The 54813-nt window shown below is 67.8% G+C and carries 56 protein-coding genes and 1 tRNA gene (1 of these 57 only partly in view); 28 read left to right on the forward strand and 29 right to left on the reverse strand.

The window, feature by feature from the left end:
* Window positions 1-92: 92 nt before the first annotated feature.
* Window positions 93-1553, reverse strand: a complete 1461-nt coding sequence (locus tag P7B02_RS19190; protein WP_277787975.1) for a DNA-3-methyladenine glycosylase 2 family protein — start codon at window positions 1551-1553, stop codon at window positions 93-95.
* A gap of 120 nt (window positions 1554-1673) precedes the next feature.
* Here P7B02_RS19190 and ogt point away from each other — a divergent pair, with 120 nt between their 5' ends.
* The 8 genes from ogt to spt all read left to right on the forward strand — a co-directional run bounded on the left by ogt (window position 1674) and on the right by spt (window position 9784).
* A complete protein-coding gene (gene ogt, locus P7B02_RS19195) occupies window positions 1674-2195 on the forward strand; it encodes a methylated-DNA--[protein]-cysteine S-methyltransferase (protein WP_277787976.1) in 522 nt (173 codons plus the stop codon).
* A gap of 72 nt (window positions 2196-2267) precedes the next feature.
* Window positions 2268-3455, forward strand: a complete 1188-nt coding sequence (locus P7B02_RS19200; protein WP_277787977.1) for a glycerophosphotransferase — start codon at window positions 2268-2270, stop codon at window positions 3453-3455.
* A complete protein-coding gene (locus P7B02_RS19205; protein WP_277787978.1) occupies window positions 3452-4210 on the forward strand; it encodes a sterol desaturase family protein in 759 nt (252 codons plus the stop codon). Before P7B02_RS19200 ends, P7B02_RS19205 begins: the two co-directional genes overlap by 4 nt.
* A 6-nt stretch (window positions 4211-4216) precedes the next feature.
* Window positions 4217-5545, forward strand: coding sequence for a lipopolysaccharide biosynthesis protein (locus P7B02_RS19210; protein ID WP_277787979.1), 1329 nt, complete (start codon window positions 4217-4219; stop codon window positions 5543-5545).
* A 20-nt stretch (window positions 5546-5565) separates the two neighbouring features.
* Window positions 5566-7272 carry a fatty acyl-AMP ligase gene (locus P7B02_RS19215; protein WP_277787980.1) on the forward strand — a complete coding sequence of 569 codons (1707 nt, stop codon included), beginning with the start codon at window positions 5566-5568 and terminating at the stop codon, window positions 7270-7272.
* Between the two features lies 1 nt (window position 7273).
* A complete protein-coding gene (locus P7B02_RS19220) occupies window positions 7274-8215 on the forward strand; it encodes an NAD-dependent epimerase/dehydratase family protein (RefSeq protein WP_277787981.1) in 942 nt (313 codons plus the stop codon).
* 93 nt (window positions 8216-8308) lie between these two features.
* The gene (locus P7B02_RS19225) at window positions 8309-8560 is read left to right on the forward strand and encodes an acyl carrier protein (protein ID WP_277788037.1); all 252 of its coding nucleotides are present in this window, start codon (window positions 8309-8311) and stop codon (window positions 8558-8560) included.
* A gap of 3 nt (window positions 8561-8563) precedes the next feature.
* Window positions 8564-9784 carry a serine palmitoyltransferase gene (spt, locus tag P7B02_RS19230; RefSeq protein ID WP_277787982.1) on the forward strand — a complete coding sequence of 407 codons (1221 nt, stop codon included), beginning with the start codon at window positions 8564-8566 and terminating at the stop codon, window positions 9782-9784.
* Window positions 9785-9824: 40 nt separating this feature from the next.
* Here spt and P7B02_RS19235 read toward each other — a convergent pair whose 3' ends face one another.
* From P7B02_RS19235 to P7B02_RS19245, 3 genes are read right to left on the reverse strand one after another with little or no spacing between them, the layout of a single operon-like run.
* Window positions 9825-10742, reverse strand: a complete 918-nt coding sequence (locus P7B02_RS19235) for a hypothetical protein (protein ID WP_277787983.1) — start codon at window positions 10740-10742, stop codon at window positions 9825-9827.
* Window positions 10739-11656: a diacylglycerol/lipid kinase family protein gene (locus P7B02_RS19240; RefSeq protein WP_277787984.1), complete on the reverse strand. Its 918-nt coding sequence runs from the start codon at window positions 11654-11656 to the stop codon at window positions 10739-10741. Before P7B02_RS19240 ends, P7B02_RS19235 begins: the two co-directional genes overlap by 4 nt.
* A 1-nt stretch (window position 11657) precedes the next feature.
* Entirely contained in the window at window positions 11658-12779 is a 1122-nt protein-coding gene (locus P7B02_RS19245; RefSeq protein WP_431355838.1) for a CDP-alcohol phosphatidyltransferase family protein, read from the reverse strand.
* 77 nt (window positions 12780-12856) lie between these two features.
* Between P7B02_RS19245 and P7B02_RS19250 the strand changes: the two genes are divergently transcribed.
* Window positions 12857-13732, forward strand: a complete 876-nt coding sequence (locus P7B02_RS19250) for a metallophosphoesterase family protein (protein ID WP_277787985.1) — start codon at window positions 12857-12859, stop codon at window positions 13730-13732.
* Here P7B02_RS19250 and P7B02_RS19255 read toward each other — a convergent pair whose 3' ends face one another.
* Complete coding sequence (locus P7B02_RS19255; RefSeq protein WP_277787986.1) at window positions 13733-14197, reverse strand: DUF2141 domain-containing protein; 465 nt, start codon at window positions 14195-14197, stop codon at window positions 13733-13735.
* 136 nt (window positions 14198-14333) lie between these two features.
* Between P7B02_RS19255 and P7B02_RS19260 the strand changes: the two genes are divergently transcribed.
* The 5 genes from P7B02_RS19260 to P7B02_RS19280 are packed head-to-tail and all read left to right on the forward strand — an operon-like array spanning window position 14334 to window position 18891.
* Window positions 14334-14693: an HIT family protein gene (locus P7B02_RS19260; protein ID WP_347276671.1), complete on the forward strand. Its 360-nt coding sequence runs from the start codon at window positions 14334-14336 to the stop codon at window positions 14691-14693.
* A gap of 1 nt (window position 14694) precedes the next feature.
* A complete protein-coding gene (locus P7B02_RS19265; RefSeq protein WP_277787988.1) occupies window positions 14695-15909 on the forward strand; it encodes an LptF/LptG family permease in 1215 nt (404 codons plus the stop codon).
* Entirely contained in the window at window positions 15906-16967 is a 1062-nt protein-coding gene (locus P7B02_RS19270) for an LptF/LptG family permease (protein ID WP_277787989.1), read from the forward strand. The genes P7B02_RS19265 and P7B02_RS19270 overlap by 4 nt, the downstream gene beginning before the upstream one ends.
* Window positions 16967-18124, forward strand: a complete 1158-nt coding sequence (locus P7B02_RS19275; protein ID WP_277787990.1) for a dATP pyrophosphohydrolase — start codon at window positions 16967-16969, stop codon at window positions 18122-18124. The genes P7B02_RS19270 and P7B02_RS19275 overlap by 1 nt, the downstream gene beginning before the upstream one ends.
* Window positions 18121-18891 carry an NTP transferase domain-containing protein gene (locus P7B02_RS19280; protein ID WP_277787991.1) on the forward strand — a complete coding sequence of 257 codons (771 nt, stop codon included), beginning with the start codon at window positions 18121-18123 and terminating at the stop codon, window positions 18889-18891. Before P7B02_RS19275 ends, P7B02_RS19280 begins: the two co-directional genes overlap by 4 nt.
* Here the strand turns inward: P7B02_RS19280 and P7B02_RS19285 are convergent.
* The 4 genes from P7B02_RS19285 to P7B02_RS19300 all read right to left on the reverse strand — a co-directional run bounded on the left by P7B02_RS19285 (window position 18888) and on the right by P7B02_RS19300 (window position 22178).
* Entirely contained in the window at window positions 18888-19649 is a 762-nt protein-coding gene (locus P7B02_RS19285; protein WP_277787992.1) for an NTP transferase domain-containing protein, read from the reverse strand. The two genes, P7B02_RS19280 and P7B02_RS19285, sit on opposite strands and share 4 nt — an antisense overlap.
* Before the next feature lie 183 nt (window positions 19650-19832).
* A complete protein-coding gene (gene hutG, locus P7B02_RS19290) occupies window positions 19833-20645 on the reverse strand; it encodes an N-formylglutamate deformylase (protein ID WP_277787993.1) in 813 nt (270 codons plus the stop codon).
* Window positions 20646-20714: 69 nt separating this feature from the next.
* Window positions 20715-20791 (reverse strand) — tRNA-Arg (locus P7B02_RS19295).
* Window positions 20792-20894: 103 nt separating this feature from the next.
* Window positions 20895-22178 (reverse strand): hypothetical protein, encoded by a 1284-nt coding sequence (locus tag P7B02_RS19300; RefSeq protein WP_277787994.1) that lies wholly within the window; start codon window positions 22176-22178, stop codon window positions 20895-20897.
* Window positions 22179-22357: 179 nt separating this feature from the next.
* Between P7B02_RS19300 and ggt the strand changes: the two genes are divergently transcribed.
* Window positions 22358-24052 (forward strand): gamma-glutamyltransferase, encoded by a 1695-nt coding sequence (gene ggt, locus P7B02_RS19305; protein ID WP_277787995.1) that lies wholly within the window; start codon window positions 22358-22360, stop codon window positions 24050-24052.
* Between the two features lie 88 nt (window positions 24053-24140).
* Here ggt and P7B02_RS19310 read toward each other — a convergent pair whose 3' ends face one another.
* Genes P7B02_RS19310 through P7B02_RS19330 form a run of 5 tightly spaced genes read right to left on the reverse strand, consistent with a single transcriptional unit; the run spans window position 24141 to window position 28251 of the window.
* Entirely contained in the window at window positions 24141-25598 is a 1458-nt protein-coding gene (locus P7B02_RS19310; RefSeq protein ID WP_277787996.1) for a sensor histidine kinase, read from the reverse strand.
* A 37-nt stretch (window positions 25599-25635) separates the two neighbouring features.
* The gene (locus tag P7B02_RS19315; RefSeq protein ID WP_277787997.1) at window positions 25636-26364 is read right to left on the reverse strand and encodes a TVP38/TMEM64 family protein; all 729 of its coding nucleotides are present in this window, start codon (window positions 26362-26364) and stop codon (window positions 25636-25638) included.
* A complete protein-coding gene (locus tag P7B02_RS19320; RefSeq protein ID WP_277787998.1) occupies window positions 26361-27407 on the reverse strand; it encodes a quinone-dependent dihydroorotate dehydrogenase in 1047 nt (348 codons plus the stop codon). Before P7B02_RS19320 ends, P7B02_RS19315 begins: the two co-directional genes overlap by 4 nt.
* Window positions 27404-27748 carry a DUF952 domain-containing protein gene (locus P7B02_RS19325; RefSeq protein WP_277787999.1) on the reverse strand — a complete coding sequence of 115 codons (345 nt, stop codon included), beginning with the start codon at window positions 27746-27748 and terminating at the stop codon, window positions 27404-27406. The genes P7B02_RS19320 and P7B02_RS19325 overlap by 4 nt, the downstream gene beginning before the upstream one ends.
* On the reverse strand, window positions 27745-28251 hold the full coding sequence (locus P7B02_RS19330) for a SixA phosphatase family protein (RefSeq protein WP_277788000.1): 507 nt from the start codon (window positions 28249-28251) through the stop codon (window positions 27745-27747). The genes P7B02_RS19325 and P7B02_RS19330 overlap by 4 nt, the downstream gene beginning before the upstream one ends.
* Window positions 28252-28349: 98 nt before the next feature.
* On the opposite strand from P7B02_RS19330, the gene metX reads away from it, so the two are divergent.
* The 3 genes from metX to P7B02_RS19345 are packed head-to-tail and all read left to right on the forward strand — an operon-like array spanning window position 28350 to window position 30891.
* A complete protein-coding gene (gene metX / locus P7B02_RS19335; RefSeq protein ID WP_277788039.1) occupies window positions 28350-29489 on the forward strand; it encodes a homoserine O-acetyltransferase MetX in 1140 nt (379 codons plus the stop codon).
* Window positions 29486-30154, forward strand: coding sequence for a methionine biosynthesis protein MetW (gene metW / locus P7B02_RS19340; RefSeq protein ID WP_277788001.1), 669 nt, complete (start codon window positions 29486-29488; stop codon window positions 30152-30154). Before metX ends, metW begins: the two co-directional genes overlap by 4 nt.
* On the forward strand, window positions 30151-30891 hold the full coding sequence (locus P7B02_RS19345) for an endonuclease/exonuclease/phosphatase family protein (RefSeq protein ID WP_277788002.1): 741 nt from the start codon (window positions 30151-30153) through the stop codon (window positions 30889-30891). Before metW ends, P7B02_RS19345 begins: the two co-directional genes overlap by 4 nt.
* On the opposite strand, the gene P7B02_RS19350 is transcribed toward P7B02_RS19345, so the two are convergent.
* The 3 genes from P7B02_RS19350 to P7B02_RS19360 are packed head-to-tail and all read right to left on the reverse strand — an operon-like array spanning window position 30888 to window position 36371.
* Window positions 30888-34124 carry an error-prone DNA polymerase gene (locus P7B02_RS19350; protein WP_277788003.1) on the reverse strand — a complete coding sequence of 1079 codons (3237 nt, stop codon included), beginning with the start codon at window positions 34122-34124 and terminating at the stop codon, window positions 30888-30890. The two genes, P7B02_RS19345 and P7B02_RS19350, sit on opposite strands and share 4 nt — an antisense overlap.
* On the reverse strand, window positions 34121-35680 hold the full coding sequence (locus P7B02_RS19355) for a DNA polymerase Y family protein (protein WP_277788004.1): 1560 nt from the start codon (window positions 35678-35680) through the stop codon (window positions 34121-34123). The genes P7B02_RS19350 and P7B02_RS19355 overlap by 4 nt, the downstream gene beginning before the upstream one ends.
* Entirely contained in the window at window positions 35604-36371 is a 768-nt protein-coding gene (locus P7B02_RS19360; protein ID WP_277788005.1) for an ImuA family protein, read from the reverse strand. Before P7B02_RS19360 ends, P7B02_RS19355 begins: the two co-directional genes overlap by 77 nt.
* Before the next feature lie 124 nt (window positions 36372-36495).
* Here P7B02_RS19360 and P7B02_RS19365 point away from each other — a divergent pair, with 124 nt between their 5' ends.
* Window positions 36496-37233 carry a hypothetical protein gene (locus tag P7B02_RS19365; protein ID WP_277788006.1) on the forward strand — a complete coding sequence of 246 codons (738 nt, stop codon included), beginning with the start codon at window positions 36496-36498 and terminating at the stop codon, window positions 37231-37233.
* Window positions 37234-37245: 12 nt separating this feature from the next.
* Here P7B02_RS19365 and P7B02_RS19370 read toward each other — a convergent pair whose 3' ends face one another.
* The 5 genes from P7B02_RS19370 to P7B02_RS19390 all read right to left on the reverse strand — a co-directional run bounded on the left by P7B02_RS19370 (window position 37246) and on the right by P7B02_RS19390 (window position 41539).
* Window positions 37246-37605: a hypothetical protein gene (locus tag P7B02_RS19370; RefSeq protein WP_277788007.1), complete on the reverse strand. Its 360-nt coding sequence runs from the start codon at window positions 37603-37605 to the stop codon at window positions 37246-37248.
* Window positions 37606-37610: 5 nt separating this feature from the next.
* On the reverse strand, window positions 37611-39191 hold the full coding sequence (gene serA, locus P7B02_RS19375) for a phosphoglycerate dehydrogenase (protein WP_277788008.1): 1581 nt from the start codon (window positions 39189-39191) through the stop codon (window positions 37611-37613).
* A 146-nt stretch (window positions 39192-39337) separates the two neighbouring features.
* The gene (locus P7B02_RS19380; protein WP_277788009.1) at window positions 39338-40522 is read right to left on the reverse strand and encodes a phosphoserine transaminase; all 1185 of its coding nucleotides are present in this window, start codon (window positions 40520-40522) and stop codon (window positions 39338-39340) included.
* A 112-nt stretch (window positions 40523-40634) separates the two neighbouring features.
* Entirely contained in the window at window positions 40635-40973 is a 339-nt protein-coding gene (locus tag P7B02_RS19385) for a hypothetical protein (RefSeq protein ID WP_277788010.1), read from the reverse strand.
* A gap of 137 nt (window positions 40974-41110) precedes the next feature.
* Entirely contained in the window at window positions 41111-41539 is a 429-nt protein-coding gene (locus P7B02_RS19390) for a hypothetical protein (RefSeq protein ID WP_347276669.1), read from the reverse strand.
* A gap of 96 nt (window positions 41540-41635) precedes the next feature.
* Between P7B02_RS19390 and P7B02_RS19395 the strand changes: the two genes are divergently transcribed.
* The 3 genes from P7B02_RS19395 (at window position 41636) to P7B02_RS19405 (ending at window position 44520) form a co-directional block, all read left to right on the forward strand.
* Window positions 41636-43492 carry an ATP-binding protein gene (locus P7B02_RS19395; RefSeq protein ID WP_277788011.1) on the forward strand — a complete coding sequence of 619 codons (1857 nt, stop codon included), beginning with the start codon at window positions 41636-41638 and terminating at the stop codon, window positions 43490-43492.
* Window positions 43493-43622: 130 nt separating this feature from the next.
* Entirely contained in the window at window positions 43623-43967 is a 345-nt protein-coding gene (locus tag P7B02_RS19400; protein ID WP_277788012.1) for a hypothetical protein, read from the forward strand.
* Between the two features lie 103 nt (window positions 43968-44070).
* The gene (locus P7B02_RS19405; RefSeq protein WP_277788013.1) at window positions 44071-44520 is read left to right on the forward strand and encodes a GNAT family N-acetyltransferase; all 450 of its coding nucleotides are present in this window, start codon (window positions 44071-44073) and stop codon (window positions 44518-44520) included.
* Between the two features lie 58 nt (window positions 44521-44578).
* On the opposite strand, the gene P7B02_RS19410 is transcribed toward P7B02_RS19405, so the two are convergent.
* On the reverse strand, window positions 44579-45166 hold the full coding sequence (locus tag P7B02_RS19410) for a nucleotidyltransferase family protein (protein ID WP_277788014.1): 588 nt from the start codon (window positions 45164-45166) through the stop codon (window positions 44579-44581).
* Window positions 45163-45984, reverse strand: coding sequence for a bifunctional hydroxymethylpyrimidine kinase/phosphomethylpyrimidine kinase (gene thiD / locus P7B02_RS19415; protein WP_277788015.1), 822 nt, complete (start codon window positions 45982-45984; stop codon window positions 45163-45165). Before thiD ends, P7B02_RS19410 begins: the two co-directional genes overlap by 4 nt.
* Window positions 45985-46092: 108 nt before the next feature.
* Here thiD and P7B02_RS19420 point away from each other — a divergent pair, with 108 nt between their 5' ends.
* Window positions 46093-46941: an alpha/beta hydrolase family protein gene (locus tag P7B02_RS19420; protein ID WP_277788016.1), complete on the forward strand. Its 849-nt coding sequence runs from the start codon at window positions 46093-46095 to the stop codon at window positions 46939-46941.
* Between the two features lie 41 nt (window positions 46942-46982).
* On the opposite strand, the gene P7B02_RS19425 is transcribed toward P7B02_RS19420, so the two are convergent.
* The 3 genes from P7B02_RS19425 to P7B02_RS19435 all read right to left on the reverse strand — a co-directional run bounded on the left by P7B02_RS19425 (window position 46983) and on the right by P7B02_RS19435 (window position 48139).
* Complete coding sequence (locus tag P7B02_RS19425; protein ID WP_277788017.1) at window positions 46983-47306, reverse strand: hypothetical protein; 324 nt, start codon at window positions 47304-47306, stop codon at window positions 46983-46985.
* 144 nt (window positions 47307-47450) lie between these two features.
* Window positions 47451-47837: an ammonium transporter gene (locus P7B02_RS19430; RefSeq protein ID WP_277788018.1), complete on the reverse strand. Its 387-nt coding sequence runs from the start codon at window positions 47835-47837 to the stop codon at window positions 47451-47453.
* Window positions 47834-48139, reverse strand: coding sequence for an autorepressor SdpR family transcription factor (locus tag P7B02_RS19435; protein ID WP_277788019.1), 306 nt, complete (start codon window positions 48137-48139; stop codon window positions 47834-47836). Before P7B02_RS19435 ends, P7B02_RS19430 begins: the two co-directional genes overlap by 4 nt.
* Before the next feature lie 108 nt (window positions 48140-48247).
* Between P7B02_RS19435 and P7B02_RS19440 the strand changes: the two genes are divergently transcribed.
* The gene (locus P7B02_RS19440; RefSeq protein ID WP_277788020.1) at window positions 48248-48994 is read left to right on the forward strand and encodes a site-2 protease family protein; all 747 of its coding nucleotides are present in this window, start codon (window positions 48248-48250) and stop codon (window positions 48992-48994) included.
* 73 nt (window positions 48995-49067) lie between these two features.
* Here the strand turns inward: P7B02_RS19440 and P7B02_RS19445 are convergent, their stop codons facing one another.
* Window positions 49068-49277, reverse strand: a complete 210-nt coding sequence (locus P7B02_RS19445; protein WP_277788021.1) for a cold-shock protein — start codon at window positions 49275-49277, stop codon at window positions 49068-49070.
* 225 nt (window positions 49278-49502) lie between these two features.
* Here P7B02_RS19445 and P7B02_RS19450 point away from each other — a divergent pair, with 225 nt between their 5' ends.
* The 4 genes from P7B02_RS19450 (at window position 49503) to P7B02_RS19465 (ending at window position 52841) form a co-directional block, all read left to right on the forward strand.
* Window positions 49503-49712: a DUF2188 domain-containing protein gene (locus P7B02_RS19450; RefSeq protein WP_277788022.1), complete on the forward strand. Its 210-nt coding sequence runs from the start codon at window positions 49503-49505 to the stop codon at window positions 49710-49712.
* 132 nt (window positions 49713-49844) lie between these two features.
* The gene (locus tag P7B02_RS19455) at window positions 49845-50042 is read left to right on the forward strand and encodes a hypothetical protein (RefSeq protein ID WP_277788023.1); all 198 of its coding nucleotides are present in this window, start codon (window positions 49845-49847) and stop codon (window positions 50040-50042) included.
* Between the two features lie 60 nt (window positions 50043-50102).
* Complete coding sequence (locus tag P7B02_RS19460; RefSeq protein ID WP_277788024.1) at window positions 50103-50552, forward strand: hypothetical protein; 450 nt, start codon at window positions 50103-50105, stop codon at window positions 50550-50552.
* A gap of 141 nt (window positions 50553-50693) precedes the next feature.
* The gene (locus P7B02_RS19465) at window positions 50694-52841 is read left to right on the forward strand and encodes a TonB-dependent receptor domain-containing protein (protein ID WP_277788025.1); all 2148 of its coding nucleotides are present in this window, start codon (window positions 50694-50696) and stop codon (window positions 52839-52841) included.
* Between the two features lie 72 nt (window positions 52842-52913).
* On the opposite strand, the gene clpB is transcribed toward P7B02_RS19465, so the two are convergent.
* A protein-coding gene (gene clpB, locus P7B02_RS19470; RefSeq protein ID WP_277788026.1) for an ATP-dependent chaperone ClpB crosses the window boundary here: on the reverse strand, window positions 52914-54813 show its 3' portion. The gene runs 683 nt beyond the window's last position; only the last 1900 of its 2583 coding nucleotides appear in the window; its start codon lies off the right edge, out of view; its stop codon occupies window positions 52914-52916.

Below are 54813 nucleotides of genomic sequence, written 5' to 3' on the forward strand. Positions count from 1 at the left end.
CCGGAGCTAGGAGTTGGTGCTTCGCAACCCCAGCCTCTCAGCACCGCCCCGGGTGAACAACCTTCATAGCTTCGACACCTAGACCTTCGGGTCTAGGCTGCGTCCGCCGCCCACAGATGCTGGGCGGCGTAGGCGCGCCAGGGGCGCCAGGCCTCGGCGCGCGCCAGCAGCTCCTTCGGAGTCGGCCGCACGCCGGCCTCATCCGCCAGCGCGCGCATCAAGCCGATGTCGGCGGCCGGGAAAGCGTCCGGCTCCCGCATCTGGCGCATGGCGATGTACTGCGCCGTCCACTCGCCGATCCCGGACAGACATTTCAGTTGCCCCACCGCCTCCTCCAGGCTGCGGCGGGTGCTGAAGATGTGCGGATCGGTCGCCACCGCCGCGGCCAAGGACGACAGGGCAGCGCCCCGCGTCCTGGGCATGCCCAGCGCTGCAATGTCCGCCGCCGCCAGACACTCGGCCGTCGGGAAGACGTGGGTCAGGCCGGGGAAGTCCGGATCGAGGCGCGTCAGCGGCTCGCCATAGGCCGCAACCATCTTTCCGGCCAGATTGATCGCCGCAACCACCGTGATCTGCTGACCCAGCACGGCCCGCACCGCCAGCTCCAGCCCATCCCACGCGCCTGGCGTTCGCAGGCCCGGCCGCGCGGCGATCAGGGGCGCGAGCACGGGATCGGCGGAAAGATGACGCCCTACAGCGTCCGGATCGACCGCCAGATCGAACACCCGCCGCAGCCGCGCGATGATCGCCGGCAGGGAAGACAGCTTCGGGAAGCGGATCGTCGCCTTCAGGGCGTTCGTCTCGCCCGGCTCCACGGCGACCAGCCCCTGGGCGCCGTCCAGATCGATGGTTCGGATGTAGCGGCTGGCCTCCACCACCTCCACGCCCGGTATGGCGCGGACGCGCAGGAAATCCAGCATCGCGCTCCAGTCATAAGGCGGCCGGTAGCGCAGCAGGATGGTCACTTCGCCCAGCGGACCGGACGAGACGTCGCCCTGGGCCCTGCGCAGGCTGCTGGGCGGACGGCCGAACAGTTGCTGGAAGGTCTCGTTGAAACGCCGCACGCTGCCGAAGCCCGAGGCCAGGGCGATCTCGCTCATAGGCAGGCGGGTCTCGTGGATCAGTTGCTTGGCCAGCAGCACACGCCGGGTCTGGGCCACGGCGATGGGCGACGCGCCGAGGTGGCTCTTGAACAGCCGGCGCAACTGCCGCTCGCCCATGCCGAGACGGCCGGCCAGGGTCTCCACATCCGCATTGTCCAGGGCCCCCGCCTCGATCAGGCCCAGGGCCCGCGACACGGTGCTGGACGATCCGCGCCAGGCGCCCAGGTCCGGCGCCGTCTCCGGACGGCAACGCAGACAGGGGCGGAACCCGGCCTCCTGCGCAGCGGCGGCGGACGGATAGAAGATCATGTTCTCGCGCTTCGGCGTGCGCGCCGGGCAGATCGGGCGGCAGTAGATGCCGGTGGTCTTCACACCCCCGAAGATGCGCCCATCGAAGCGGACGTCGCGGGTGGAGACAGCGCGGTAGCAGGCGTCTTGATCGAGATCCATGGTTCAAGCCTGCGCCTTGTCAGCCCGCCTGTCTGGCGGCTTTCGGACATGTCTGTACGTCTATCCTTCGCGTCCGAAAACCGCGAGCATCGTTGCGAGGCCTGCGCCATGATGCCGAGCATGAGCACCCTGATCTTCCTCTCCGAGACGCTTGAGACGCCCGTCGGGACCCTGATCCTGCTGACGGATGGTCAAGATCGTCTGCGCGCCCTGGATTGGGTCGACTACGAAGAGCGGATGCTTCGGCTGCTGAGATCCCAGTACCGCCAGCCGGCGGCGATCAAACCCCGGGCCGGCGCGCCCTCAGCCGCCAGCCACGCCATGCGCGCCTATTTCGCCGGCGACCTGTCGGCCATCGACGGTCTGGTCACCGAGACCGGCGGCACGGACTTCCAACGCGCGGTATGGAAGGCTCTGCGGGACATCCCGGCTGGGCAGACCGTCAGCTACGGCGCCCTCGCGGCCGCCATCGGCAAGCCCAAGGCCGTGCGGGCTGTCGGCGCCGCGAACGGAGCCAATCCGGTTGGCGTCGTTGTCCCCTGCCACCGGGTGATCGGCTCCAACGCCTCGCTCACCGGCTATGGCGGCGGGCTGGAGCGCAAGCGCTGGCTGCTGGCCCATGAGAGCGCGCCGCACCGCTGACGCGCACGACCGATTGTCGTCCGCCTCCGCGTGTGGGATGAACCGCTCGAGGGTGGGGCTCGGTGCAGTTCAGTGAAGCAGATCAAGGGCGGCGCGTCAGGGCGCTCTAATCCCGTCAAACGCAAGCGCCGCGTGGCGTTTCTCTACATCGCCCAATGGCACCAGATCCTGCACAGCATCACCATTGCGGTGGAGCTGGCGCGCGGCTGGCCCGAGATCGAAGTTCACGCCCTGGCGGTCACGCCTCGGCACCTGACCTACCTGCGCGAGGTCATCGCCAAGCTGGGCGGCGCACCGATCAAGCTGAAGCTCCTCGGGCCCGCGCCGTTGCGCAAGCTGCGCCGTCCCGGCGCCTCCACCCCGCCCAAGGCCTTGATGCTTGCGGCGAACCTGCGCGTGCTCGCCCGCTACGACGCCATCGTCACGCCCGAGCGGACGACGGCCATGGTCCGCCGCCTGGGCCTGACGCGGCCGCAGTTGATCTACACCCAGCATGGCGCCGGCGACCGGGGCGGCCCGTTCGAGCCGCGCCTTGGCGTCTTCGACCTCGTCATGGCCTCTGGACCGAAGTACCGCGCCCGCATGGTCGACACCGGCCTCGTGGCGCCGGAACGATGCGCCGTGGTGGGTTATCCGAAGTTCGACCTGATCGACGCCGTGCCGCCCAGCGAGACCCGGCTGTTCGCGAACGACCGGCCGACCGTGGTTTACAATCCTCACTTCGATCCAGAAATCAGCTCCTGGCCGGCCTGGGGCATGCAGGTTCTGGAGCAGTTCGCCGCCCAGGACCGCTACAATCTGGTCTTCGCCCCGCACATCCGTCTTTTCGACGGGGCCAACATTCAAGACCGCGCAAGGCTGGCGAAGTTCAAGGGTCATCCCAATATCCGCATCGACTTGGGCGGGCCGGCGACCATCGACATGACCTACACCACCCTGGCGGACGCCTATCTGGGCGACGTCAGCAGCCAGATTTACGAGTTCCTCCGCAAGCCCCGGCCGGCGGCGTTCCTCAACGCCCATGGCGTGGCCTGGCGCGACAACCAGGACTACCGCCACTGGGCGTTCGGTCCGGTGGCGGAAAGCGTCGACGACGTGCTGTCCACGGTCGATCGCGCCTTCGCCGAACGGGCGGCCTATGAACCTGAGCAGCAGGCTGGTCTCAGCGAAACCTTCGACCTGCGACCAGAACCCTCATCCCTGCGCGCGGCCCAGGCCGTTGCGAAATGCCTCGAGAAGGCGCAAACGCGGCCATCATGACCAAGGACACCTCCCCCGCCGCTCTCGAGCGGATCCGTGACGCCGCCCTGCGCTACGACCTCGGGCGCATGGATATGAAGCGCCTGACCATCGTCTATTTCACCTATCCGGCCGTGCTGGTTTACCTGGTGCTGTCGGCGGCGGCGATCTGGGGCGCGGTGGCGACCAGCGCCGGCGTGCAGCCGTGGCGCCTGCTGGCGGCCTTCGCCGCGGCGCAATTCCTGTATCCGGTCGTTTGGTACGGCCTGCACCGCTGGATCCTGCACGGCCGCTGGCTGTACCGCATGAAGTGGTCGGCCACCCTGTGGAAGCGCATCCACTACGATCACCACCAGCAGCCCAACCGCATGGACGTGCTGTTCGGTTCGCTGACCAATACCCTGCCGACCATCTCACTGGCCACGGTGCCGGTGGGCTATCTGATCGGCGGCTGGAGCGCGGCGTTCACGGCACTGGCCACCGGCCTGCTGATGACCTGCGTGTACGAGTTCTGCCACTGCATCCAACACCTGAACTACATCCCGAAGAACAAGTGGCTGGCCCGCATCAAGATGCTGCACATGGCCCACCACTTCCACAACGAGAACGGCAACTACGGGATCATCACCTACTGGCCCGACGCCCTGCTCGGCACGCTGTATGGCGCCAAGGAGCGCCCGCGCAGCCCGACGGTGTTCAACCTGGGCTATGACGGCGAAGAGGCCGAGCGCTACCCCTGGGTCGCCGAGCTTTCCGGCGACACGCCCCGGCGCTAGGACAAGGTGCAGATCCCGACGACAGGCCTGCTGCGCCGCGTCCTGACCAATACGGGGGTCCTCCTCGGCGGTCGGGTCGTAAACGCAGTCATCAGCCTCGCCTACATGGCGGTGGCCGCCCGCGCGCTCGGCGCGTCGGGCCTGGGCGTGCTCGTCCTGATCAACGCCTTCGCCCAACTCATGGGCGACGCGGTGAAGTTCCAGTCCTGGCAGACCGTGCTGAACTATGGCGCGGCCCCCTTCGCGGAGGGGCGCAAAGCCGACTTCCAGCGCGTGGTGCGCTTCACAGTGTTCCTCGACATCGTCAGCGGTCTGGTCGGCGTTGTGCTGGGCATCGCCGGCGCCATCGTGTTCGACGAGGAGCTGGGCTGGACCGTCGCCCAAGCGCCGGCCGCCGCGCTCTACGCCCTGTCGATCATCGCCATGGCGCCGGCGACGCCGCTTGGCCTGCTGCGCCTGTTCAACCGCTTCGACCTGATGTCGGCGCAGTTCGCCATCCAGTCCGCGGTCCGTCTGGCTGGCGGGCTGATCGCCTGGTGGATGAACGCCCCGCTGGAGGCCTTCCTGCTGGTCTGGGCCGCCGGCACGGTGGCCCAGTTCGTCTATCTCGCCATCGTCTCGGTGCGTGAGATGGCTCAACGCAACCTGCTGTCCGACTGGAGCTGGAAAGGCCCGCTGACCGCCGGCATGCCCGGCGCCTGGCGCTTCGCCTGGGCCACAAATTTCAGCGCCACCGTGGACGTCATGTTCACCCATGTGGTCACCCTGGTGATCGGCGCGGTCATGGGGCCGGCGCCCGCCGCCCTGTGGCGCGTGGGCCGGCAGGTGGCCGACGCCCTGGCCAAGCCCGCCAAGCTGCTGATCCCCGCCCTCTATCCGGAACTGGCCCGCCTGCGCGCCGCCAAGGGCGAGGCTGCCATGACCAAGCTGGCGGTCCAGGTCGGCCTGTTGGGCGGCGGCATCGCCACGTTGCTGCTGGTGGTCACCATCTTCGCGGGCGGACCGATCCTCACCATCGTCATGGGGCCGGCTTTCGCTGACGCCGAGGAGGTCATGGTCTGGCAGGTGGCCGCCGCCGTGGTCGCCATCTGGGCCCTGCCGTTGGAGCCGATGCTTGTCTCCCTGGGTCAAGCAGGCGCCGCCTTGCGCGTCCGTTTGGGCGTCTGCGTCCTTTATCTTGGCCTGCTGGTTCCGGTCGTCCGCGCCTGGGGGCCGAACGGCGCCGGCGCCGCACTTGTCGGCGCGGGGATACTTATGGGCCTGGGCATGCTATGGGCGCTGCGTCGCGGCCAACGCCTCAATCCCGAAATCAAACCACTTGATAGCGCTGTCTAAAGCGCGCGAAACCCCGACTGATGATCACGCCCACAGCTCCTGACCGCGCCCTGCGCCACGCCGACTTCGCCACCCTGACGGAGGCGCTCGACTACGCGGCCACCTGCACGACAGGCATGAACCTGTATTCGCTGCGTGGCGAGCTGGTCGAAGCCCTGCCCTATTCGACCCTGCGCACCGACGCCCTGGCCATGGCCCAGCGCCTGCTGGCCAGCGGCCTGAAGCCGGGCGACCGCGTGGGCCTGATCGCGGAGACGGACGGCGACTTCGTGCGCGGCTTCTTCGCCTGCCAATATGCCGGCGTGATCCCGGCGCCCCTGCCGCTGCCCGCCGCGCTCGGCGGCCGCGCCCCCTACATCGCGCAGATCGCCCGGCTGCTGCAGTCGGCGGACGCGGCGGCCGTGTTCGGCCCCGAGGCGATGCAGGAGTTCGTCAAGGAAGCGGCCGAGCAAGCCGGGGTGAAGACCTATGGCCTGATGCGGGATCTGCCCCAAGGCACGGCCGAGCTGCCCGCCATTACGCCGGACAGCCCCTGCTATCTGCAGTTCTCGTCGGGCAGCACGCGCTTCCCCACCGGGGTTCTGGTCATGCACCGCGCCATGATGGCCAACGCCGTGGCCATCACCCGCGACGGGCTGAAGGTGAAGGCTGAGGACCGCGCGGTTTCGTGGCTGCCGCTCTATCACGACATGGGCATGGTCGGCTTCCTGCTCAGCCCGATGTCGAGCCAGATGTCGGTGGACCTGCTGCCCACCGGCGCCTTCGTCCGCCGCCCGCTGTTGTGGCTGGACCTGATCACCAAGAACGGCGGCACGATCACCTACAGCCCGAGCTTCGGGTTCGAGCTGTGCGCCCGCCGCGGCGAAAGCGCCGCCATCGACCATCTGAACCTGTCGGGCCTGCGCATCGCCGGCATCGGCGGCGACATGATCCGCATGAAGCCGCTGCAGGCCTTCGCCGAGACCTTCGCCAAGGTGGGCTTCGACAAGCGCGCCTATTTCGCCAGCTACGGCATGGCCGAGGCGACCCTGGCCCTCAGCATGGCCCCGCTGAACGGCGGCCTGGTCGCCGAAGCGCTTGACCTTCACAAGCTGGAGCATGACGGCGTCGCCGTGGCGGCCGCCTCCGACGTTCCGGCCCGCGCCTTCGCCCGCTGCGGCCCGGCCTTGCCGCATCACGAACTGGAAGTTCGCGACATCGACGGTTCGGTTCTGCCCGAGCGCCGTGTCGGTCGCATCTACGCCCGCGGCCCGAGCCTGATGAAGGGCTACTTCCGCCAGCCCGAGGTCACGGCCGAGGTGCTGTCCGAAGACGGTTGGCTGGACACCGGCGACCTTGGCTACTTCGTCGAGGGCGAGATCGTCATCACCGGACGCGCCAAGGACCTGATCATCCTCAACGGCCGCAACATCTGGCCGCAGGACCTGGAATGGACCGCCGAGGCGGAGATCTCGACCCTGCGCAGCGGCGACGTGGCCGCCTTCTCCGTGGCCGGCGAAGGCGAAGAGGCCATCGTGGTTCTCGCCCAGTGCCGCAGCTCCGATCCGCAGGTGCGCAGCGCCCTGACCGAAGAGATCGCCAACGTCCTGCGCGTGCGGCACAGCATTGAGGCGCGGGTGCAGTTGGTGGGTTCGCACGCCCTGCCGCAGACCTCTTCGGGCAAGCTGAGCCGCTCCAAGGCCAAGGCCAGCTACATCGCCGGAGCCTTCACGCCGGAAGCGGCCTGACATGGCCCTGGCGGCGGTCACCGGCGCCACCGGGTTCCTCGGCCGCCATCTGGTCCGCGCCCTGACCAAGGCCGGGTTCGAGGTCCGCTGCCTGATGCGCCGCGACCCGGTGCATCCCCTGTGGCGGAATATCGAACCTGAGCTGGTGCTAGGGTCGCTGTCCGATCAGGACGCCCTCGACCGCCTCTGTGACGGCGCCGATGTGGTCATCCACTGCGCCGGCCTCATCAAGGCGCGCAGCCGGGCCGAATTCGACGCCGTGAACCTCGACGGCGCCGTGGCCGTGGCCCAGGCCGCGATCCGCAAGGTGCCAAAGGCCCGGTTCCTGCTGATCTCCAGCCTCGTCGCACGCGAGCCGCAGCTTTCCCACTACGCCGCCAGCAAGCGGGCCGGCGAAGAGGCCGTGGCCAAGCTTCTGGGCGAGCGGCTGACCGTGGTGCGCCCGCCGGCCATCTACGGCCCTGGCGACATCGAGACCTTCGCCCTGTTCAAGGCCGCCGCCACGGCGCCGCTCTTACCGGTGTTTGATTCGCACGCCCGCATCGCCCTGGTGCATGTGGAGGACGCGGCGGCGCAGATCACCGCCGTGGCGAGTGATGAGAAACCAGGCGCCTTGGCGACCCTGTGCGACGAAAATCTCGCCGGCTACAGCTGGGTGGAATTGATGGAGGCCGCCTCGGCGGCGGTCGGCCGCAAGCCTATTCTGGTCAAGCTTCCCGGAGGCGTTGTGAAGCTGGTCGGCATGCTCGGAAGCCTTGCGGCCAAAGGAAGCAATGCCGCCATGCTGACCTCGGAGAAGGCCCGCGAAATCCTTCATCCCGACTGGTCAGTGTCGCTTAAAGAGCACAATGGGCGACTTCCCGCACCCCAATGGGGTCTGAAACCAGGTTTCGTGCAAACCGTGTCGTGGTATCGCAAGAACGGCTGGTTGCCCCCCCTTTAAATTTGACGTTCAACCGCCCACGTTTTTGTTACAATGGTGTCACGGCAGCGGGGGCTGTTGAACACCTTCACCATGCACGGGCTGGCGTCACCGTTGGAAACAGTAACCGATCTTACCCTTCGCGAAATTGGCCGCGCGGCTGAAACCGTGCTCGGCCGCAGCGTCGAGGTGTCCGAGGACACCGATATCATGCGCGATCTCGAAGTGGATTCCCTCGCTCTGATGAACATCGTCATGGAGCTTGAGGACGCGTTCGACCTTTCGATTCCGCTGGATCGTCTCGCCGACGTCCAGACCGCCGGCCAGCTCGCCGGCCTCATCAAAGACCTCAAGAAAAGAAACTAGGACATGGGCCTTTTCGACAAGCACCTGGCCTATGCCCAGGCCTACGAGGCTATCCGCAACGCCGGGGCTGATCCGTTCAACGTGAAGTTCGAACAGGTCCTGTCGCCGACCGAGGGGATCATCGACGGCCGCCGCACCATCCTGCTGGGGTCGCACAACTATCTGGGCCTGACCTTCGACCGGTCGGTGATCGAGGCTGCCTCCGCCGCGCTGCATGACAGCGGCGCCGGCACCACCGGCTCGCGCATCGCCAACGGCAACTTCGACGGCCACCGCAAGCTGGAGCGCGAGCTCGCCCGCTTCTACGGCCGCAAGCACGCCATGGTCTTCACCACCGGCTACCAGGCCAATCTGGGCATGCTGTCGACGCTGGTGGGCCGCGGCGACCACCTGATCCTGGACGCCGACAGCCACGCCTCGATCTACGACGCCTCGCGTCTGGGCATGGCCGAGGTCATCCGCTTCCGCCACAACGACCCGGAAGACCTCTACAAGCGCCTGAAGCGCCTGAAGGACGTCCCGGGCGAACGCCTGATCGTGGTCGAAGGCATCTACTCCATGCTGGGCGACGTCGCCCCGCTGAAGGAGATGGTCGCCATCAAGCGCGAGATGGGCGCTTACCTGCTCGTCGATGAAGCCCACTCCATGGGCGTGCTCGGCGAAAAGGGCCGCGGCCTGGCCGAGGTGGTGGGCGTCGAGGAAGACGTCGACTTCGTGGTCGGCACCTTCTCCAAGAGCCTGGCGGGCATCGGCGGCTTCTGCGTGTCCAACCTCGACGGGTTCGAGGTCATGCGCGTGACCTGCCGTCCGTACATGTTCACCGCCTCCCTGCCCCCGGCCACGGTCGCCTCGACCACCGCCGCCCTGCATCGCATGGAGTCGGATCCGGGCCTGCGCCAGCGCGTCATGAACAACGCCCAGCGCCTGTTCGACGGCCTGAACGCCATGGGCTTCGTCACCGGCCCGACCTGCAACCCGATCGTCGCCATCGCCCTGCCGGACCAACCGGTCGCCATCGGCGTCTGGAACGCCCTGATGCAGGCCGGCGTCTACATGAACCTGGCCCTGCCGCCGGCCACGCCGGACGCTCGCCCGCTGCTGCGCGCCAGCGTCAGCGCCGCCCACAGCGACGAGCAGATCGACGCCGTGCTGGCCATGTTCAAGCAGGTGGGCGAAACCTTCGGCCTGATCGACAGCGACGTGAAGCGCGCCGCCACGGCCTAAGCGCTTCAGACAGTTTGAAAAACGCGGAACGCGCCCGTCCTCAGGACCGGGCGCGTTTTGCTTTCCAGAGCCTCAGGATCGCACCCGGCGCCGCCAGCACCGGATGCCGTTCGCGCCAGGGGGTCAGGGGTACGGGCAGGCCCGTGTGCCGCTCGATCTTCCAGGCGGCGTAGCGTGCGGCCCCCTCGAAGGTGAAGGCGGCCTTGATCAGGCGCGCCACGTTCAGCGGCTTGCCCATGGTCCGGCGCAGGGCCCAGGCGCGCAGGATGCGGCGGCGCTCCGCCTCGCTGAGCTGCGGCGACAGCTCTCCGCTTGTCTCGGTGAACGCCAGGGCGTCAGCTCGCCACGCGGCGGTCAGACGCTCCGCATAGCGCGCGGGGTCGACGTCGAGGATCGAGCGCTCACGCCCCGGCGCCTCGACCCGCAGTTCGGCGGCGTAGGTCTGACGGAACAGGGCGGCCCAGAAATCATCGGCGGAGCCCTTCTCCGGCCCCAGCGCGGCGGCGAAGCGGGCGGCGGTGACGGCGGCCGCCGCGACGGCGCCCTCCACCTGCGGCCCGGCCACGCCGACGGCCGTCCAGACCACCCGCGTCGGCTGGACGAAGCGGGCCCAGATCGTGGTGTCCAGATGCCGCCCCTCGGCGGCGGCCCGAAACTGCTCCAGGCTCATGCTGGCGACCTTGGCCCGCAGGACGCATCCTTCAATCTCCAGCTCGTGATAGCTCACGTCCGGCCACAGCCAGCGGCTGGCCAGGCCGAACGGTCCGCGACGGCCCGGGCGGTCGTTGAGCAGGTAGTAGTCGAGCACCCCGTCCAGATCGCCGGTGCGCAGGATCGAGCCGTAGAACAGCACCGCCCGAACGCCGTCGCGCGTCGCCAGATGCTCGGCGAAGGCGCGGATCTGCGGCAGGACAGGCTGGCGAAGCTCTTCGCCGACGAGGGTGGACAGCTCGCTCATGGGGCGAGGAAGGTCACGGGAGCGGCCAGGCGGATTTCAACCGCACCGCCTGGATAAATCTCGCCATCGACCACGAAGGGTTCGGGAATCCACAGGTTAAGGACCTCGGCGTCGCCGCGGCGATAACCGGCGGCGGCCAGCTCTTCCGTACCCGTGCCCTTCAGCAGCTTGGGGATCGCCTTGTGGAGGCGGTTCGGCGGGGCGTCCACGTCCAGGTACTTCAGGCCATAACGCGGCTCACCGAAGGGCTTCAGCCCGAACGGCATGCGTTTCAGCGCAGTGGCCAGGAACACGAAGCGCGAGCGCACGTAGCCGGCCTCGCCGTCAGCGGCCACGCGCATCGGCACGCCGCCGCGCCAGGCATAGCTTTCGTCCCCGGTCAGAGTGCGGAACACCGCGCCCATCAGGGTCACCGCCACGGCCAGGTTATGGAACGCGCCCCAGGCGTGGACCGTCTGGGCCATGTTGGTGGCCCGCACGAAAGCGGCGGCTCCCATGATGAACCCCTGCAGCGGCGGATGCCCGCCTTCCGGCCAGGTGATCAGCATGGGCGAGCGCTGCTTGGTGACCGGCGCCTTGGCCTCGGCCTTCTTTAGGGCGTCCTGCAGCGACCAGTCGCGCGGGGCCTCCAGATCCAGGGCCAGCATGTTGGTCTTGCCCGACGGCAGCACCGCCACCAGCGGCTGACGCTTGCCGAACGCCTCGGGCATGGCGGTCAGCACTTCGCGCACCGTGCCGTCGCCGCCGTCGATGACCAGCAGAGAGACGCCAGCCTTGGCGAAGCGGCGCAGGGTCTCGGCCAGATCCTCCGGCGTGGAGGGCTCCGCGAAAAGGCATGCGCCGTCGCCCGCGCCCAGCGGGCCGACGCCCCGGTTGCCGTGGCTCTTGGGATTACGAATGACGCCGGGGATCATCTCAGGCGGCCAGCCACGAGGTGATGGAGCCCTTGGGCGCGCGCTCAGCCTGGACGATCTGGGCGGCGTGGACCCCGAAGCAGATCACCGTCCAAAGGGCCACCGCGGCGAGGCCCAGGTCCGGACGGCCGACCAGCACCGACAGGGTCAGCAGGATCAGGTTCGGGTTCCGGCGAGCGGTGATCAGACGGAAGAAGCTGTCGAACGGACGCCAGGCGTGCATCTCCAGCTTGAAGCGGCCAAGGAAGATGCCCTCCTCGATGCGCTGGGCCACATAGCCGCCGGCGACGATGGCCAGGAACAGGCCCTCCCACGGCAGCGGATGCGGCCCGGCCTGCACCCCCACCAGCCATGCCCACCACCAGAACGGCGGGTGGATCAGGTCGATGCCATGGTCGAAGACATTGCCGATCTTCGACGAGGTCAGGGTCACCCGGGCCAGCTTGCCGTCCACGGTGTCTAGGAAGGTCATGATCCAGGCGCAGATCAGACCCAGGGCGAAGTGGCCGGTCCAGAACAGGCCGAAGGCGGCGAGCACCAGGATGAAGCCGATCATGGTCACCTGGTTCGGCGTCATGCCGGCCAGGGCGCACCAGCGGGTGACGACCCGCGCCGGCGCCGGCCAGACATACTTGGTCACCAGATCCGTGACCCCCTTGTAGGAGCCCTGGAACAGGCGCTTCTCCACCGCCCGCACGCGCTCGGCGGTCAGGCGCTCCAGAACCGGGGCCTCACGCTTGCGCAGGGCGCTGTTGTAGGCGGAGCCCAGCTCCAGCGCGGTCAGGCGTTTCAACGGCAGGCTGGACGGATCCGCGGCCGCCGTCGGGGCATCGGCGGCGGTGACGCAGACGGCGGTCACGGCGCCGGTGTCGTCGATCAGGGCCACGCCCGGCTGGCCGGCCAGGGCCTTGATCAGGGACTCGTCGAACACCCAGCCGGCGTTGGCCAGCACCACGACACGGTCGCGATCAGCGGGAACGGCGGTCGCGGGCTCGACGCCCACGCGGCGGAAGATGCGGTTCAGACGCTCGGTCGAAGTCATGCCCCAGATCCGAACACCCGCCTCGCCCACGACCAGCCCGACAGGCTGGCGGCCTTCCTCGGCGCCCGATACGGTCGTCACCTGCAAACCACCCCTTGCAATCAGGCCGCCTTGATACGCAGGTTCGGGCCGACTGACCAGAAACCGACCGGCCCGCTTTGTATCGCCTCGCACATTTTTCCGACCCGCATCTGCCGTCGCCCCCTGGGTCGATGACGATCAGCTACGCCATGACCAAGCGGCTGTTCAGCTGGTCCTCCTGGCGGCGCAAGCGAAGCAAGCACCACAAGAAGGCCGTGCTCGACGCGATCACCGCCGACGTGGCCGCTTGGAGCCCTGATCATCTGGTGATCACGGGCGACCTGATCAACTTCGCCGCCGACAAGGAGTTCGCCGCCGCCAGAGCCTGGCTTGAAAGCCTAGGCCCCGCGCACGACGTCACCGTGACGCCCGGCAACCATGACGCCCTGGCCGGCTGCGGCGAGTTCGGCCCTTGGGCCGAATGGCTCGAAGACGAAACGACCGACAGCTTTCCCAAGGTGCGCATCCGCGGCGAGGTCGCCGTGATCTGCGTCAACACCGGCCTGCCCACCGCGCCTTTCCTGGCCACCGGGACGTGCGGCGAGGCGCAGTTGGCCCGCCTGGGTCCGATCCTGGACGATCTGAAGGCGCGCGGCCTGTTCCGCATCATCGCCCTGCATCACCCGCCGACCCCCGGCGGCTCGGCGCGCAAGGCGCTGACCGACCAGAAAGCGCTGCGGGATATCCTCGGCCGGCATGGCGCGGAGTTGATCCTACACGGCCACACGCATGTGCCGCTGCTGGGTTCTGTGAAGGGTCCTGACGGCCAGATCGCGACGGTCTGCGCGCCATCGGCCTCTCAGCGGCCCGTCGGCAAGAACAACGCCGCCCGCTGGCACGGGATCGAGATCGAGCGGGGCGGAAGCGGCTGGAAGGTTCGAGTGGAGGTCAGGGGCTTCGCGCCCGACGGCGATGCTGTCGAGCCGCTGGGCCAGTATCGCCTGGACGCCTGACTATTTCAGATAGCGCAGGGTCGAGCGGATGGTCAGGTCGTCCTTGACCACGAACCGCACGGCCTGGAACGACGGCAGCCCCACCTTGGTGGGCGCGTCGTTGGAGAAGCCGAAGCCCTCGGTCGGCATGCCGATGACGCTGCGGTTGAAGTCCCGGTCGCCGTTCTCATCGTGATAGATCGCCACGGCGTAGGCGCCCGGCGGCACGTTGAAACACACCGTGGTCATGGGCGCCGTGGTCGGGGCCCGCACGCGCAACAGCTTGCCCTTGGGGGCGAGGAAACGCTTCGGATTGTCCGGATAGATGGTGACGGCCATCTCGCCCTTGGCGGCGCGGACACCCAGGACCTGAACCGTCAGCGTGGCCGATCCCGCGCCCTCGCATTTCTGGGCAAGCGCCGGCGAACCCATCGCCATGGCTGCGGCCACCCCGGCCGCGCCCACCAGCAAGGTTCGCGCTTTCATGAAAATCGGCGACTCCCTATGATGCCGAAGCGGCGGCGAAGGCCGCCCAGAAGGCAGGTCCGTGAGCAATCCCACAGCGTTGAATTTCGGCTTTCCTCGCACCAAGGTCGCCGAGACGGACCGTTGGCTTGTGCTTGTGCGGCCAAAGCAAGCCACATTTGGGTCTTTGGTTTTGATATGCAAGGAGCCGGCCCGCTCGCTCGCTGAACTCAGTGTCGAGGCCTACGCTGATCTGCAACAGGCTGTCCAGCGGATCGAGGCGATGCTGCGGACCGTGGTGGATCACCAGAAGATCAACTATCTGGCTCTGATGATGGTCGACCCCGACGTTCATTTCCACGTCATCCCGCGATATGAGGGCGTACGCGAGCACGAGGGCCGCGCATTCCGGGACGCCGGCTGGCCGGCCGTTCCCAATCTGGCCGAAACGGTGGAGCTGGACATGGACGCCGCATCGCGACTGGCCGAACACCTGCGCAGCGAATGGCGGGCCTAGGGTGGCGAAGATCAAGCTTCCCACCTTCGGCCTGAACCTGCTCGACCGCTACCTGCTGCGGCTGGTGGCGTGGCCGCTGATCGCCTGCCTGGGCGTGACCGTCGTCACCCTGCTGCTGGAGCGGACCCTGCGCCTGCTCGACCTGCTGTCGCAGAGCAATGACCGCTTCGGTTTCGTGGTCGCCTTGGGCGGCAATCTCGTGCCGCACTACATCGGCCTCGCCCTGCCCATCGCTTTCTTCGTCGCCCTGTTCGTGGTGGTGACCCGCCTGAACACCGACTCCGAAGTCGACAGCCTGTTGGCCAGCGGCGTCTCCCTGACCCGCCTCGCCGCGCCCTTTGTGGCCCTGGGCGTGGGCCTGACCCTCTTCAGCCTGATCGTGTTCGGCTACGTCCAGCCCTACAGCCGCTACGCCTATCGCGCGGTGATGCACTCGGCCCTGAACGCGGGCTGGAACGGACGGTTGCCCGCCGGCGCCTTCATCGACCAGGACGGCGTGCTGATCACCGCCGACATCGCCGATCCCGCCGGCCAGAAGCTGGAGCGCGTCTTCATCCGCCGCAAGGCCAAGGACGGCGGCGAGGAGCTGGTCACCGCCCGGGTCGGCCGCCTGCAGCCGGAGTTCGGCGGCAAGGAGGTCATCGTCACCCTCACCGACGGCCGCCGGATCGGACAGGACGCGCGAGGGAACTACCAGATCCTCAGCTTCAACGACTGGACCATGCGCGCGCCCCTGGCCGGCGCCGCCCGCCTGCTGCGCGCCCGGGGTGGCGACGAGCGGGAGCTGACCCTTGATGAACTCTGGCGCCAGGCCACATCCGGCAAATCCATCCTGCCGGAGCAGACCCTGCTGGCCGAGCTTTACAGCCGCCTCGCACGGGCTTTCTTCCTTCCCTTCCTGCCGCTGATGGCCTTCCCGCTGGGCCTCGCGGCCAAGCGCGCCCGCCGCGCGCCGGGACTGATCGTGGCGGGGCTTATCCTGTTCGCCTTCCAGCACAGCCTGCAGACCGGCGCCGGTCTGGCCGAAAGCGGCCGGACCACCGCCCTGATCGGCACCGGCACGCCCTTCCTGATCTTCTGCGCCTTCTGCGTCTGGATGTTCGTCGGCAGCCGCAACCGGCCGGGCGAGACCCCGATCAGCAAGATCGCCGAGCACATCGCCGTCTTCCTCACCACCTGCGAGAAGGCCGTCCAGTCCAAGAAGAAGCCGGCATGAAGCTCGCCCTCTATGTCTCGAAACTGGCGGCGATGCGGGTCCTGGCGGCCCTCGTCGTGCTGCTGTCGGTGCTGCAGCTTCTGGACCTGCTGGACGTCACCAACGACATCCTGGATCGCGGTCTCGGCGCGGGCGGGCTGGCCTACTACGCGATCCTGCGTCTGCCCCGAATGATCGATCAGGCCATGCCGCTGGCGGTTCTGGCCGGCTGCCTGTTCGCCTTCGCCCAACTGGGCCGTGAAAGCGCGGCGGTGGCCATGCGCGCCGCCGGGGTCTCGGTCTACCGCATCGCCGGCATGGCGATCCCGGTGGCGATGGGGGCTTTCATTCTGCAACTGGCCGCCACAGAGGTCATCGGACCGCGGACCGACGCCATGCTGCGCGCCTGGTGGCGAGACACCGCGCCGGCCGCCGACCGCAAGGGGCCGGAGGTCCGCTCCTTCCGCATCGGCCCCGACCTCGTCACCGCCACCATGGGCGACGACCAGGGCCGGCGGCTGGACAAGGTGATCATCTATCGTCGTGACGCCTCGGGCGCGGTGACCGAGCGTGTCCAGGCGCCGCAGGCGACCTATGGCGCGGGCGGCTGGACCCTGATCAGCCCGTCCTTCGAACGCTTCACCGACGCCGCGGCCCAGCCCGGCTCCGCCGCCCGCATGGCCTGGAACAACCCGCTGCATCCCGGCGACGTGCAGGTGCTGTTCGCCACGGACAACAACGGCTCCGCCTCCTCCGCCCGCCGTGCCTTGATGGGCGGGGGATCAGAGCGGCCGGAAAGCTACTATGTCGCGCGCTGGAACCGCGCCTTCGCCGCGCCGGCCGGCGCCTTTGTCATGCTGATCCTGGCCGCCCCCCTGATCGCCGCCAATTTCCGCAGCGGCCAGGGCGCGACGATCATGACCGTCAGCCTGATGAGCGGCATGGCGTTCATGGTCATGGACGGCATGATCACGGCCTTGGGCGAGAGCGGGGTCATCTGGCCCTGGTTCGGGGCCTGGAGCGCGCCGCTGATGTTCTCCGCGCTCGGCGCGGCAGTCCTGCTCACCCTGGAGGGATGATGGCCTTCGACAGCCATGCGTCGGCGGGCGTCACCGTCAAGGCGGTGCGCACGCGCGCCGAGCTCGACCGCTTCATCCGCGTGCCCATGCGCCTGAACAAGGGCGATCCGAACTGGATCGCCCCCTTGATCAGCGAACGGCAGGAAGCCCTGTCGGCCAAGTCCAACCCGTTCTTCGAGCACGCCCAGGTCGAGATGTGGCTGGCCGTGCGCGACGGCCAGGACGTGGGCCGCATCAGCGCTCAGATCGACGAACTCGCTCCTGCCGATCCGAGTCGCAAGATCGGCCATTTCGGCATGATCGCGGGCGAAGACGATCCGGCCGTGTTCGCGGCCCTGTTCGCCACCGCCGAGGCCTGGCTGAAGGACCGCGGCCGCGACACCGCCATGGGCCCCTTCAACCTGTCGGTGAACGAAGAAGTCGGCCTGCTGGTCGACGGCTTCGACACGCCGCCCATGCTGCTAATGGGCCACGACGCGCCCTATGCGGGCGGGCGGATCGAGCAGCAGGGCTACGCCAAGGCCAAGGACCTCTACGCCTACCTCGCCAACCTGACCCAGGACCTGCCCGACGCGGTGCTCAAACGCGTGCGGCGCGGCGCGGCCGACGGCGTGGTCCTGCGCAAGCTGGACATGAAGCGGTTCGAGGATGAGGTGCACACCCTCACCGACATCGCCAACGACGCCTGGTCGGGCAACTGGGGCTACACCCCCTCGACGGCGGCCGAGACCAAGCAAATGGCCAAGGGCCTGAAGGCGGTGATTGACCCGGATTTGGTGTGGTTCGCGCAGATCGACGGCGAAGAAGCGGGCTTCATCGTCCTGCTGCCCAACGTCAACGAGGCCATCGCAGACCTGGACGGAAAGCTGCTGCCCTTTGGCTGGGCCAAGCTGCTTTGGCGGCTGAAGGTCGCTCGCGTGAAGACCGTCCGCGTCCCCCTGATGGGCGTGCGCCGCAAGTTCGCGGGCAGCCGGCGCGGCATGATCCTGCCGTTCCACCTCATCGACCTGGCCGCCACCGAGGCGCGCCGCAAGGGCTATGAGCGGGTGGAGCTGTCCTGGATCCTCGACGACAACCTGCCCATGCGGAACATCTGCGAGCGGGTCGGCGCGGTCGCCTACAAGACCTATCGCCTCTACGAGAAGGCGCTGAAGTGACCGCCTTCACCGCCCTCGTCTTGGCCGGTGATCGGGGCGAGCCCGACGCCGTCTCCGCCTATGCCGGCGTCGCCCACAAGGGGCTGATCAAGCTTCAGGGTGAAATCCTGCTGGCGCGGGTTCTGAGAGCCCTGGCCGAGGCTGGTGCAACCCGCATCGGCGTCTGCGCCAACAACGCCGAACTGCTGGCCGCCCTGCCCGCCGCCAGGCCCGTCGGCGTCGCCGTGGAGGTGATCGCGCCGGAGGCGGGGCCCAGCCTCAGTGTCCTGCGCTCGGCCCAGGCCCTGGGCACGCCGCTGCTGGTCACCACGGTGGATCACGCCCTGCTGAAGCCGGAATGGGTGAAGCAGTTCATCGCCGACGCGCCCGCCAGCTGCGACATCGCCGCCTTCCTGGCGCCAGAGGCCGCCGTGCGCCATGATGCGCCCGAGACTAAGCGCACCTGGCTGACCTTCCGCGACGGCCGCTACAGCGGCTGCAACCTGTTCCTGCTGAGGACGCCGTACGCCCTGAAGGCCATCGAGCTGTGGCGGACGGTGGAGGCGCACCGCAAGAAGCCCTGGCGGATCGCCCTGATCCTGGGGCTCGGCACCTTGGCGCGCTTCGCTCTGGGCCGCCTGACCCTGGACCAGGCCATCGCCGACATCGGCAAGCGCGCGGGCGTGAAAGCGGCCGCCGTTCGTTCGAACTACGGCCTGGCGGCGGTTGATGTGGACAAGCCGGCGGACCTTGACCTGGTCCGCCAGATCACCGGCGAGCAGCCTTAGGCCGCGACGCTTTCCTTCGACATCCAGCGGGCCGTCAGCTCACGGTTGGGCTGCAGGTCGTGCGGGAAGTCCATCTCGGCCCATTCCAGGCCTTCGATGCTCTGGACGGCGACGCCGCCCTGCTCCTGGGCGATCTGGTTGATCACCGATAGGTACCAGCGCTTCAGGCCTTCGGCCGGATCACGCAGGATCTGGTCGATGACCGTGATGAAGCGGCGGGCGCCTTCCGAAGAGAAGCGCAGGAAGCCGATCGACTCGGCATCGTACTCGGTGATCGTCTTGCCGATGGCCAGCAGTTCGTCGCCGTCGGTCAGGACCTTCATGTCGTCGGCGTCGTAGCGCGCCTTGCGGTCCACGGTGACGGTGATGTCGGCGGCGGGGGCGTCCAGCAGGCGACGGCCGATCTCCGGCTCCCACAGGGTGTCGCCGTTCAGGATCAGGGCGCCGCCGGCCAGCTCCTCACGGACCAGCCAGCAGGTCGCGAGGTTGTCGGACACCGTATAGAACGGGTTGTACAGGCAACGGACCGTCATGCCCGGCAGCGGCGTGCGGGCGACCTCGGCCTCCACGGCGTGCGAATTGAACCCGGTGACCACCACCACCTCGGTCAGGCCGATGGCGTGCAGGTGCGCCAGCTGCCACGAAAGCACGGTGCGGCCGGACAGATCGATCAGGCACTTGGGCAGGTTGTCGGTCAACGGCGACAAACGCTTACCCTGTCCTGCAGCCAGGACGACGGCCTTGTGCACACGAGGCATGAATCTATCCGCTCCGAAAGCCCACCCCGACAGGAAGGCGAATAAGTTCGTACAGGTGGGACGCCCAGACTGTTTTGTCAAAGCGACATGTTAAACAGCGCCTTAACCCGCCATGGTTTCTTGCAATACCGTGGACGGAAACTGCACTTCCCGAGTGTTTTTGCCCTCACTGAACCCTTCGGCTCAGCTTTGGGCGAAGTCGATGGCCCCTGAAAGGATCTTGGTCAGGACGGCGCGCATGGGCGCAGCGCGATCCGGATCATAGGCGGTCGGCCAGTTCTCCGGCGTGAAGGCGGCGGGTTCATCCATATAACCCCGGATCGCCAGCTCCATCTGGATGGCGTGGACACCTTCGCTTGGCCGGCCGTAGTGGCGGGTCGTCCAGCCGCCCTTGAAGCGGCCGTTGGTGACACAGGTGAAGCCCTCGACGTCGCACGCCGACTCCACCGCCGCGCGCAGGGCCGGATCGCAGGTGCGCCCGTCATTGTCGCCGATGTTGAAGTTGGGCAAGTCGCCCTCGAACAGCCGCGGCACGCGCGAGCGGATCGAGTGGGCCTCATAGACCACGACCTTGCCATGCAGGCCGCGCAGACGCGCCACCTCGGCCGCAAGGGCCTCGTGATAGGGCGTGAACCACCCATCCCGCCGCCGGGCGATCTCCGCCTCGTCCGGCGCGCGGCCGGCCTTGTAGAGCGGCTCGCCGTCAAAGGTGGTGGTGGGGCAAAGCTCCGTCGTCGCCTGGCCCGGATAGAGAGACGCGCCCGAGGGATCGCGGTTCACGTCGATCACGGTGCGCGAGATGGCGGTGCGGATCGTGGTCGCGCCCAACCCCTCGGCCATGTCGTACAAACGATGCACCCACCAGTCGGCGTCCTGCCGCGCCAGCCAGGGCGAGACCAGGGCGTCTTCGACGTCGGCAGGGATGTCCGTTCCCGTATGCGGGAAGCTGACGATCAGCGGCGCGTCGCCGCGCGTCACCTGCAGCCAGTCGGTCATGAGGACAACTCCAGAACGACGACGGGCGCCTTACGGCGCCCACGGATGATCGAAACATGAAGAAGTAGATGGCGCGCCCGGAACGATTCGAACGTCCGACCCTCAGATTCGTAGTCTGATGCTCTATCCAGCTGAGCTACGGGCGCGCATCTCGTTGACCCAGGGGGTCCGTCGAGAGGCGCGGAACCTAGTCTGGGCTTTTGCGAAGCGCAAGCCGCTTTCCAGGTTTTTTTCGCGCCTCTCTTTTCGTCAGTTCCCGAGCAGTCCGCCGAGGCCCTTTTTCATGGCCCGACGCGCCGCTTCCTGCGGGGACATGGGCTGTTGCGGACGGCCGCGCTGCTGCGTCGGACGGGCGGCGGGCGCGGCGTCATCCTCGTCGCCGGCCATGTCCATGCCGCCCATATCGCCCATGTCCATGCCCAGGACCGCGCCCGTGGCGGAGCGGTAGCGGACCTTGGTCGTCCATTCGATGTTCCAGGGAACCTTCGGGTCGGTCGGACGCGGCGGGTGGCTGAAATTGGCCTCGCCGCCATAGGCGACCAAGCTGACCATGGCGTTGGGCGCGGCGTCCACGAAGCCCTTGGGCAGGGCGCAGGTCGTGGTCTGCGGGCCCATCAGTTGTTTGGCCTCCACCAGCCGGGCGAGATCGCCCTGGCTCAGATAGTCCGGCGCGATGAAGGCGGCGGCCTGCGCCTCACTGGAAATCCACAGGGCGACCGTGTCCCGCTCCCCGCCGCCGACGGCCGAGGCCAGGAAGCCCTTGGCGCCCACGACAGCGTTCCAGTTGAGGCTGGCGCCCGCCGGGGTCTCGCGCGCCTGCAGGGTGATCGGCGCCAGGAAGTCCTGGTTCTGGTTCAGGGTGAAGCGGATGTCCGGGATGTAGTTGCCGCTGACCACATGCTCCCCGACCAGAGAGCCACGCGGCGGCACGCTCATGGGCGAGCGGTCGTTCGGCCAGACGCCGTAGGTCGCGTGGCGCTGCGGCGACGGCGGCTTCATGGCCGTGTAGTTCAGGGGCCGGAACGCCGAGGCGAAGGCGGCCGAGTTGGTCGCGCCCAGCTTCGACATGTCCAACACCGCCGGCTGGCCCTGGCGGGTCTGGGCGCCGCAGCCCCAGAACAGCAGGATCTTGCCGCGCGGCTTCTCGAACTGCTGCGGCACGTCAGGCCCCTCGCCCCGCTCGGGGGGAATGACCGTCGGCGTAATCAGCGGCAGCGCGCCGCGCGTGCCAAGCGCCGCCGTCGGCGTGTGCTGCGCCGACGGGCCGGCCGCCTTGCGAGAGGAGCCAAGCTGAAGGGTCAGGTTGTGATTGGCCGAGGCCTTCGGCCCGCCGTTCATCATCATGCTCATCATGGCCTGAGGCGAGGGCTTGCCGCCGCTCATCATGCCCGCCATGCCGCTGATGGTTTCGGCGCTGACCCAATATTCGGCGACCGGGCCGGTCACCACCTGCTTCACCGGCGCCTGCGCCCCGGCCCCGCCCGCGGTGGCGGCCGTAACGACGAGTGCGATTCCCGCCCTGTTCAGTTTCATCTGCTAACCCCGAGAAAAATGGCGGCCGCCGTAGCACGGGTCACCGACCAACGGCATGCGTAATGTGCGATCAATAACACACCGCTCGCCCGAAACCGCCGATCGTCGAGGTGGTTGGGGGTTCCAAGCCTCGCCACAGGGGGCCTATTGTGCTCGCCGTCCGCACGCCAAGGAACGCCATGCGCCGTCTGCTCAGCCTCGCCGCCGCCCTCGCTCTCTCCATCAGCACCTTCAGCGCCGCCTCGGCGGCTCCGGCCTCGACCACGCCGCGCGGCATGGTGGCGGCCGCTAATCCGCTGGCGGTGGAGGCGGGCCTGAGGGTCCTGCGCGATGGCGGCTCGGCGGTGGACGCGGCGGTGGCCGTACAGGCGGTCCTGGGCCTGGTGGAGCCGCAGAGCTCCGGCCTCGGCGGTGGGGCGTTCATGACCTATTACGACGCCAAGACCGGCAAGCTGACCGCTTATAACGGCCGTGAGACCGCACCGGCCGGGGCCAGCGCCGACATGTTCATCGGCGCCGACGGCAAGCCCCTGCCCTATATCGACGCCATCCTGTCCGGCCGCTCCACCGGCGCCCCTGGCGCCGTGGCCATGCTGGCCCTGGCCCAGAAGCAGCATGGCGCGGTGGCCTGGTCGACCCTGTTCAAGGACGCTGAAAAGCTCGCCGCCGACGGCTTCGTCGTCAGCCCTCGCCTGGCCCAGCTCGCCAACCTGAACCGCGGCCAGGCCGCCGCGCCGGACGCCATCGCCTATTTCACCAAGGCCGACGGCACGAAGATCAAGGGCGGCGACGTCCTGAAGAACCCCGCCTACGCCGAGACGGTCCGCCGCTTGGCCAAGGAAGGCCCTCGCGCGATGTACGAGGGCGCGATCCCCGCCGCCATCGCCGCCAAGGTCCGCCAGGAGCCGGTCCCGGGAACCCTGACCGCCGCCGACATCAAGGCGTATCAGCCCAAGGTCAGCGAAGCGCTCTGCCAGCCCTACCGCGTCTATGTGGTCTGCGTGCCGCCGCCGCCGTCCAGCGGCGTGGGCCTGCTGCAGGCCCTGGCCATGCTGGAGAGGACCGACATCGCCACGCGCGGCCCCAACGACGCCATCGCCTGGGTTCAGTTGGCTGAGGCCGAGCGCGTCATGTACGCCGACCGCGACCGCTATGTGGGTGATCCTGACTTCGTTCAGGTGCCGGTGAAGGGCCTGCTCGACCCGGCCTACGTGGCCGAGCGCGCCAAGCTGATCGGCGACCGCGCCGGCCCGGTTCCGACCCACGGCACGCCCCCCGGCTTCGAGCCGCGCGGCGCCGACAAGACACAGGAGCCCGGCGGCACCACCCACTTCGTGGTGGTCGACCCCAAGGGCAACGTCGTCTCAATGACCACCACGGTGGAGAGCCTGTTCGGCTCCGGCCGCATGGTCGCGGGCTTCTTCCTCAACAATCAGCTCACCGACTTCAGCCGGTATCCGGAAGACCTGCGCGGCGGCCCGCTGGCCAACACCCCGGCGCCGTTCAAGCGCCCGCGTTCGTCCATGGCCCCAGCCGTCATCCTCAAGGACGGCAAGTTCTACGCCGCCGTTGGCTCGCCGGGCGGCAACGCCATCCTGTCCTACAACCTGAAAGCCATCGTCGGCCTGATCGACTGGAACCTGTCCATGCAGCAGGCCATCGACCTGCCCAACATGGTGGCGCGCGGCGACGCCTTCTCCAGCGAGGTGGACCGCTACGCCCCCGGCGTGGCCGATCAGGTCATCGCCCGCGGCCTGGCCATCAAGGCCGGTCAGAACGAGACCTCGGGTCTCCATGGCGTGGTTGTGCGTCCGGGCGGCGTCCTGGAAGGCGGCGCCGATCCGCGCCGCGAAGGCGTGGCGAAGGGGCTTTAACAGCTCCGCTCATCCCCGCGAAGGCGGGGACCCAAGCTGAGTCTCAATATGGGCTTCCGCCTTCGCGGGAGTGAGCGGCTAAAATTCTTCACCGCCCCTTGGCGGGCTCCGGCGCGCCGGGCAGGCGAAGTTCGAACACCGTGCCCTCGCCGCTCGAGCGCACCAGGGTCAGCTCGCCGCCGTGGCCCTGGGCCAACTCACGAGCGATCACCAGGCCGAGCCCCGTGCCGCCGCGCCGCGCGGAGCCGGCGAACGGCAGGAACAGATTCTCCTGGGCCTTGTCCGGCAAGCCGGGGCCGTCGTCCGAGATGCGGACAATGGAGACACCGTCCTCGACGATCAGGGCCGCCTGGATTTTTCCCTTCCGTCCCGCCTGCCCTTCAATCGCCTGACGGGCGTTGCGCAACAGGTTGGTCAGGATGCGGTGCAGTTGGTCCGGGTCGGCCAGCACCCGCACCTTGGTGTCGACGCCGGTGGCGAAGCGCACTTGCGGCGTCGGCAGACCCGCCTCCTCCGCCGCCGACTTCAGCGCGGCCTTCAACGGCAGCGGCCGCACGTCGGGCGCGGCTTCATCCGTCTTGCCGTAGGTCAGCACGTTGGTCGCCAGGGTCACGGCGCGGTCCAGGGCCCGCTCCAGACGCGGCAGGGCGGCGGCCACCTTGGGATCGCCGATGGCCGCCAGACGGTCGGAGGCGATCTGCGCGCTGGTCAGCATGTTGCGCAGGTCGTGGTTGATCTTGGCCACCGCCTCGCCCAGGGCGGCCAGGCGTGCACGGGAGTTCAGGGCGGCCACGAGGTCGGCCTGCATCCGATCCAGCTCCGCCTCGGCGCGGCCGATCTCGTCCAGGCGGCCGGACAACTCGATGCGCGCCTTGGGGTCTTCCGGATTGGCGCGGAAGCGCTCCATGGCCCGGGTGATCCGCTGCATCGGCGCCACCAGGAAGCGGTTGAGCGACAGATAGACCAGAGCCCCGGCCAGGATCGCCACGAAGGCTGTCACCACCGCCAGACGAACCAAGTACCCCAGCAGGTCAGCCTTCAGCGGAGCATCTGGGGTCAGGATCTCGACGAACTCCGCCTCACGGAATTGCGGCTCGGCCACCACGCGGACCAGGCTGCCCTCGCGGCTGGTCAGGGTGAAGAACGGCGCCGCCAGCCAGGAGCCCGGGTTCTGGCTACGCAGGTCCACCAGATAGGGCGTGCGGATTTCACGAGGCGCGGCCAGCACCAGGCGGCGGACGCCCTCGCTCTGGATCGCCACGGAGACGACTCCAGCCCCGTCCAGAAGCTGGGCAGAGATGCGGTCGCTGATCCTCAGACTGGGATCAGCCTCAGCCACGGTGGAGGCCAGTTCCGCCGCCCTAACCCGCTCCAGCAGCCACTGCTCCTCGAACGCGGCCAGGGCCGGCGGCAGGACCAGCAGGGCCGAAAGGGCGACGAAAAGCGTGGTGAGCAGCAGCAGACGCGCCGACAGGCCGCCGCGCCACGAAAAGCGGCGCTCGACCGGTGCTTCCGGCACAGAAGACGGCGCGGCGTCCATGGCCATCCGTTACTTCACAAGCCCGCGCCGGGCAACGCGGCTGTTAGACGTCACGGCGCGGCCTCAGATGGCGGTACAGCATGGACAGGCCCGCCAGAGCGCCCAACCCGATCAGCGGCAGGACCACGCGCGGCTCGATCAGCAGGCTCAGGCTCACCGGCCGTCCCTGCAGGAACAAGTGACCGAGGCCCGCCCCCATGCTGGCATAGACCAGCGAGCTCGGGGCCATGCCTAGGAAAGAGGCCGACAGGAATGTGCGCAGACGAATGCCCACCAGCCCCGCCGCCAGATTGATCACCAGCAGCGGAAAGGCCGGGATCAGGCGCAGGGTCAGCAGGTAGTGGAAGGCGTCCTTCTTGATGCCCTCCTCGATGCGCAGCAGGGTCGGCCCGGCGCGCTTCTGCATCATGCCGCCGAAGGCCGTGCGGCAGGCGGCGTAGATCACCGTCGACCCCACCGTCGCCCCTGTCACCGCCAGCAGCCCGCCCAGCCAGGTGCCGAACAGGAACCCGCCTGAAAGGGTCAGCAACAACGCCGCCGGCAGGGATAGGGAGACCACAATGATATAGGCCGACAGATAGATCGCGATGGCCGCCCCCGGACGCTGATCCACGAAGGCCGACAGATAGGCATGCCGCGCCTGAAGCTCCTCGATGGTCAGGTGCTTCCACAGGCCGCTGAAGTACACCGCCGCCGCCAGGACGGCGAGCAGGAGCGCCGGCGCGATCTTGGCCGCGACGAGCCAGGCGTTGTCGCGGCCAGCGGGTGTCATCGCGCGCCGACCGCCTCGGACACGGATGCGAAACCGTCAGCCCTCAGCCGCGCCGCCAGGTCATGGGCGATACGCACCACCAGCCCGGGCCCGGCATAGACCAGCGCCGAATAGAGCTGCACCGCCTGGGCGCCCGCGCGGATCTTGGCGTAGGCGTCGGCCCCTCCGCTGACGCCGCCGGCCCCGAGCAGGGCGATGCGGCCGCCGGCGGCCTGAAAGAACTCGCCCAGAACGGCGGTGGACTTCTGGGTCAGCGGCGCCCCGGACAGGCCGCCAGTCTCCGACGCCAGGGCGGACTTCAGCGTATCGGGCCGTGCGATGGTGGTGTTGGAGACGATGATCCCGTCCAGGCCGCTCGCCACGGCGGTCTCGACGATGGCCTCAACCTCGCCCTCCTCCAGATCGGGGGCGACCTTCAGGAAGACCGGAACATCGCCCTCCGGCGCCAGCGCCGCGCGACGCTCGGCCAGGCGGCCCAGCAATTCCTCCAGCGCCGCCTTGGTCTGCAGGGCGCGCAGGCCCGGCGTGTTGGGCGAGGAGATGTTGACTGTGAAATAGTCCGCCAGACCCCACAGGTGGGACAGGCCGGCCACATAGTCGGCGACCCGGTCCTCGGCGTCCTTGTTGGCCCCGATGTTGGCCCCGACCACGCCCCGGCGGCGGCGGTGCGACAGCCGCGCGGCGAAGGGCTCCAGCCCTTCGTTGTTGAAGCCCATGCGGTTGATCACCGCCTGGTCCTCGGTCAGGCGGAACAGGCGCGGGCGCGGGTTGCCGGCCTGGGCCAGAGGCGTGACCGTCCCCGCCTCCACGAAGCCGAAACCGGCGGCCAGCATGGCGTCCGGCACCTCGGCGTTCTTGTCGAAGCCAGCGGCCAAGCCGATGCAGTTAGGCAGCTCAAGGCCCGCCACGGTCGTCGCCAGGATCGGCAGGTTGATGCGGTTGCGCGGCCCAAGGCCCGCCTTCAGCCCCTTGATGGCGAGCCCATGCGCGTCCTCCGGATCGAAGAGGTGCATGGCGCGGGCGGCGAGGTCGTGAAAGTTCATACGGAAAGATCACCCAGTTGGGGGACGCCGTCGACGCCGAGAGGCGCGTCTCGCGACGCGGCCACCTCGTTCAACGCCAAGGCGCGGTAAAGGTGCGGGAACAGCGCGCCGCCCCGCGACGGCTCCCAGATCAATTGGTCGCCCAAGGCGTCGCCGTCGAGAGCCAGCAGGACCAGATCATCGCGGCCGGCGAAGTGCTTGGCCGCCGTCTCCTGCGCCTGATCTGCGGCGGAGAAGTGGATGTAGCCGTCGGCCAGATCGACCGCCGACCCCTTGAATTCGCCCGACGCCTGGAAAGCCGCCCATTCGTCGCGGCTCATGATCTTGAAGATCGGCGTCATTCAGCGCCCCGGCCGCCATGGTCGGCGGCGTAGAACAGGCCGTCCAGCTGCGGACGCCCCGCATCGTCGAAGCTGAAGGCGACGGCGGTGGCGGGGGGAAAGCGCATCTCCATCCGAGCGATCAGGGCGGGCGAAGCCGATCCGGCCTTCAGCAGGCCCACCGCCAGGTCCTGAAGGGTGGGATTGTGGCCGACCACCATCACCGTGTCGACGGACTGGTCCTCGGCGGCGGCGAGGACCGTCTGGCTGCTGGCGGCGTAGAAGTCCGAGCGGTTCTCGGTCCGCGCCGTGGTCAGGGATTCCCCGGCGGCGCTCCACGTCTCTTGCGCCCGGCGGGCCTCGGAGACCAGCGCCAAGTCCGGCGAAAAGCCCGCCTTGGCCAAGGCGTCGCCAATCAGAGCGGCGTCAACGCGGCCTTGCGGGGTGAGCGCGCGGTCAAAGTCGCCGCCGGTCGGACCGCGCCGTTCGGCCGCGCCGTGACGCATCAGAATAAGCCGTTCCATGCCGCCCCTCTTAGCCTTGCTCGCGACCCGCTCAAAGCGCCGGTTGACAGGCGTAGCGCCAAAAGGTCCAAGACCTCATGACGGCGGCGACGGCGACCATGAAAGAGGCGTTCTGCGGCGACGGCGGGACCTGGCGCTTCCCGGCCAGCCAGCCCTTGCAGCTCGATTCCGGCGGCCAGTTGGCCCCGCTGGAGGTCGCCTATCGCACCTACGGGAAACTGAACACCGATAAGTCGAACGCGGTCCTGGTCTGCCACGCCCTGACCGGCGACCAGCATTGCGCGGGCGAGCACCCGGTGTCGGGCAAGCCCGGCTGGTGGAACCGCCTCATCGGCCCCGGCCTGCCGCTCGATCCGGCGCGGCATTTCATCATCTGCTCGAACGTCATCGGCGGTTGCATGGGCTCAACAGGCCCGGCCTCGATCAATCCCGAGACCGGTCAGGCCTATGGCCTGTCGTTCCCTGTGATCACCATCGCCGACATGGTCCGCGCCCAGGCCATGCTGGTCGAGGCGCTGGGGGTCGAGACCCTGTTCGCCGTAGTCGGCGGCTCCATGGGCGGCATGCAGGTGCTGCAATGGGCGGCCGATTATCCGGAGAAGATCTTCTCCGCCGTGATCATCGCCTCGGCGGCTCGTCACTCGGCTCAGAATATCGCCTTCCACGAAGTCGGCCGCCAGGCGGTCATGGCCGATCCCGACTGGCGCGGCGGCTCCTACGCCCTGCACGGCGTGCGGCCGGAAAAGGGGCTGGCCGTGGCCCGCATGGCCGCGCACATCACCTATCTGTCCGAGCCGGCCCTGCAGCGGAAGTTCGGGCGGGAGCTGCAACGCGACGGCCTGTCCTGGGGCTTCGACGCCGACTTCCAGGTGGAGAGCTATCTGCGCCACCAGGGCGCCAGCTTCGTCGACCGCTTCGACGCCAACTCCTACCTCTACATCACCCGGGCCATGGACTATTTCGACCTGGCCCAGGGCCACGGCGGCATCCTGGCGGAGGCTTTCAAGCGCGCGCGCAACGTGCGCTTCTGCGTGCTGTCCTTCACCACCGACTGGCTCTACCCCACCGCCGAGAACCGCCACATCGTCCGGGCGCTGAACGCCGCCGGGGCGCGAGCCAGCTTCGTCGAAATCGAGAGCGACAAGGGTCATGACGCCTTCCTGCTGGACGAGCCGGTGATGAACGCGGCCCTGTCCGGCTTCATGGCGTCGGCCGACCAGGCGCGGGGGATTTCGTGAGGCCGGTGATCCGCGAGGACTTCAAGGAAATCCTGCGCCTGGTGCGCCCGGGCTCGCGCGTGCTCGACGTGGGCTGCGGCGAGGGCGAGTTGCTGGAGATCCTGGCCCAGGAAAAGCAGGTGGACGGCCGCGGGGTCGAGATCAGCCCCGAAGGCGTGGCCGCCGGCCTGTCGCGCGGCCTGGCCGTGGTGCAGGGCGACGCCGACCGCGACCTCGATCATTTCGCCGCCAAGGCCTTCGACTACGCGGTCCTGTCCCAGACCCTGCAGGCCGTGCGCAACCCGCGCCATGTGCTGAGCGAGCTGCTGCGGATCGCTGACCGGGCCATCGTGTCCTTCCCGAACTTCGGCCACTGGCGCGTGCGCTGGTCGCTGGTCAGCCGCGGGCGGATGCCGGAGACCCGCGCCCTGCCCGAGCCGTGGTGGTCGACGCCGAACATCCACCTTTGCACCCTGGCCGACTTCCTGACCCTGTGCGAGGACCTGGATCTGCGCATCGACGCCTGCGCCGCCCTCACCGAGGGGCGGCCTGCGCGCGCCATCGACCCGACCAGGCCGCTGGAGAACTGGCGGTCCGAAGCGGCGCTCTTTCTGCTCAGCCGGCGCGGAGAAGGCGCCGGCTCCACGGAACCTCAAGCGCCCAGGAACGATCTCTTCGGCGGATGAAACTTCGCCTTGTCACCTACAACGTCCACCGCTGCGTGGGCGTCGACCGCCGTCTCGACGTGGAGCGTGTCGCCGAGGTGATCGCCGCCCTGCGTCCCGACGTGGTGGCGTTGCAGGAGCTCGACGTCGGCCGCGCCCGCACGCGCGGCGTCGACCAGGCCCACAAGCTGGCTGAACTGCTGAAGATGAAGTCGCGCTTCCACCCGGCTATGAAGGTCGAGGAGGAGTTGTACGGCGACGCCATCCTCACCGCCCTGCCCGAACGCCTGATCCGCGCCGACTCCCTGCCCCAGTACAAGCGGGTGCCGGGGCTGGAGCCGCGCGGCGCGGTGTGGGTCGCCATCGACATCGGCGGCGGCCGCGAGCTGCAGGTGATCAACACCCACCTCGGCCTCATCCCCCGCGAGCAGCAGCGTCAGGCCGCCGCCCTCATCGACCACTGGCTGGCGGACGAACAGTTCACCGCCCCGGCCGTGCTGCTGGGCGATTTCAACGCCACGCCCTATTCCAAGACCTACCGCATGCTGCGCGCCGCCATGCGCGACGCCCAGGTGGGCCGCCCGCGCCCGCCGACGGCGACCTTCCCTTCGAACTTCCCGTTCATGCGGATCGACCACGTCTTCCTGGCCGGGGACATCAAGGTCTGCGCGATCGAGAGCCCCTATGACGCCCGCGCCCGCCAAGCCTCGGACCACCTGCCTCTGCTGGTGGAGCTGGAGCTGCCCTCGGCGGCCTAGTGGAAGTCCCGGCTGCGGACCATGCGGCCTGGGACACGGGGGCAGATCGTCTGTTCGCCCGGCTCGACCTTCAGCTCCGCCAGCCAGTCGGACAGATCGACGAAGCGTTCGGCCACCACATGGATGACGTTGCTCTCCTTCTGAATCTTGCCGTGGATGACCAGGAAGCCCGAGGTCATCACCGTGCGCCGGTTCTCCACGAACAGGCGCTGCCAGACCACCGCGTTCATGGGCCCGGTCTCGTCCTCCAGGGTCAGGAACGTGACGTTCTTGGCCGTGCCTGGGCGCTGGCGGATCAGGACCAGTCCGGCCACCATCACCCGCGCCCCGTCCCTCAAGTCATCCAGCCGCCCTGCCGGGGTGCAACCCATCCGCCGCAACCGTTCGCGGAAGAAGGCCAGGGGGTGATCCTTCAGGGACAGGCTGGTGGTGCGGTAGTCCTCCGCCACATGCTGGGTGTCGCTCATGGCCGGCAGGGCGGCCGCCGTCTCGAACAGCGGCAGGCCGGCCAGCAGCGGCGTCTCTCGCGGCGCGCGGATTTCCGGCGCCAGTCCCTTCACCGCCCATAGGGCCTGTCGCCGGTCCAGGCCGATAGAGCGGCAGGCGTCGGCTTCCGCGAGAAGTTCGAGCGACCGCCGCGATAGTCCGGCTTGGGCGAAGTGGGCGAGTTCGCTGGCGCCGCCCTTCACCCGCGCCTGCATCAGCAGCTCGGCCTCCGGCTTCTTGAACCCTCGAATCTGACGCAGGCCCAGCCGCACCGCCTTCAGGCGTGACCCCGGCTGGCTGGCGGTCTCCAGGGTGCAGTCCCAGTCGCTGGACAGGATGTCGGGCGGCCGCACCTCGACCTTGCCGTTGTCCCTGGCGTCCCGGACCAATTGCGCCGGTTGGTAGAAGCCCATGGGTTGGCTGTTGATCATCGCCGCGCAGAACACGTCCGGCCACCAGCATTTCAGCCAGGCCGAGGCGTAGACCAGGATCGCGAAACTGATCGCGTGGCTTTCAGGAAAGCCATACGAGCCGAAACCCTCGATCTGCTTGAAGCAACGCTCGGCGAACTCCCGCTCATACCCCCGATCCGTCATGCCGCCGATGAAGCGGTCACGGTGCTCGGCCAGGTCTCCGAGGTTCTTGAAGGTCGCCATGCAACGGCGAAGCTTGTTGGCTTCCACGTCCGTGAACTTGGCCGCCGTGATCGCCAGACGCATCGCCTGCTCCTGGAAGAGCGGCACGCCGAGCGTCTTCCCGAGTATGCTTTCGAGCTCGTCCTGAGGATGCTCCGGTCCAGGCTTTGGGTAGCTGACAGCTTCGATCTTCTGCCTGCGCTTCAGGTAGGGATGGACCATGTCCCCCTGGATCGGGCCAGGCCTTACGATCGCTACTTGGATGGCCAAGTCATAGAAATTTTCTGGCCGCAGGCGGGGCAGCATCGACATCTGCGCCCGGCTCTCCACCTGGAAGACGCCGATGGAGTCCGCCTTCTGCAGCATGGCGTAGACAGCCGGATCCGCTGAAGGAATCTGGGCGTGGTTCTCGATCAGCTGGCCGTACATCCGCAGGCAGTTCTCACGATGGTCTCGCGCCAACATGTCCAGCCCCCGCTTGATGGCGCTGAGCATGCCCAGAGCCAGGATATCGACCTTCATCAGCTTCAGGCTGTCGATGTCGTCCTTGTCCCATTCGATGAAGGTGCGGTCCTTCATAGCCGCCTTGCCGATCGGAACGATCTCGTCGAGGCGGCGCTGGGTCAGCACATACCCACCCACATGCTGCGACAGGTGGCGAGGGAACTTCAGTAACTGGGTCGCCAGACCGACGGCCCGCTGAATCTCTTCGTTTTCGGGATCAAGACCAGCCTGACGAATATGCGCTTCCGGCAGGCCGTCGCCCCAGCTGCCCCAGACGGTGTTGGCCAAGGCGGCGGTGATGTCCTCGGTCAGGCCGAGCGCCTTGCCCACCTGTCGGATCGCGCTGCGAGGGCGGTAGTGGATGACCGTGGCGCAGATGGCCGCCCGATGCCGCCCATAGCGCTCATAGACGTACTGCATGACCTGTTCGCGCCGCTCATGCTCGAAGTCGACGTCGATATCCGGCGGATCTCCACGCTCTTCCGACAGAAAGCGGGCGAACAATAGGTCCTGGTTCTCGATGGTGGGGTCCACCGCCGTGACACCGAGGCAGAAGCAGACAGACGAATTGGCCGCCGAACCTCGTCCCTGGCAGAGGATCGGATCGGGCCTCGTCCGCGCCCAGTTCACGATGTCATGGACGGTGAGGAAATAGTCCGGAACATCCATCTTCCGGATCAGCTTCAGTTCGTGTCGGAGGTTCTTCGCCACCTTGGTAGGCACGCCATTTGGGTAGCGCTTACGCGCGCCTTCGCAGGACAACTTGGTCAGGTGTCGGATCGCGGTGCTGCCGGGAGGGACAGGTTCGTCCGGATACTGGTAGCTGAGCTGGCTGAGATCGAACTCGACACGCTCGACCACCTCCTGGGTTCGCTCCACCGCCACCGGCCAGCGCTTGAACAAACGCTCCATTTCAGCGGGCGGCTTGAGGTGGCGTTCGGCGTTGGCTTCCAGACGAAACCCCGCCTCCTGGATCGTCGTCTTCTCGCGGATGCAGGTCATGACGTCGTGCAACGGACGCCGTTCCGGGCCGTGATACAGGACATCGCCAGTGGCGAGCAGCGGAGCGCGGAACGTCTGGGCCATCTCTGACAGGCGGGTGAGCCGCTTTACGTCCTGGGCCGCATAACCTCGCGACCCAGCCAGCCAGATGCTTCCACGAAAATCGCCCGCTGCGCGGGCCAGGTCGCGCTCAAAGGCTTCATCCAGATTCGAGGGCGGCACGACGATGACCAACTGTCCTTCGCCGTACTTCGTCAGGTCTGCCCAATCGAGGAAACACTCGCCCTTCTCGCCCCTCAACTGGCCTTCGGTCAGCAGGCGCGTGAGGCGACCATAGGCCTCGCGGTCACTCGGATAGATAAGCACGCTTGGCGAGCCGTCCCTGAAGTCGAGACGGCATCCGGTCAAAGCCCGGATCTTGTAGGCTTTCTCCTTGTCAGTAGCCTCGGTCCAGGCACGCACCACGCCGGCCAGGGTGTTGCGGTCAGTGATGCCCACAGCCGTCATGCCAAGAGCCTCGGCGCCGATCACCAACTCCTGAGGATGTGACGCCCCTCTCAAGAACGAGAAAGCGGTCGTCGTCTGCAGCTCCGCGTACCGGGTCATGCGAACAGCCCGTGCAGCCACCAGCGGGGCTTGGTCTCGCCGCCATAGAGACCGGCGCGGAAGATCCAGAACCGCGCGCCGGCTGTGTCCTCCACCCGGTAGTAATCGCGCACCCAGTCGCTGCCGACCTGATCCAGGGGCCGCCGCCACCACTCGTCCCCGATGCGCTCCGGTCCTTCGGCGCGGGTGACCGTGTGCATCCGTCCCCGCCACTGGAAACGGGAGGGCGGATTGTCGGGAAGCAGGGCCATGGCCTCGATCGGCTCGGGCTGGCGGAACAGGCGCACCGGGCGCGGCTTGTCGGGGTCCCAGCCCTCGGTCAGGTCGGACAGGGCCTCGCCCCGGCGCACGGCGCGTTCGGGCACATGACTCTGCACGGGGATGGCGCGGAACACCCGCCCCTCGCCCAGGCGCGCGGTCAGGCGGTCGACCAGGGCGGCGACGCCTTCCTGGGCCAGGGCCTCGGCGTCATCGTCCAGGCGCGACTGCCGCTCGGACAGGGTCTCCACCTCTTCGGCGCACAGGGTCGCCACCTCGATGCCGAAGCCGGGATCAACCTCGCCCAGCTTGGGCTTCAGCAGGCGGGCGACGGGCGCCGCCGCCCGGCCGAGGCGCGACAGGCCGGCGCTGACGGTGAAGGCCCGGCCATCCAGCCGATGGAAGGTCAGGATGAACCGCCGCGCGCCCTGCCCCCGCGCCGCCAGCCGCTGGGCCATGGCGGCCAGGATGTCGTCCGTGACCCGCTCCAGATCTTCCAGCGCGCTGATCGGCTCGGCGAAGGCCAGCCGCTCGAACCACGGCGTGGGCGGACGACGGAAAGCGAGGGCCTCCTCTAGTCCGCCCAGCGCCTGATCCAAACGCAGCATCAGCCCCATGCCGAACCGGCGGGCCAGGGCGGCGCGCGGCTGGTCCATGATCTTGCCGACCCTGGTCAGACCCAGGCGGGGAAGCTGGGCGGCGGCGGCTTCATCCAGGCGCAGGGCGGCGATGGGCAGGGGGCGCAGGGCGTCAGCCTGCTTTCCGGGCGGGACCGTCACGACCCGCGCGCGCCCGAACCGCGCCAGAGCCCAGGCCGCTCCGGCCGTGTCCGCAACGGCGGCGCGGGCGGGAATGGCGTTGGCCGCCAGGCGCGCGATGAGGTCAGAGGCCATGGCCGCCTCCCCGTCCCAAAGATGAGAGACCCCAGTGATGTCCAGAAACAGCCCGTCCAGTCCATCGACCGCCACCGCCGGCGAGAACCGCACGCACCAGTCGCACAGCGCCTCCAGCGCCGCCGCGTCACCGTCCGGATCGTAGTCGACGCTGTCCAACTCCGGCACGAGCGCCGCGGCGTCGGCGGCCTTCTGTCCGGCGAAAAGACCAAGGGACACGGCCGTTCGATCGACCGCCGCCAGCTTACGCGTGCCCGCCTCCGACTGGATAAGAACCAGGGGACGAGGCTTCTCCTCCCCCCGCCCCCGCTTCGCAGGGGAGGAGAGATCAAGCCCGGCGGCGTTCTTCCGGCGCCAGGTGGTGATCGGCCAGTTCGGACACCACAGCGAAAGGATGCGCGGCATCTTCGTCCTCCCTCTGCTGCAGAAGCCATTCGCCGGGCCGCCCGCCCCGGCTGCGTTCGAGCGCCACCCGCCATCGCGCGGGGCCCAAGCCCCAGGCCGCCGCCTCGGTCGGCGCCGGGCCTATCCGCCAGCGGGTGGCCGAGGCCGAGCCTGACGGCTCCGCCTTGCCCCGCGCCGGACCGCCGAAAGGCTTGCGGCGAATGACGAAGCCCGTCGCCCCGCGCCGCTCGCAGGCCAGCTGCAGCCGCCGCCCGGCCCGCAGATCCGGCGCCTCCACCTCTCCCACCGCCGCGACGACGCCGACGGAGCCAAGGGCGTCTTCCAAGGCGGCGAGAGCCTCAGCCTCGTCACGGACGCAGACCTGGATCAGGCGGTCGACAGGAAAGCCCAGGTTGGACAGGCCCGGCGCGTGCAGGTCGTCGCGCCGCAGGACCCAGACCACCTCCCCCTTCCTGGCCAAAGCCCCGACCATCAGGGCCGTGAAGCCGGCCGCGCAGGCGGCGGTCTCTGTCTCCAGCCCCTCGCCCCCCACCTCATGCCAGCGGCCCAGCGGCAGGCCGCCATGAGGGAAGCAGCCGTCGATGCGCGCATCCCCGAACGGCAGGACGGGACTCAGAGTCCGAGTCCCCGCCTCCAGGGCGGCGATCTGGCCCTTCAAGGCCGAAAGCCGCGCGGCGCGCGAACCGGACATGTGGTCGATCCCGTGCTTATGTTCTTATTTTGTTCTAACTCTATCGAGACCCGGAGTCCAGCCTGATCGCACACGGCTCAGGTGTGTAAGACTGGCCGCAGATTCTGATTCTCCGAGCCCCGTCATGAAGCCCGCGATCATCTTCCAGCCTGGCATGGTGGGCGACATCTTCTTCATCCAGAAGATCGCCAAGGCCTACGCCGCCGAGGGTCGGCGCGTGATCATGCCGGTGCTGCAGAAGCACGCCTGGGTCTATGACGCCCTGGTCATGCCGGACAACATAGAGACCCCTATCCTGGAGGAGGCGTTCGACTTCCGGGACGAGGTCATGTTCCTGTCGGACAAGATCGCCCTGACCCCGATCGAAGGACCGAACTACACCTACCTGTCGCTGTTCTTCAGCTGGCGATACGCCCCCAAGCTGACCATGGAGCTGAAGTACAAGGTCGCCGGGATCGAGTTCGACGACTGGGCCGATCATGTGGAGCTCAAGCGCGACCTGGCGAAGGAAGAGGCGCTATTCCGCCACCTGGGCCTGGACGACGGCGTCCCCTACGCCCTGATCAACGAGAACTGCTCCACCCGCACCATACCCTTCCCGCACCGCGCGCCGGAGAAGGAGGTCCGGCTCCAGCAGGTCGAGGGCTACACCCTGTTCGACTGGTGTACGGTGATCGAACGGGCCGCGCGCATCGCCTCGGTCGACACCTCGCTGGTGCTGCTGGTCGAGGTGCTGAAGATCCGCGACAAGCCCCTGCACGTGGTGTCGCGCTACGAGCCGCCCAGCTTCCGCGAGCTGGAGAACATCCTGAAGCTCGACTGGCGCTTCTACTTCCTGGCCGAGCATCTGGCCTACGCTTAAAGGAGCCTACGCCTAGGCCGGAAGCTTCCTGCGCAGGGCGACGGCGATCGCCACGCCGATGACGGCGCCGATGCCCACCACGTCGGCCAGCAGGTCAGCCCATTCCGCGTCCCGGTCGAAGAGCGGGATAGACTGCAAGATCTCGATCAGCCCGCCGAAGGCCAGCATCAGCACGGCCACCCGCCACAGCTTCATCTTCGGGAAGGCCAGCAGGGCCATGCCCGTCAGGACGAAGAAGGTCAGGCCGTGCAGGGCCTTGTCCCACGGGATGAGCGAGCCGGGGCCGTCCGGCGGGCCGAGGGCCTGCCAGACGACCACGACGCAGGCGGCCGCGAACAGCCCCTTGAACAGGATCGCCGCCGCCTTCCACATCGCGCTTAGAACCGCAGGGCCCGGGCTTCCTTCACGTGCGGAAGGGCCTGGATCTTGGTCAGCAGCGCGTCGTCGGGAGCCTGATCGACACCGACCAGGGCGATGGCGTCGTCGCCCGCGCCCACGCGGCCCAGGTTGAAGGTGGCGATGTTGACGCCCGCCTCGCCCAGCAGACCGCCCAGCGCCCCAATGAAGCCCGGCTTGTCCAGGTTGTTGACGTAGAGCATGGCCGGCGAGAAGGCCGCGTCCAGCTCCATGCCCTTGACCTCGACGATGCGCGGGGCGCCGCCGACCACGATGCCGGCGAAGCTGCGCTTGCCCTTCTCGGTGGTGATGGTCACGCGCATCAGGCTGTCATAGGTCGGGCTGACTTCCTGGCGGCTTTCGGAGACGGTGATGCCGCGCTCCTTGGCCACGGCCGGCGCGGAGACCATGTTGATCTCGGCCAGCATCGGCTTGAGGATTCCCGACAGGGCGGCCGAGGTCATGGGCTTCACGTTCAGGGCCGCCACGTCGCCCTCATAGGCGATGTCGATGGCCTTGATGCCGAAGTCGACCATCTGGCCGGCCAGGGCGCCGATCTTCTCCGCCAGGGCCACGTACGGCTTCAGCTTCGGCGCTTCCTCGGCGGTGATCGACGGGCTGTTCAGGGCGTTGGTGACGGCGCCGGTGAGCAGGTAATCGCTCATCTGCTCGGCCACCTGCAGGGCGACGTTCTCCTGCGCCTCGTTGGTGCTGGCGCCCAGGTGCGGGGTGGCCACGACCTTGTCCGACCCGAACAGCGGGTTTTCCTTGGCCGGCTCGGTGACGAACACGTCGAAGGCGGCGCCGCCCACATGGCCATCGTCCAGCAGCTTGCGCAGGGCGACCTCGTCAACCAGGCCGCCGCGGGCGCAGTTGACGATCAGCACGCCCTTCTTGGTCTTGGCCAGAGCTTCCGCCGAAAGGATGTTGCGGGTCTTGTCGGTCAGCGGCGTGTGCAGGGTGATGACATCGGCGCGCGCCAGCAGGTCTTCCAGTTCCACCTTCTCGACGCCGATCTCCACGGCGCGTTCCGGCGACAGGAACGGGTCATAGGCGATGACCTTCATCTTCAGGCCCAGGGCGCGGTCGGCGACGATGCCGCCGATGTTGCCGGCGCCGATCAGGCCGAGCGTCTTGGCGTAAAGCTCCACGCCCATGAAGCGGTTCTTCTCCCACTTGCCGGCCTGGGTGCTGGCGTCGGCGGCGGGAAGCTGGCGGGCCAGGGCGAACATCATGGCGATGGCGTGCTCGGCCGTGGTGATCGAGTTGCCAAACGGGGTGTTCATCACCACCACGCCCTTTGCGGTGGCGGCCGGGATGTCGACGTTGTCGACGCCGATCCCGGCGCGGGCGATGACCTGCAGCTTGTTGGCGGCGGCGATGACGTCCTTGTCGAGCTTGGCGCCCGAGCGGATGGCGATGCCGTCATAGTCGCCGATCACGGCGATCAGCTCGTCTTTCGACAGGCCGGTCTTGATGTCGAAATCGACGCCGCGGTTCTTGAAGATGTCGACGGCGGCGGGGCTCAGCTTGTCAGCGATGAGGACGCGGGGAGCGGTCATGGTTCGGATTCCTTGCGGAGAATGGTGAGAAGCCCCCTCCGGCCCTCCGGGCCACCTCCCCCAAGAGGGGAGGATCGTTCGGGCGAGATGCTCCCCCACTGGGGGGAGCTGTCGCGAAGCGACTGAGGGGGTTCGAGGTTCTGTGCTTAGGCGGCGGCCAGTTCGGCCGAGACCGTGGCGAAGGCCCAGTCGAGCCAGGGCGTGAGCGCCTCCACGTCGGAGGTCTCAACCGTGGCGCCGCACCAGATGCGCAGGCCGGCCGGCGCATCGCGATAGCCGCCGATGTCCAGGGCCGCGCCTTCCTTCTCCAGGACGGAGGCCAGCTTCTTGGCGAAGTCGGCCTGGGCGTCGTCGGACAGGGCGGCGATCTTGGGATCGACCACCTTCAGGCACACCGAAGTGTTGGAGCGGATCGAGGCGTCCTCCGCCAGGAAGTCCACCCACGGGGTCTTGGCCACCCAGCGGGTCAGGGCCGCCAGGTTTTCGTCGGCGCGGCGCTGCATCTCTTCCAGGCCGCCGATGGACGAGGCCCATTTCAGGGCGTCCACCGCGTCCTCGACGCAGAGCATCGACGGCGTGTTGATGGTCGCGCCCTCGAAAATGTCGAGGCTGACCTTTCCGCCCTTGGTCATGCGGAACAGCTTCGGCATCGGCCAGGCGGGAACGTAGCTCTCAAGCCGGGCGACGGCGCGCGGACCGAGGATCAGGACGCCGTGCGCGCCCTCCCCGCCCAGAGCCTTCTGCCAGGAGAAGGTGACCACATCGAGCTTCGTCCAGTCCAACTTCTGGGCGAAGGCGGCGCTGGTGGCGTCGCAGATGGTGATGCCTTCACGATCGGCCGAGATAAAATCGGCGTTCGGCACGCGCACGCCAGAGGTCGTGCCGTTCCAGGTGAAGACGAGATCGGCGTCGGGGCGGACCTTCGAGGTGTCCGGCAGCTTGCCGTACGGGGCGTCCAACACCTCCACGTTCGGCAGCTTCAGTTGCTTGGTGACGTCCGTGACCCAGTCCTTGCCGAAGGATTCGAAGGCCATCAGTTGCACCGGGCGAGCGCCCAGCATCGACCACATCGCCATCTCGACGGCGCCGGTGTCCGAACCGGGGACGATGCCGATCAGGAAGTCCGCCGGGACCTCCAGCACCTCGCGGGTGCGGTCGATGGCTTCCTTCAGACGCGCCTTGCCCAGCTTCGAGCGGTGCGAGCGGCCGAGGACGGCGTTTGCGAGATTTTCGGAGTTCCAGCCGGGGCGCTTGGCGCAGGGGCCGGAAGAGAATTCGGGGCGCGCGGGGCGCACAGCCGGTTTCGCCGCGGGTGCGGTCGTGGTCGTCATAGCGATGTCTCCCATCCTTACAGATGAGCAGCGCTCCGTTGGGAGAGCGTGGCCCGTCGCCGAAGAACCGCATATCGGCCTGGCGCGCAAGGAGAGATTTTCTGGAGAGGCGTTACGCCGCTCTGCGGCGCATGGCGTCGATGGTGCCGATGACGATGGCGGCCAGGATGCCGATGGTGACGAGATTGTTGACCAGCGAGTAGGTCATGTCATGGCCCAGATCGCCGACGAAGTAATAGGCGTGCAAGCTGAACTGAACGCCTTGCAGCAGCATGGCGACGCCTAGCCAGGCTCTTCCGTAGCACACGGCGAGGAACAGGAAGGCCGCCGCCAGGACGCCATCCAGGACCAGCAGCGTGGTCGGCACCGCCCCCGCGGGCGACACAACATGGACCAGCACAGCCAGCAGGCCGCCAACAATGACGGATAAGCTTCCGAGGCGCTCAGGCATCTGCCCCTTCACCCATGCGAAAGCCACGACCACAAGAAGACCGGCCCATAGCAAGGTTATGGAAAGAACAGGCGACATGCCCGGACCCTAGCTCAAGTCTAGAGTCCGGGAAGTTAAAGTCACGCAATGTTGGCTTTTCAGCTCGCTTGACGGCGCGCCTCGCGCACGGACGCGGCCGAGGCTTCTTTCATCTCAAAGCCCGCCAGCTTGGTGCGGATGCCCAGGCGCAGCTTCGTCTCGCCGAGCACGCCGTGCGCCTCGACCATGGCGGTCCGGGCCGCGCCGAGTGCGGCGATGGCTTCCACCAGCTTGGCGCTGGCCTGATCGCCGACCACCGCCGAAACACCCAGTTCTTTCCGAGCCTTAAGCATCTCGGACATCATTTCGGACGCTTCCACCATCGCCGCGTCGATGGCGTTTTCCGTCGCGAAAAGCTTGTTCGCCACGCGTTGAGCCACGAATGCTTTTTCCACAGTCGCCTCCGTTGTTAAGGACGAAGCAGAAGGTAAATGAAATCTTAACGCACAGCCAAGCTTAATAACGCCTGTAGACGTTTTATTAACCATGCTCGCGCGCGGATTGAGCGAGCGCACGCTGGAAGCGAAGCGTTAGGGAAGATCAGCCATGCTGATTTCAAGTCTTCTCATGCGTGTGCGAGTTCTATGAGCAGCGACGGCCGGTCCAACTCCCGTTCGACCCATGCGACCCTGCAAGGCCGGATCGCGGCGGCGGCGCTCGTCACCACGGTGTGCGTGCTCGCGGCTGCCTGCCTGACCTTCCTGTTCCAGAAGACTGCCTCCACCAACGAGGCCCGGCGCCGCAATCACGAAATCCTGGCGCAGATCATCGCCTCGGACGCCGCGCCCGCGATCCTCGGCGGCGACCGCGCCGCCGCCCGACACACGCTCGGCATCGTCTCGAACGCCCCCAAGGTGACCGTGGCCCTCCTTCGCGACGCCCAGGGCCGGATCATCGCCTCGCACGGCGACCTTATGACCGGCGAGACCATGTCGGTCTCCGCGCCGGTGAAATCAAACGGCCGCACGGTCGGCCGGGTTGAGCTGCATCGCGCCAAGCCGCCCGTGCTGGAGGCCACGCCCCAGGACATCGCCCTGATCGGCGCGTTGTTCTTCGGCTCCGCGGGCTTCGCCCTGTTGCTCGCCAACGGCTTGGCCCGCCGCATCAGCGCCCCCATGGAGCGGCTGTCGCACGCCATGCGCGCCATCGCCGCCAGCGGCCGCTTCGAACCGGTGAACGAGACGGCCCGCGACGACGTGGTCCACAACCTGACGCGCAGCTTCAACGATCTGCTCGGCCAGCTCGGCGCCAACGACCGCACGCTTCGCCGCACCATGCGCGAACTGGTCCAGGCCCGCGACGACGCCGAAGCCGCCAACCGCATGAAGTCGCACTTCCTGTCCAATATGAGCCACGAGATCCGCACGCCTCTGAACGGCGTTCTGGCCATGGCTGAAGTGATGGCCATGGGCGAGCTGAGCCCGATCCAGCAGGAGCGTCTGACGGTGATCCGGCGCTCGGGCGAGATGCTGCTGTCCGTGCTGAACGACGTGCTCGACCTGTCGAAGATCGAGGCTGGCCGCCTGAAGCTGGCCAATGAGGCGTTCGACCTGCGCGATCTGGTCTGGACCGCCGCCGATCCCTACGCCATCGCCGCCGCCGACAAGGGCCTGGCCTTCGACGTTCACGTGGAGGAGCCGGCGATGGGCCGCTGGATGGGCGATCCCGCCCGGGTCGGCCAGATCGTCGCCGCCCTGCTGTCCAACGCCGTGAAGTTCACCGACGCCGGCGCCGTGCGCACGCGCCTGTCGATCTGCGAGGACGGCGCGCTCGAGCTGTCCGTCACCGACACCGGCGTGGGCATTTCCGAAGCCCAGCGCCTGCGGCTGTTCGAGCGCTTCGTGCAGGCCGACGATTCGACAACCCGCCAGTTCGGCGGTCTGGGCCTGGGCCTGACCCTGGCGCGCGAGCTGGCCGAGGCCATGAAGGGCGCCATTCGCGTGGAAAGCCGCCTCGGTGAAGGCGCGTGTTTTATCGTTCGCCTGCCGTTGGAGCGCGCCCAGGCCGAAACGCCGGGTGACAGCAAGGTGGTCGTTCCGACCCGCGCCCTGCGCGTGCTGGCCGCCGACGACAACACCACCAACCAGAAGGTCATCACCGCCATCCTGGCTCCGCTCGGGGTGACGCTCGACATCGTCAACGACGGCAAGGCCGCCATCGAGGCCTGCGAACAGGTGGACTACGACCTCGTCCTGCTCGACATCCACATGCCGGTGCTGGACGGGCTGGACGCCGCCCGCGCCATCCGCGAGGCCGAAACCCGCGCCGGCCGCGGCCGCACTCCGATCCTGGCCGTGACCGCCGACGCCTCCGACCAGCAGCGCCAGGCCTATCTGGCCGCCGGCATGGACGGGCACGTGGCCAAGCCGATCGAAGTGGCCAAGCTGTACGAAGCCATCGACCGCGCCGCCTCCGGCGAGCTGACCGTCAAGGCCGCCTGAGGCGCATCGCGCCGTTCACCAACCTGAACACAACACAACGAGCGGCTCAGAACCGTTTCAGGCTCCGCGTGTTTTCCTCTCCCCAACGTCGTCATTCCCGACGACGCGAAGTTTCGAGAGGAACCGAGCCATGAAGAAGATCCTGATTCCGATCGTCGCGGTGTCGGCCCTGGCCGCCACGACCGCTCCTGCCCTGGCCCAAGGCTGGCAGTCGATCAACCATCGTCAGGCCAACATTGACCGCCGCATCGACCAAGGCGTCCGCAACGGCCAGATCACCCGCAACGAGGCCTATCGCCTGCGCGCGGAGTTCCGCGACCTGAACCGTCTGGAGGACCGCTATCGCCGCAACGGCCTGAGCAATTGGGAGCGCGCCGATCTTGACCGCCGCTTCGACCGCCTGGCCGCCGCCGTCCGCTATGAGCGCCGCGACGGCGACCGTTACGGCTACGGCTACGGCGACCGCCGCTGGTAAGTCCTGAGGTCGGCCGGCCGCTGCTCCTCCAGCGGCCGGCATGATCTTCACAACGACCCCGGTCGGCGCTTTCGCCGGCCGGGGTTTTGTCGTTTAAGGCCGCATGACCTACGAACGGCACCACGGCGGCTATGTCGTCAGCGACGATCAGGCCCGCTTCGATCTCGACCGCGCCCAACAGTGGATCGGCGGGGAAAGCTACTGGGCGCAGGGCATCCCCCGCTCCACGCTGGAGAAGGCGGTCCGCAACAGCCTGACCTTCGGCGTCTTCGCCGCGTCAGGCCAGATGGCGGCCATGGCGCGAGTGGTGACCGACCGCGCCACATTCGCCTGGCTGTGCGACGTGTTCGTGGATGAGCGGCACCGGGGACATGGCTTGGGGAAGGCGATCATGCAGGCCTTCACCGAACACCCGGATCTGCAGGGCCTGCGCCGCAAGCACCTGGCCACCGCCGACGCCCATGGCCTCTACGCCCAATACGGCTTCAAGCCGCTGGACGGCGTCGATCGCTGGATGGAGATCGTCGACAAGGACGTCTACCGCCGCGGTTAGAGCTCTTTGGTGGACGCGCGTTACGCGGCGAAACCGCTCACACTTTCGCCCAAGGCGCTTAGTCCTCGTTCTCGATCACCTTCAACTCGGGCCAACGGACGACGGCGGAGCGCACGGCCTTGGCCCAGCCCGCCGCCTTGGGGCGTGAGGGGTTGGGGCGCAGGACCATGTCGAACATGTCCTCCAGGCCGAAGGGAGCGATTATCGTCATCGACCCGTCCGACTCCAGCCGCGCGCCGACGGCGAAGGCTGGGGCCACGAAGCGGGTCAGGGCCTCGGCCGCATTCGGCAGGGGCGTGAAGGGCTCCTTGAACCGCCCCTCGAACCACAGATGCACGCGCGCCTGGTTGCGCACCTCGACCATGCTGCGGAGCGGTTCGTCGAAGGCCGAAGCCGCCAGACGGATCACCGCGTCCTCCGCCTCGTAGGACAGGTCCGTGGGGTCGAAATAGCCCAGGTCGTAGTCCTTGATCCCGTAGTCGGCCGCGCGGCCGGTCAGGTGGTTCCAGACCGGCTGATAGATCGCGCCGGAGAAGACCAGCCAGTCAGGCAGGTCCAGGGTGCGAGCAGTCTCCATCACCTGCATCAGTTGCGGCGCGGCGCGTAGGATGGTCTCCAGCCGAGCCTTGAGTTCGTTGTTGCTCATCGCCGCACCGTCCATCCGTGATCCAGGGGCCCATGGCCGGCGCCGAAGCCGGGCGCGCGCAGCATGGCTTCGTGGACGTAGTTCCAGGCGCGGGCCACCGACTCCACCAAGGTCATCCCCTGGGCCAGCCCGGTCGCGCAGGCGGAGGCGAGCGTGCAGCCCGTGCCGTGGGTGTGGCGGGTCTCGATCCGCTCGCCCTCGAACACCGTCTCGGCGTCGCGTGTGATCAGCAGGTCCACCACCCGCTCGCCGTCGATATGGCCGCCCTTCATCAGCACCGCCTGGGCGCCCATCTCCAGCAGCGCCTCGCCCGCCCGGCGGAGGTCGTCGGTGGTCTCCACCGTCAGGCCGGTGAGAGTCGCCGCCTCCGGCGCGTTGGGCGTCAACAGGGCAGCGCGCGGGACCAGCAGATGGCGCACCGCCTCCACCGCCTCCATGGGCAGTAAGGCCGCCCCGCCCTTGGCGATCATCACCGGATCGACCACGGCGGGCGCGCCGCCGGCGGTCAGGATTAGGCGGGTCACCGCCTGCACCGTCTCCACATCACCCAGCATGCCGGTCTTCAGGGCGTCGGCGCCGATGTCATCCAGCACGGCGCGGCCCTGAGCCTCGATCACCTCCACCGGGACCGGATGCACGCCGCTGACGCCCAAGGTGTTCTGCACGGTGATGGCGGTGATCGCCGTGGCCGCGTAGCCGCCCAGGGCCGTGACCGTCTTGATGTCGGCCTGGATGCCCGCCCCGCCGCCGGAATCGGATCCGGCGATGATCAGGACGCGGCCCTTATTGGGGTTCGCGGGGGTGTCGGAAGTGCTCATGCCCGTTTTCTAGCCGCAGGCGGCCAAGCTGTCTTCCTTGCTGGGCCAAGCCTCGACAAGACCCGCGAGTCCATCAGAACCTCCGGCTGCATTTCTAGGGGACCTGCAATGACCATCTTCACCACCAGCCGCCGCGGCCTGCTGGCCGGCGCGCTTGGCCTCGCCCTGACGCAACCCGCCTTCGCCGCCGAGGCCGCAGCCGACGCCACCGTGACCATCCCTGTCCAGGGCCGCGAGGTCAGCATCAGCCTGTGGAAGCCGGCCGCGCCCAAGGGGGTGATCCTGTTCTCGCACGGCGCCGGCTCCTGGCCCTGGCGCTACCAAGAATTGCTCAGCCAGTGGCGCGACGCCGGCTTCCTGGTGGTCGCGCCCCTGCACATGGATTCCCAGAAACACCCCAACCGCCAGACTGATCTGAAGGCGGCCCTGGGTCTGCGCGTGGCCGACATGGTGGTGGCCGGCACCCTGGCCGACAAGTTCGCTCCTGGCCTGCCGCGCGGGGCGGCGGGACATTCCTACGGCGCCCTGGGCGCCATGATCGCCGGCGGCGCGCTGGAGCCCATGATTCCGGCCCGGGACAAGCAGGTGAAGGCGGTGGTCGCCATCTCCTCCCCCGGGGTCATTCCCGGCCTGATCGCGCCCAATGCCTATCAGAGCCTGGCCGTCCCATCGCTGACCATCACCGGCGACGCCGATGTGGTGCCGCACTTCGTCACCGATCCCAAGGACCACCTGCGCGCCTTCGAGACGGCTCCGGCTGGCGCCCGCTACGCCATGGTGGTCAAGGGCGGGACCCACGACCTGATCGGCCTCGACTTCGCCACCCATCCCGGCGCGGCCGAGGCGGCGGCGGTCAGCACCGAATTCCTGAAGGCCGAAATTCTCGGCGACGCGACGGCCGCGGCGGCGCTGAAAGCCCGCAAGTCGAGCGATCTGGCGGAGTTTCTAACGCGCTAGAGTGGACGGGCGGCGCTGCCTCGATCAGCGCTGCCCCAAGCTTAAGACGTCCTCTTTCGAGAAGGCGCGAGGTCGATGGCGATGTGCGCCAGCACGGCGGCCAGTCCGATCATAGCGCCAAGACTCACAATCGTGGAAACTTCAAAAATGCCCGGTGCGATCTGCTTGAGCGTCGGATCGAAGGGCAGCCTCTGGATCGTGTCCGCCATATGGAAGCTGTTCAGGCCGCCGATGAGCAGGCCGACCACCGGCCCCGCAATGCGGAGGTTGGCGATCAGGCTTCGCCAGGGACGGCCTGCCTCCTCTCTGAGAGAAAACGGGATGGCGACGAAGATCAGCGGAAACGTCGCCAGCAGAGCGATCAAGGCGACTTTCTGGGGCGCAGCTGCATTCGTGAAAATGGCGAAAAGCATCTAGCTCACCGTCCAACTCGATGAGCCAGGTTACACTTGTAATCCTCGCCGTCAATTCATGCGTATCAGCTCAGCCGCTTCGATGAAACTCGAGCCTCAGACCTCGCCCTTCGCCCTTCCCCGCAGCATCAGGCAGTAGCCGAGGGTCGTGGCGACGCCGATCAGGATGGCGGCGGATCCCAGGGCCACCGCCACGGGGATCGGGGCGAAGGCCCACAGGCCGGCATAGACAAGGCCGCTGAGGGCCATGGCCCAGCCGCCGACACGGGTCACCTTTCGGGCGCAGTCGCTGGGGGCGACGACCTTGGGCATGCGGTTGCCGTACCAGGCGATCATCAGGCCGTTCAGACCGATGACCAGCCGGGTGACCGTGTCATTGTCCAGATAGCCCATCTTGCGCGCATAGCTGCCAGCCAGCGCCACGGCCAGAATGGTCCCACCCCAGGCGAGGCTCCCCGTCAGGTCCTTGTTCATGGTGATCATCGTGCGGTCTCCGCCTTGGTTTTCGCGGCCTCGGGCGCTTCCTCGCCCAGGCCGAATGAGTGGACGAAGCCCAGCAGCGCTTCTTCGAGCACCGAAAGCTTCAGGTGATAGATGATCGACTTCCCCGCCTTCTCGGCGTGGATCAGGTCGGCCTCCTTCAGCACCGCGAAGTGGGCCGACATGGTCGGTTTGGAGACGTCGAACTGATCGCTCAGTTCGCCCGCGCTCATGGGGCCGCCGCGCAGCAGCAGCAGCACGCGCCTGCGGGTGGGATCGGAAAGGGCTTTGAACACCTGACTCATATTGTGATGATTAGCTAATCATCGAAATGAGTCAACAGGGCGTCGCCGCGCGCCCCGCGAACCGTGCTAGAGAGCCGGCTTCTGCCTCGCCGAAAGAGCCGCCGTTCCGTGCCCATCACCCTTTCCCGCAACGGGTTCATCCTGATCGGCCTGTTCCTGGCTTTCGGCGCGGCGCTCGCGGCCGCACCGTCGGGGCCGCTGGTCTTCGCCTTTGTCCTGGCGGGATGGATGATCAGCGTCGGGGTGCATGAGTTCGGCCACGCCTTCGTGGCCTGGCGGGCCGGCGACACCGAGGTGGTGGGCAAGGGCTATCTCAGCTTCGATCCGTTGAAGTACGCGGACCTGTCCACCAGCCTGATCCTGCCGGTGATCGCCCTGGCCTTGGGCGGCATCGGGTTTCCGGGCGGCGCGGTCTATCTGCGGGAGGATCTGATGCGCAGCCGCATGGGGCGCTCGATGTCGTCCCTGGCGGGACCGCTGGGGACGCTGCTGGTGCTGATCGTCCTGGCCGTGGTCATCGCGGCGGGCTGGCGCGAGCAGGACACCTCGCCGGTGATCGTGGCCCTGGCCTTCCTCGCCTTCCTGCAAGCGACGGCGTTGATCCTGAACCTGCTGCCGATCCCGGGGCTGGACGGGTACGGCGTGCTGCGCCCGTGGCTGCCGGTGCGGGTGCAACGGGCGGTGCGGAAGTTCGAGGCGCTGGGGATTCTGGCGCTGCTGGCCCTGCTGTTCCTGGTTCCGGGAGCGTCAGGCCTGCTGATCGGAACGGCCGTTCTGGTCACTGACCTGCTGGGCGTGCCGCGCGAGGCGATCGTCGGCGGCTGGGACGCCTTCACGTTCTGGAAGCAGGACTGATGACGAAAACGCCTCCCCGGACGATGTCCGGGGAGGCGCTTCCAATCTTCGCCTGGAGGGGCGAAAAGCCGTCTTAGAGGGCTTGCAGTTGGCCAGCCGACATCTTGCCGCTGCGCTTGTCCTGCTCGAGCTCGTAACCGATCTTCTGGCCCTCATCGAGGCTGCGCATGCCGGCGCGTTCCACCGCCGAGATATGCACGAAGACGTCGGCGCCGCCTTCATCAGGCTGGATGAAGCCGAAGCCCTTGGTGCCGTTGAACCACTTTACAGTGCCGCTTTGCATTTACTGTCCCTTCCGGACATGAGTTCTCGCGCCCACGATGGATGACGAGATCAAATTTTCGGAGAGGGCCGGAAAAACGTCGAAGGCTGAAACACTAGGATTTCGGCGGACAGAGAGACGAGCCAAACGAGATTTGATTACTCGATAATCGGTGTTTTTCTATGGCTTGGCAAGAAATATCTGAAAGTTCTGAGATTTTTGGCCGAAACATGCTATAAGGCGGCCATGCGCAACGAAACTGTAAGGGCGGTCCTGACCGTCGCACGGCAAGACGGCCAGTGGGCTGTCGAGCTGGAAGGCAACTATTTCGGCCACTCCGTGAACAAGGAGGAGGCCAAGGCCGCCGCCAACAAGCACGCCCGCCAGATGCAGGACGAAGGCCGCCCCTGCCAGGTGCGCGTCAGCGGCGAGCACGGCTTTTTCGCCAACGCCTAGGTCGGATAGCCGACAGACCGTCAGGCTGGGTCGTGGGAAGGTGAAACATCGCTGGCCGACTGTTGGGCGTCAGCGGCTGAGAGACCAGACCCCTGGGTCCACATGCTCCCGCCTGAAGCGCTGGAGCTCCAGATGACAGTCTATACCTTTCTTGTCTGTCGACCCGACGGCGCATCCACCACCATGGATGTGACCGAACTCCCCGACGACCATCTGGCCGCCCAGCGTGCCGGCGCTCTGTTGCGCGGTCATCCCAGCAGTTCGCATGTGGTGGTATGGGACGGCGAGCGTGAGGTCTGCACCGCCCGCCGCGAGGCGCTCGCAAGCTAGTATCGTCGTTCGCCGATCCGTGTCACGCTGCCTCCCAATCAAGCAGGGAGGGCTTGAACAATGACAGACGCAACGATGAGCGCCGTGCGCGCAAAGGCGCCGTGGCACCTGTGGGTGGTCGGGGTGCTGAGCCTATGCTGGAATGCATTCGGCGGCTTTGACTACATCATGACCCAGATCGGCGACGATCAGTACCTTGCGGCTCTGACAGCGGAGCAGCGCGCCTACGTGGCCGGCCTGCCGGTGGTGATGGAGGCCGCCTGGACGATCGGCGTGTGGGGCGGGGTGGCGGGTTCGCTGCTGCTGCTGATGCGGACCCGTTGGGCGGTGCATGCCTTCGCCATCAGCCTGGCGGCCATGATCGTCAGCTTCGCCTACGGCAACCTGGTGCTGCACTCGGCCGACATCATGGGCCCCTCGGCGATCTACATGCCGGCGGTGATCACGCTTATCGGCGTCCTGTTGGCTTGGTACGCCTGGGCCATGCGAAAGCGTGGCGTTCTGGGGTGAACCTTGGCGACGGCCAAACATTTTAGCTTCTTGTCGCGTTTGTAACGAATGATTGCTCGTTGCGAATTATTCGCAAAAATTGTTGGCCGCGTAAGGGTCGTGTTGATAATGCGAGGCCCTCGCAAGAACTCGGGGGCTTTTATGTCACGCACTTTCACCGCCCGCGCCCTCGTGGGCGGCGCGGCGTCCGCCGTCCTGTTGCTGGCTTCCAGCGCGGCCATCGCCGCTGAAGCCGCCGCTGACGGCGTCGCCGATCTGGACCAACTGGTCGTCACCGCCTCCGGCTTCGAACAGAAGATCGTCGATGCACCCGCCAGCATCACCGTCCTGTCCCGCGAAGAGCTGGAAGAGACGCGCTACTCCAGCCTGGCCGAAGTGCTGGCCAATGTGGAAGGCGTCGATGTGGGTGGTTCGGTCGGCAAGACCGGCGGCCTGAACATCAACATCCGCGGCATGGGCAGCGACTACACGCTGATCCTGATCGACGGCCGCCGCCAGAACACCGCCGGCAGCGTGACTCCGAACGGCTTCGGCGAAACCTCCACCAGCTTCATGCCGCCGATGAGCTCCATCGAGCGCATCGAGGTCGTGCGCGGCCCGGTCTCCACCCTCTACGGGTCGGACGCCATGGGCGGCGTAGTCAACATCCTGACCCGCAAGGTCGGTGAGACCTGGACCGGCTCCGTCACCATGGACGGCACCCTGCAGGGCGACGACGAGTTCGGCAACATCTACGGCGGCAACGCCTATCTGTCGGGTCCGATCGTGCGCGATCTGCTGGGCCTGCAGCTGCGCGGCAGCTTCCAGAACCGCGAAGCTTCCGCCCTCACCTTCGAGAACGTGGCCGGCGTCGACGCGCCGATCACCGGCTTCGGCCGCAGCGCCACCAAGGCCGAGATCCGCACCTGGGGCGGCCGCCTGAGCCTGACCCCGCACGAAGACCACGACCTGTGGCTGGACGCCGACTGGTCGGAGCAGTGGTACGACAACTCCAAGGGCCAGATGGGCACCAACACCCTGGCCGGCGGCTACGGCGACGCCCTGGAGTTCAAGCGCGAGCAGTTCGCCCTGGCGCACGACTGGCGCACGGTGATCGGCACGATCTCCAGCAACCTGTCGCGCAACAAGACCGAGACCCTCGGCCGCATCGTGCCTCCGGGCGTGGCCGGCGCCGGCGGCCCCCGTGCGTTGGAATCGGTGAACACCATCTTCGACAGCAAGCTGCAGTCGCGCTGGGGAAAGCATGCCTTCACCGTCGGCGGCCAGTACTGGGACGCCGAGATGACCGACGGCGTCGCCCCGTCGCAGTTCACCCATGAGCAGTGGGCCCTGTTCGCCGAGGACGAGTGGCGCTTCGCTCCGGGCTTGGCCCTGACGGTCGGCGCCCGCCATGACGACCACAGCGTCTTCGGCAGCCAGTTCAGCCCGCGCGGCTATCTGGTGTGGACCGCCAGCGACAAGCTGACCGTGAAGGGCGGCGTGGCCAAGGGCTTCAAGACCCCGCGCCTGGAGCAGCTGACCGCCGGCATCAACGGCTTCGGCCAGCAAGGCCGCCTGCCGCTGATCGGCACCCCGACCCTGACGCCGGAAACCAGCACCAGCAGCGAACTGGGCGTCTACTTCGACAACCTGAACGGCTTCGACTTCAACGTCACGGTCTTCAACAACGAGTTCAAGGACAAGATCGCCTCGGGCGTGCCGGTGGCCAACTGCGCCTTCGGCCTGACCCAGGCGCAGTACAACGCCGGCCAGAGCGGTCCGGCCGGTTGCGTGGACGTGGGTTTCTTCCCGAACTCGGCGACCTTCGGCCAGTCCGTGAACATCGACGAGGCGGTCACCCGCGGCGTCGAAGCGGCCGCGCGTTGGGACTTCGCCGCGGATTGGTCGCTGCGGGTGAACTACACCTACACCGACAGTGAGCAGAAGAGCGGCGCCGGCAAGGGCCAGCCCCTGACCGACACGCCGGAGCACATGCTCAACGGCAACCTGCGCTGGACGATCAACGACAAGCTGAACGCCTGGGTGCGCGGCGAATACCGCAGCCCGCGCTATCGCGGCGCCGGCGCGGCCCAGGACGCCCTGGGCGACTACAAGGAATACGCCCTGTTCCACCTGGGCGGTTCGTACAAGGTGCGTGAGAACCTGACGCTCAACGCCACGGTCTACAACCTGCTGAACACCGACTTCGTGCAGCAGCTGCCGTACGGCACGCCGCTCAGCTACGCGCCGGAGTACACCAACAATCAGGAGCCCCGCCGTCTGTGGGTCTCCATCAAGTACGACTTCTAGACGAGGAGAGACGTCTGGATGTTTAGACGCCGGCGGGAACCCGATCCCCGCCGGCGTCGCCTTTTGTAGCGGTCAGTGGACTGCGGCCTTGCCGATCTCCAGGCCGTCCTGGCCGGCATGCACGTCGATCACCGAGCCGTCAGCCAGCTCGCCGGCCAGCAGCTTGCGGGCGATGGGATCGACCAGCTCCTTCTGGATCACGCGCTTCAGCGGGCGCGCGCCATAGACCGGGTCGTAGCCCTTGTCGCCCAGCCAGTGCAGGGCGGCCGGATCAAGGGCGATGGCCATCTGGCGGTCCGCCAGCAGCTTCTCCACCCGCGACAGCTGGATGCGGACGATGTTGTCCATCTCCGCCCGGCCGAGACGCTTGAACAGGATGATCTCGTCGATCCGGTTCAGGAACTCGGGCCGGAAGTGGCTGCGCACCACGTCCATGACCAGCGGCCGCGCGACCTCCACGTCCTCGCCTTCCGCCTGGTTCGCCAGGAACTCCGACCCGAGGTTGGAGGTCATGATGATCAGGGTGTTGCGGAAGTCGACCGTGCGGCCCTGACCATCGGTCAGGCGACCATCGTCGAGCACCTGCAGCAGGACGTTGAACACGTCCGGGTGGGCCTTCTCGACCTCGTCGAACAGCACGACCTGATACGGCCGACGGCGGACCGCCTCCGTCAGGGCGCCGCCCTCGTCATAGCCGACATAGCCGGGAGGGGCCCCGATCAGGCGGCTGACCGAGTGCTTCTCCATGTACTCCGACATGTCCATCCGCGTGATGGCGTGCTCGTCGTCGAACAGGAACTCGGCCAGGGCCTTGGTCAGCTCCGTCTTGCCCACGCCCGTGGGGCCGAGGAACAGGAACGAGCCGATGGGACGGTTCGGGTCCTGCAGACCGGCGCGGGCGCGACGCACGGCGTCGGCCACGGCAGACAGCGCCTCGTCCTGACCGACCACGCGGCCGCGCAGGGCGTCCTCCATGGCCAGCAGCTTCTCGCGCTCGCCTTCCAGCATCTTGTCCACCGGCACGCCGGTCCAGCGCGAGACGATGGCGGCGATCTGCTGGGCGTCGACGACTTCCGGCGTCATGGCCTTTTGCTCGCCCTCGGCCTCAGCGTCGGCCAGGCGCTTCTCCAGCGCCGGGATCTCGCCGTACTGCAGCTGACCGGCGCGGGCGAAGTCGCCGGCGCGCTGGGCGTTGGCCAGTTCGGCGCGAAGACGGTCCAGGGCCTCGCGGGTCTGGGCGGCGCTGCCGACCTTCTCCTTCTCGGCCCGCCAGCGGGCGGTCATTTCGTCCGACTTGCCCTGCAGGTCGTCGATCTCGTCCTCGAGCTTTTCGAGACGCTGCTGCGAGGCGCTGTCGGTCTCGCGCGAGAGGGCCTCGCGCTCGATCTTCAGCTGCACCAGGCGGCGATCGATCTCGTCCAGCTCTTCCGGCTTGGAGTCCACGGCCATGCGCACGCGGCTCGACGCCTCGTCCACCAAGTCGATGGCCTTATCCGGCAGGAAGCGGTCGGTGATGTAGCGATTGGACAGAGTCGCGGCGGCGACGATGGCGCTGTCGCTGATGCGCACCCCGTGGTGGACCTCGTACTTCTCCTTCAGGCCGCGGAGGATGGAGACCGTGTCCTCCACCGTCGGCTCGGAGACGAAGACAGGCTGGAAGCGACGGGCCAGGGCCGCATCCTTCTCCACATGCTTGCGGTACTCATCCAGCGTGGTCGCGCCGACGCAGTGCAGCTCGCCGCGCGCCAGGGCCGGCTTGAGCAGGTTCGAGGCGTCCATGGCGCCGTCGGTTTTCCCGGCGCCGACCAGGGTGTGCATCTCGTCGATGAACAGGATGATCGAGCCTTCGGCGGCGGTGACCTCGTTCAGCACCGACTTCAGGCGCTCCTCGAACTCGCCACGATACTTCGCGCCGGCGATCAAAGCGCCCATGTCCAGCGACAGAAGCTTCTTGTCCTTCAGGCTCTCGGGC

Source organism: Caulobacter segnis (genome assembly GCF_029543125.1).
Lineage (GTDB): Bacteria > Pseudomonadota > Alphaproteobacteria > Caulobacterales > Caulobacteraceae > Caulobacter > Caulobacter segnis_D.

What these genes read in the sequence shown, in the direction of transcription:
- P7B02_RS19255 (WP_277787986.1), bottom strand. Translation starts at nt 14,197, where the DNA reads ATGAAAGCGCGAACCTTGCTGGTGGGCGCGGCCGGGGTGGCCGCAGCC.
- P7B02_RS19310 (WP_277787996.1), bottom strand. Translation starts at nt 25,598, where the DNA reads ATGGCCATGGACGCCGCGCCGTCTTCTGTGCCGGAAGCACCGGTCGAG.
- P7B02_RS19355 (WP_277788004.1), bottom strand. Translation starts at nt 35,680, where the DNA reads ATGCCGCGCATCCTTTCGCTGTGGTGTCCGAACTGGCCGATCACCACC.
- P7B02_RS19420 (WP_277788016.1), top strand. Translation starts at nt 46,093, where the DNA reads ATGACCATCTTCACCACCAGCCGCCGCGGCCTGCTGGCCGGCGCGCTT.
- P7B02_RS19365 (WP_277788006.1), top strand. Translation starts at nt 36,496, where the DNA reads ATGAAGCCCGCGATCATCTTCCAGCCTGGCATGGTGGGCGACATCTTC.
- hutG (WP_277787993.1), bottom strand. Translation starts at nt 20,645, where the DNA reads ATGACCGACTGGCTGCAGGTGACGCGCGGCGACGCGCCGCTGATCGTC.
- P7B02_RS19315 (WP_277787997.1), bottom strand. Translation starts at nt 26,364, where the DNA reads ATGACACCCGCTGGCCGCGACAACGCCTGGCTCGTCGCGGCCAAGATC.
- P7B02_RS19300 (WP_277787994.1), bottom strand. Translation starts at nt 22,178, where the DNA reads ATGAAACTGAACAGGGCGGGAATCGCACTCGTCGTTACGGCCGCCACC.
- P7B02_RS19190 (WP_277787975.1), bottom strand. Translation starts at nt 1,553, where the DNA reads ATGGATCTCGATCAAGACGCCTGCTACCGCGCTGTCTCCACCCGCGAC.
- P7B02_RS19410 (WP_277788014.1), bottom strand. Translation starts at nt 45,166, where the DNA reads ATGAGCAACAACGAACTCAAGGCTCGGCTGGAGACCATCCTACGCGCC.
- P7B02_RS19465 (WP_277788025.1), top strand. Translation starts at nt 50,694, where the DNA reads ATGTCACGCACTTTCACCGCCCGCGCCCTCGTGGGCGGCGCGGCGTCC.
- P7B02_RS19235 (WP_277787983.1), bottom strand. Translation starts at nt 10,742, where the DNA reads ATGAGCGAGCTGTCCACCCTCGTCGGCGAAGAGCTTCGCCAGCCTGTC.
- P7B02_RS19270 (WP_277787989.1), top strand. Translation starts at nt 15,906, where the DNA reads ATGAAGCTCGCCCTCTATGTCTCGAAACTGGCGGCGATGCGGGTCCTG.
- ogt (WP_277787976.1), top strand. Translation starts at nt 1,674, where the DNA reads ATGAGCACCCTGATCTTCCTCTCCGAGACGCTTGAGACGCCCGTCGGG.
- P7B02_RS19275 (WP_277787990.1), top strand. Translation starts at nt 16,967, where the DNA reads ATGGCCTTCGACAGCCATGCGTCGGCGGGCGTCACCGTCAAGGCGGTG.
- P7B02_RS19320 (WP_277787998.1), bottom strand. Translation starts at nt 27,407, where the DNA reads ATGAACTTTCACGACCTCGCCGCCCGCGCCATGCACCTCTTCGATCCG.
- P7B02_RS19390 (WP_347276669.1), bottom strand. Translation starts at nt 41,539, where the DNA reads ATGGTTAATAAAACGTCTACAGGCGTTATTAAGCTTGGCTGTGCGTTA.
- P7B02_RS19435 (WP_277788019.1), bottom strand. Translation starts at nt 48,139, where the DNA reads ATGAGTCAGGTGTTCAAAGCCCTTTCCGATCCCACCCGCAGGCGCGTG.
- P7B02_RS19285 (WP_277787992.1), bottom strand. Translation starts at nt 19,649, where the DNA reads ATGCCTCGTGTGCACAAGGCCGTCGTCCTGGCTGCAGGACAGGGTAAG.
- serA (WP_277788008.1), bottom strand. Translation starts at nt 39,191, where the DNA reads ATGACCGCTCCCCGCGTCCTCATCGCTGACAAGCTGAGCCCCGCCGCC.
- P7B02_RS19350 (WP_277788003.1), bottom strand. Translation starts at nt 34,124, where the DNA reads ATGACCCGGTACGCGGAGCTGCAGACGACGACCGCTTTCTCGTTCTTG.
- P7B02_RS19395 (WP_277788011.1), top strand. Translation starts at nt 41,636, where the DNA reads ATGAGCAGCGACGGCCGGTCCAACTCCCGTTCGACCCATGCGACCCTG.
- P7B02_RS19215 (WP_277787980.1), top strand. Translation starts at nt 5,566, where the DNA reads ATGATCACGCCCACAGCTCCTGACCGCGCCCTGCGCCACGCCGACTTC.
- P7B02_RS19430 (WP_277788018.1), bottom strand. Translation starts at nt 47,837, where the DNA reads ATGATCACCATGAACAAGGACCTGACGGGGAGCCTCGCCTGGGGTGGG.
- ggt (WP_277787995.1), top strand. Translation starts at nt 22,358, where the DNA reads ATGCGCCGTCTGCTCAGCCTCGCCGCCGCCCTCGCTCTCTCCATCAGC.
- P7B02_RS19405 (WP_277788013.1), top strand. Translation starts at nt 44,071, where the DNA reads ATGACCTACGAACGGCACCACGGCGGCTATGTCGTCAGCGACGATCAG.
- P7B02_RS19345 (WP_277788002.1), top strand. Translation starts at nt 30,151, where the DNA reads ATGAAACTTCGCCTTGTCACCTACAACGTCCACCGCTGCGTGGGCGTC.
- P7B02_RS19385 (WP_277788010.1), bottom strand. Translation starts at nt 40,973, where the DNA reads ATGCCTGAGCGCCTCGGAAGCTTATCCGTCATTGTTGGCGGCCTGCTG.
- P7B02_RS19460 (WP_277788024.1), top strand. Translation starts at nt 50,103, where the DNA reads ATGACAGACGCAACGATGAGCGCCGTGCGCGCAAAGGCGCCGTGGCAC.
- P7B02_RS19220 (WP_277787981.1), top strand. Translation starts at nt 7,274, where the DNA reads ATGGCCCTGGCGGCGGTCACCGGCGCCACCGGGTTCCTCGGCCGCCAT.
- P7B02_RS19330 (WP_277788000.1), bottom strand. Translation starts at nt 28,251, where the DNA reads ATGGAACGGCTTATTCTGATGCGTCACGGCGCGGCCGAACGGCGCGGT.
- spt (WP_277787982.1), top strand. Translation starts at nt 8,564, where the DNA reads ATGGGCCTTTTCGACAAGCACCTGGCCTATGCCCAGGCCTACGAGGCT.
- P7B02_RS19400 (WP_277788012.1), top strand. Translation starts at nt 43,623, where the DNA reads ATGAAGAAGATCCTGATTCCGATCGTCGCGGTGTCGGCCCTGGCCGCC.
- metX (WP_277788039.1), top strand. Translation starts at nt 28,350, where the DNA reads ATGAAAGAGGCGTTCTGCGGCGACGGCGGGACCTGGCGCTTCCCGGCC.
- P7B02_RS19325 (WP_277787999.1), bottom strand. Translation starts at nt 27,748, where the DNA reads ATGACGCCGATCTTCAAGATCATGAGCCGCGACGAATGGGCGGCTTTC.
- P7B02_RS19370 (WP_277788007.1), bottom strand. Translation starts at nt 37,605, where the DNA reads ATGTGGAAGGCGGCGGCGATCCTGTTCAAGGGGCTGTTCGCGGCCGCC.
- thiD (WP_277788015.1), bottom strand. Translation starts at nt 45,984, where the DNA reads ATGAGCACTTCCGACACCCCCGCGAACCCCAATAAGGGCCGCGTCCTG.
- P7B02_RS19380 (WP_277788009.1), bottom strand. Translation starts at nt 40,522, where the DNA reads ATGACGACCACGACCGCACCCGCGGCGAAACCGGCTGTGCGCCCCGCG.
- P7B02_RS19455 (WP_277788023.1), top strand. Translation starts at nt 49,845, where the DNA reads ATGACAGTCTATACCTTTCTTGTCTGTCGACCCGACGGCGCATCCACC.
- P7B02_RS19240 (WP_277787984.1), bottom strand. Translation starts at nt 11,656, where the DNA reads ATGATCCCCGGCGTCATTCGTAATCCCAAGAGCCACGGCAACCGGGGC.
- P7B02_RS19450 (WP_277788022.1), top strand. Translation starts at nt 49,503, where the DNA reads ATGCGCAACGAAACTGTAAGGGCGGTCCTGACCGTCGCACGGCAAGAC.
- P7B02_RS19205 (WP_277787978.1), top strand. Translation starts at nt 3,452, where the DNA reads ATGACCAAGGACACCTCCCCCGCCGCTCTCGAGCGGATCCGTGACGCC.
- P7B02_RS19445 (WP_277788021.1), bottom strand. Translation starts at nt 49,277, where the DNA reads ATGCAAAGCGGCACTGTAAAGTGGTTCAACGGCACCAAGGGCTTCGGC.
- P7B02_RS19360 (WP_277788005.1), bottom strand. Translation starts at nt 36,371, where the DNA reads ATGTCCGGTTCGCGCGCCGCGCGGCTTTCGGCCTTGAAGGGCCAGATC.